Source organism: Rubripirellula reticaptiva (assembly GCF_007860175.1).
GTDB classification, from domain to species: domain Bacteria; phylum Planctomycetota; class Planctomycetia; order Pirellulales; family Pirellulaceae; genus Rubripirellula; species Rubripirellula reticaptiva.
In genome coordinates, this window is record NZ_SJPX01000006.1 from 521116 (window position 1) to 578786 (window position 57671).

A 57671-nucleotide genomic window follows, 5' to 3' on the forward strand; every position below is an offset into this window, starting at 1 on the left:
TGGTGACTGTGAATCAGTTGCGGCCGAAGCTGATCGATATGCTCAGACAACAAGTACGGCTGCGGTAGTCTCAACGAAAAATCGCTGCCGTTAAAATTCTGAATCGCCGGCACTCGGAAGACATGCTCGGTCGATTCTTCAGCCCCTTCGAACTCGGGCGCGATGATGTTGATATCGAATCCTCGTCGTCGAAACTCTTCTTCGTACGTGTTCACACTGCGTGCTACCCCGCCAACGTGAGGAAGGTAGGTGTTAGTGAACATTGTAATTCTCATGGTTTCGTTCCTATCAATGACGACTCAATGACGACGATCGTGTCTGGTTCGCTCAACCGTGCAACCGGAGCTAACCGTCCGATGTCGAAATAAATTCCGACTCGTCGATTGGCAACCCGTCGGGCACCAGTCTTTGCAGTGGCTTGGCCGACCCAAGTTTCACGTTCTCCATTGGCTGAAAGCCTGGGACGCGAACATCGATCTGTGGAGCAGAGGCGTGCCAGTGATCATCAATGATGACCATCGGGTTTGACTGAGGTGTGATGATTCTGACACTGATTTGTCCCCACGGCGTGTGAGTCGGACCGAAGACAATGTCGGTGTCCTGACTGAACCACTCACGAAACAGACCAGAACCAATGATCAGTCGATCGTGTTCCTCTCGCACGAAGCAGTTGCGAATCATCATCACCCATTCGCCAGCCGCCCAGCCATGCTGGCCGTCTCCCATGCAGCCACCGAGCGTTCGTGGATGAATGGCTTCTGGCCACTGACCCGTCGGCGAGGCAAGCTCCGCGACCGTGTCCATGAGGTCACGATAACGATCGTCACCGTTTCGCAACAATGTTTGAGCAACATCGAGCGTCAGGTACGCATTGATACCCGAATGAATCATGTCCTGAAAAAAACCGCCTCGAAAAAAGTGATTTTTCAGAATCGCTTCGACCGTCGCCGTGATCCGCTGGTCGTTGGGAGAAGTCAATTGCAGTGGATAGTCGGCAACCAGCGAACCAATCGCACCGGAATCTAGTCGTCGATACGGCGAAGCGGGAACGCCACCGAGCGTTTTGGATTTCGGCAGATCGGATAAACTGCGATAGATGGCCGCGTGAAGATTGTCCGCCAAAGTGCTCGCTCTGCTAGCTTTCGAATCATCCCCCGCTTCACGCCAAATCTCCGCTGCCGCGCGAGCTCCCGCTTCCGCCCAAAAGTCGTCCCAGTAGTAAAAGTCGTTTGGTCCGAGATGTTCTGCACTGAAGCCTGCTGGCAGCAAGCCGGAGTGCCGAAGGTTCTCGTCGCCGGCGACACGCTTCCTGTCGATCCACTGGACAGCTTTGTCGAGAGTTTTCATCAACGGCTTCGAAAGCGGTCGATGGGTAATTTTCCGGAAACGATTCAATACCCACAGCACCTGACCATTCGAATCCCACTCACCATCCTGCGATCGAAAATACCCGTTGCGCTGCTGACGCTCGGGGAACTTCTGTAACATGCGTTCACATCGCTCGATCAAACCGATCGACATTAGCGGATTCATCATCAGGCAAGCGTCGCGAAACCAAAAACGACGATAGGTGTATGGTCCGGGCACGATGTCGTCGACGGACAGCACCACGAGCGTCTTCACGGCGCTGTCGTACAAATTCTGAATCCGAACGTTGGGCACGGATAACGTGGCAACTTCCGCATGAATATCGCCCCATGTCACCGAGGGGGCAAACTGTGCGGGATTTCCCTGAGCCTTCAGTTCGCCCTGCAACGGTACTCGAACCGTTAACGCCAGCTTGTCGCCATCGAAGTGAAACACGGACGCTGCCGTTGCCATTCCCTGATCACAGAATTCGGTGACCGGTACCGCCGCAGAGGAGACGATACTGTCGGCATCGTTGATCTGGGACACCACGTCACCTTCGTCATAATGCGACGTCAGCAAGCGGTCTGCCGAACGGTCCGTCAGCACTTTTGTCGCTCCATTGACCAACCAGCCGATCGCGTCAGGCAACGATTCGACAACGTCAATGAATTGGATTCCTTCTGGGTTGTACGGACGAATCCCCATCGCCAAGTTACCGCCACCGACTGACGTCGCAGTGACCGATACTTTCAGCACCGGTTGGTTATCTTCCACCACGACTTCGGTGACCGTTCGCAAATGCAGTTCGCTCTCACTAGTGATTGTCTCGATAGCGAGCTCATTTCCGTTGGTAAGCGACTGCTTGCAGTGGTCGTCCTTGACGCGACTTGGCACAAGCTGATGACCATCCGCATCGGTCAGCCAAAAATCAAGCGACCAGCCATCGTATAGCGGAGTCACAAGCCCTCGAGGATCGACGATCGGAGACAACGACAATTCGGGCAGACCAACGGCCGTCCAGTTTCGGTGCGTCAAGTTGATATGACTGAACGAGAACGCTCGAGGCAGAAACGAGTCGTCGGCCGGATCAAACTGTCGCTCGACCCAATAGGGCCAGACCCAGTCCAGGTTATGCTGAATCGCCTTCGTGTTGATCAGTCCCCGAGCATGGAAGTGAATACCAGCGCGCAGCAGTTCGATCGGTTCCTGCACTTCCGATGGTTGCGAAAACTTCCGAATCCGAGCCAGCCACAACGCGGGGTCCGCGATCCCGTAGGCTCGGGCCGCTCGCCGAACGATTAGTTTCCATGGCAGAAATCGAAACACGTGGACGCCTCTTTCAATTCAGGATTGCATTGGCCTCTCGGGGCCGTCGAGTTACTCATTGAAGATGACAAGCGGCTTGAGAATTCCGTCTTCTTTGGTTTCCATCATGTGCAACGCTTTGTCGACGTCATCGAAAGCAAATCGGTGGGTCGTCAGCGGCGAGGGATCGACACGGCCGTGTTCGATCAGTCCCAGCAAACGCGACATGCGGACGTTTCCGCCCGGGCATAAACCTGTGCGAATGACTTTGTCGCTCATGCCGACACCCCATTCCACTCGTGGGATATCTACGCTGTCACCGTGGCCGAAGTAGCCGGCGACTGAGATAGTGCCGCCAGGACGAGTCGCCTTCACGCAAGCCTCAAATGTTGACTGAGCGCCCAGGCACTCGATTGCCGAATCAACGCCGACTCCGCCGGTCAGTTTGCGAATCTCTTCCACAGGGTCGCCCTGCGTGTAGTTGATCGTTTCGTCTGCTCCGAAATGCCGAGACATTTCCAAGCGTTTTGATACTCCGTCGATTCCAATGACAAATCCCGCGCCGAGCAATCGAGCGCCGACCGTTGCCATCAATCCGACAGGGCCCTGTGCGAAGACTGCCACGGTACCACCCAACGGAATGTTCGCGTGTTCGGCCCCCATGAAGCCGGTCGACAGCATGTCACAGGCATAGACCGCGATGTCGTCGGAGATCGACGCAGGAATGTGCGTCAGATTCGCGTTTGCATCGTTGACATGGAAATACTCCGCGAAGTTGCCGTCTTTTGTGTCGGCGTATTTCCAGCCGCCGAGCATCGTGCCGCATTGCGACGTGTAACCTCGCTGGCAATTCTCGCAGTGGAAACATGGCGTGATCGCGTTGACGGCCACACGATCGCCCTCCTTGAATCCATGCACTTCGCTTCCGAGTTTTGCGACAACACCAACGGCTTCGTGCCCAAGCGTCATGTTGTGCCGATCACCGATCGCTCCCTTGAGCGTATGGACATCGGAAGTGCAGACCAACGCTCGAGTTGTTTTTACGATCGCATCGTTCGGCCCGGGTTCAGGAATCGGCTTGTCGACGAACTCGACTTCGCCGAGTCCTTGCATCACAAACGCTTTCATGGTTTTCGTCATTGTTGATCGCCTTTGGAGATTCGGTTTGGTCTCAGAAATGCAATCACTGTGCCGCTGATAAAAACAGGCAGAAAGAACGGCTTTCCCTCATGCACTGCGCGTTTACGCGCAGGTTGTGCACACTATTGCTCAATCATCACCAAGGTAAACAGCATGAACTACATCGAAGCGTTCATTCCAACGGCAACGGCCATTGGATTAGGCGGCGTGATTGGGATGGAACGACAAATCAGCGGTCACTTTGCCGGTTTAAGGACGCACATGTTGGTATCGCTTGCCTCGGCCTTGTTCGTCCTGGCATGTCGTGACTTAACCGCCCAATCCACGGTCGATTTGACACGAGTTGTACAGGGTATCGCGGCAGGAGTCGGATTCATTGGCGCGGGCACCATCTTGAAGACGAAGCACGAACATGGCGTGCTAGGTTTAACATCAGCTAGCACGGTCTGGCTGTCAGCAGCCATTGGAACCGCATGCGGTTTGGGGCAGTATCCGTTGGCCGTCACCAGTGCCGTGATGACGATCATCGTTCTGGTCATTCTGCGACCCGTCGAAAATCACTTCGGTAACAAGTCGAAACGGAATCGTAAAACCGGTCTCCCTTCGAACGACTAGAGACGAGTCGAATCGTCCGAAGATCGTAAGCTTCGACGAGAAAGTTGGAGGGCAATGCGACAGAGACTGGCCGTATTCGCACACGTTCGCACACAAAACCATGTCAAGCCGACACGGCACAACATGTGCATTACAAGTCTGTCGCCGAGGTCACTAAGACTTCCATCGTCATATCGAACGACAATCCAAGAAAACACCCCATGCTCAAACACACATTGCTTTCACACGAGGGGATTCTGATTCTCGAACCCTCCGAAACGCTAGAAGCTACTGACTTTGAAGCAGTGGTTCAGGACATTGACCCCTATCTCGCCGAGCATGATTCGCTGGCTGGAGTGATGATTTTCGTAAAGGCGTTTCCCGGTTGGTTGAATCTTGAAGCCGCGATTGGCCACTTGCAGCTCGTCGCAAACTATCACGCAAATATCCAACGACTCGCAATCGTTAGTGACAACGGTCTACTCACTGCCTTGCCAACATTCGCCGCTCACCTCGTCCATCCCCACGTCAAGCATTTCTCGGAATCCGAATATGAAGATGCGTTAGGCTGGTTGAAAGCGGCAAAAGAGTGTGAAGTCAGCAAAACCCCAGCGTGAGTTCGCTCACAAAATCTTCTGTCTCTCGACCGCGTAACATCATCTTGCCCCAAACCTTGCGATGAACCATTTTGAACTCACGCGTCTCGGCTTGTTGATGGAACCCGAGCCCGGCAATTCGCACGAAGTGGGGGGCGTTCTGAACCCAGCTGCGGTGCGCGGGCCGGATGGGGAACTGTATTTGTTTCCGCGGTTAGTCGGGAAGGAAAACTACTCTCGCATCGGTATCGCTCGCGTGCAATTTGACGAAGCCGGTGATCCTTGCGGCGTTGAACGATTGGGCGTTGCGTTGGAACCTGAGGCGGATTACGAGCTTCAAGAAAATGGACGGGGCGGATGTGAAGACGCGCGTATTACCTACGTTGAGCGCTTCAATCGCTATTTGATGACCTACACCGCGTTCTCCAGGAGCGGTCCTCGAATTGCACTGGCAGTCTCTGAGGACTTGTTTCATTGGAAGCGTCTTGGTCTTGCCACCTTTGAGCCGTTTCGCGGTACAGACTTCGTCGGTGTCGCCAACAAGGACGCGAGTCTGTTTCCAGTCGCGATACCGAACCACCGAGGTAAACTGCAACTTGCAATGATTCATCGACCGCTGTTTCCGGGGACGCTTCCGGAAGAAACGGACTGTGATGAATGCGCCCGGTTGGTCGATCTCGATCACGAAAGCATCTGGATTTCGTATTGTCCGATGGAGCTGGACGGCCTTAAGCCGAAGCATCTTGGCCTGTTCAATTCCCACCACCGTTTAGCGACACCCGTCGAACCGTGGGAAGCGCTCAAGATCGGCGGGGGAACACCTCCCGTGATGACCCGGCACGGATGGATGATGCTGTATCACGGCGTTCATGCGGAAGAGCCATCAGACGCGAGCGGCAAACGACTCTGTTATTCGGCCGGCGTCATGATTCTGTCGAAAGAGCATCCGCGGACGATTTTGTATCGTTCCGCTGAGCCGATTTTGACGCCAATTGATCCGCACGAACGCGATGGCGTTGTCGAAAACGTGGTTTTTCCAACTGGCATTGATTGCCGAACCGATATCGGGCAACCCGATCGTTTCGACATCTATTACGGGATGGCCGACAGCCGAATCGGTGTGGCGAGCATGACAGTCCCACAGCAGCTTCCGACAACAACGTTACCCAGAGTCGATGCTCCGAACGCGATTGTTCCCGTCGTGCCTCTACCAGCAGAGGCAACAGCGTGAAAACCAAGAATCCAAACGGCGAAAATTATGGCGTGGTCACCTCCGTTCGCGGAAGTGTTGTCGATATAAGGTTCGACGATCGTTTGCCGCCGATTCATTCTGTGCTCCGCGCGGGAGCTGACGAGAAAATCGTGATCGAAGTGCTGGCGCAGCGGGATGCACATCATGTTCGTGGCATCGGGTTGACGCCGACACAGGGCTTGGCTCGCGGCATGGCGGTGACAGATTCAGGCGGCCCGCTGAAAGCCCCCGTCGGTAAAGAGATTCTGTCGCGGATGTTCGATGTGTTTGGCAATGCGATTGATCGCGAAGAGCAGCCGAAAGACGTCCAATGGCGCAGCGTTCATCACGCTCCACCGCCTTTGGCCCGCCGCAGCACAAAGTCGGAGATTTTCGAAACCGGCATCAAAGTCATTGACGTTCTAGCCCCACTCGAACGTGGCGGTAAGACGGGACTCTTTGGCGGTGCGGGCGTCGGCAAGACGGTTCTGCTGACCGAGATGATCCACAACATGATCGGACACCAAGAGGGCGTCAGCATTTTCTGCGGCATTGGCGAACGTTGTCGCGAAGGCGAAGAACTTTATCGCGAGATGAAGGAAGCCGGAGTGCTTCCCAACATGGTTATGGTTTTCGGCCAAATGAACGAACCACCGGGCAGCCGGTTCCGGGTCGGTCACGCGGCGCTGACGATGGCTGAGTACTTTCGCGACGACGAACATCGCGATGTCTTGCTCTTGGTTGACAACATCTTTCGCTTCATTCAAGCCGGAATGGAGATCTCGGGGCTGATGGGACAAATGCCGTCGCGGCTCGGCTATCAACCGACGATGGGCACCGAGTTGTCTGAGCTTGAGGAACGCATCGCCAACACAGACAACGGTGCGATCACATCGATCCAGGCTGTCTATGTACCAGCGGATGACTTCACCGACCCCGCGGCTGTGCACACGTTTTCGCATTTGTCGGCTTCGATCGTCTTGTCTCGAAAACGAGCGAGCGAAGGGCTCTTCCCAGCCATTGATCCACTGCAATCCAGTTCAAAAATGACAACGCCCGGAATCGTCGGCGAGAGACACTATCAGTTGGCTCAAGAGATTCGTCACACGTTGGCTCAGTTCGCGGAGCTGAAGGACATCATCGCCATGCTGGGGCTGGAACAGCTTTCACCCGAAGACCGAAACGTCGTCGCACGTGCTCGTCGACTGGAACGATTCTTAACTCAGCCGTTTTTCACAACGGAACAGTTCACTGGCACAAAAGGAAAACTTGTCAGCCTGGATGATGCATTGGACGGCTGTGAGAGGATTTTACGCGATGAGTTCAAGGACTTCTCCGAAAGCTCGCTCTACATGATCGGGGCAATCGACGAAGCCAAGCGCAAGTCAGATGCGGAGAGCAAATCGAGTTCGGAAGTCAAGGCATAGGGAAACAACGATGTCGCCATCAAACATGAATCTCAAAGTCCTGCTGCCATTTCGTATCTTCGATCAAAAGACCGATGTACTGCGGATTGTTGCCGAGTCACGAGAGGGTTCATTTGGGCTGTTACCAAACCGGCTCGATTGCGTCGCTTCGTTAGTGCCCGGGATTCTGGTTTATGAAACGGACACCGACGGTGAAGTTTTTGTAGCAGTCGATGAAGGCGTCCTGGTCAAGACAGGCTATGACGTGTTGATTTCTGTTCGGCAAGCAATTGGTGGGGCAGACCTGTCACGGCTTCGTCATTCGGTCGAACAGGAGTTTCTGACACTCAGCGAATCCGAACGCAACGTGCGGTCGGTGATGGCGAAATTGGAGACAGGTTTCCTCCAACGCTTCGCTGGGTTTCAGCATGAACGATGAAAACAATCAACTGCAACCTACGAACCCGACCTCGCCACTTGCGAAGCAGATTGATGCGAAGGCGAAACGCATGTTGAAAGCCAGAAGAAACCGTGCACCAAACGTTTGGTTTGGATTGGGAATGATCGGACTGATCGGTTGGTCCGTGACGGTACCAACCCTAGTTGGTGCAGCACTTGGAATTTGGTTAGACAAACACCATCCTGGAAGCCATTCCTGGACACTGGCTTTACTGGTTACTGGACTCGCCATTGGCTGCCTGAATGCGTGGCACTGGGTCGCCAAAGAAGAAGCCGCCATGCATGACGATCAGGAGAATAGTGATGAATGAAACTCTACTTTTGCTAACGCTACTGGCCGCCGTCGCAGGCGTCTTGATTGGAATGATTTTCTTCGGGGGCCTGTGGTGGACCGTGAACAAGGGCATGACGTCTCGCTACGCCGCGTTTTGGTTTACAGGAAGTTTGATCCTACGAGTCGGCGTCGCGCTCGCAGGTTTTTATTGCATTGGACATAACAATTGGCAAATGATGTTGGCCTGCTTGCTCGGGTTCGTCATCGCGCGAGTTGTGGTGATGCGGTTGACTGGTCCGCGGCTACAACATCCTGCTTCGTCATCGACGGAGGTTCATCATGCACCTTAGTCCTGACGAACTGGTCTTCTGGCAGTATGCAGCCTTCAAGCTAAACGCCACGATTGTCTACACCTGGGGGATCATGCTGTTGCTGGTCGTCGGGTCCAAGTTGATTACGCGGAATCTTTCCACAAGTCACACGCGGTCTCGTTGGCAGAACTTTCTTGAAATCATTGTGACGTCGATTGAAACTCAGATCGAACAAGTAGGCATCTCCAATCCTAGGAAGTATTTGGGGTTCCTGGGAACGTTGTTTCTATTTGTTGCTGCCGCGAGTCTCTGCACCATCATTCCAGTCTATGAACCACCCACCGGATCACTCTCCACCACGGCAGCTCTCGCCCTGTGTGTGTTTGTGGCGATTCCAATGTTCGGTATCGAAGAACGCGGCTTGTTTGGCTACCTGAAATCGTACGTCGAACCGACGATCATCATGCTGCCGTTCAACATCATTAGCGAAGTGTCTCGCACACTGGCCCTGGCCGTGCGACTGTTCGGCAACATGATGAGCGGTGCGATGATTATCGGAATCCTACTGACGATCACGCCATTCATATTTCCCGTCGTGATGACGCTGCTGGGTTTATTGACCGGAATGGTCCAGGCATACATTTTCAGCATACTCGCAGCTGTCTATATCGCGGCAGCTACACAAGCGACAAAACGCAAACAGGATGTCGAGAACAAGCTCGACAATCAAGTTGCGAAAATCGCGTGATGCAGCTCATACACCAACTACGCTCAATCAAGGAAAAATCATGGACAGCATTACCATTATCGGGGTGACCTCAATCATCTGTGCTGCATTCGCAACGAGCATCGGCTGCATGATGCCGGCAATTGCCGAGGGAAAAGCAGTAGCAACAGCGCTGACGTCGCTGGCGCAGCAGCCGGATGCCTCGTCAACCATAACGCGCACCCTGTTTGTTGGCCTGGCAATGATCGAATCTACGGCGATTTACTGTTTCGTGATGTCGATGATTCTGATCTTTGCCAATCCGTTCTGGAATCACTTCATCACGCAGACGGTAGGAAATTAGTCTGATGCTAATCGACTGGTTCACTGTCGCCGCCCAAGCCGTCAACTTCCTTATTCTAGTGTGGTTGCTGAAGCGATTTCTTTACAAGCCGATCCTCGATGCCATTGATGCAAGAGAAAAGCGAATCGCTTCAGAACTCGCAGATGCCGACGCAAAACGCGTCGAGGCAAGCAAGGAACGAGAGGAGTTTCAGCAGAAGAATCGAGCGTTCGATCAGCAACGCCAGTCAATGTTGACCAAAGCCGCCAATGACGCAAATAGCGAACGCCAGCGATTGTTGGCAGACGCCAAAAATGCGGCCGAAACTATGCGAGCCAATCGCGACGATGCGCTCCACCGAGAACACGTTGCACTAAGCAAAGAGGTCACCTGCCGAACTCAGACGGAAGTCTTTGCTATCGCGCGAAAAGCTTTGACAGACTTGGCCAATCTCAGCCTTGAAGAACAAATAACAGACGTGTTCATCAGACGACTACAGGAACTCGATGATGACGAGAAAGCAGACTTTGCAGGTCCATCCGACGCACAGGACAACTCGATGATCGTGCGAAGTGCGTTTGATTTACCCACAGCTCAGCGAGCCAAGCTCCAGGACGCGATCAATCGGGCGTTTTCGATGGAAGTCGCCCTGACGTTTGAAACCGTACCAGACGTGATCAGCGGCATTGAACTGACATCCAGCGGGCGGAAGATTTCATGGAGCATCGTGGAATATTTATCGTCGATGGAAAAACGCATTGGCGAGCTGCTTCAGGACCAATCTCAGCCTGTATCAAAGTCCGACCCCCAACCCCAGAAGAAGACTGGATGAACTCGGAATCAACCAGCCTGCTGAACAGCTTTAACAGGGCGTTCGCCGACCTCCGTCAGGCGAGAGAAAGTTTTGCGCCTGAATTAATTGCACACGAGGTCGGTAGAATTGCAGCAGTCTCCACAGGAATTGCACGCGTTTCCGGACTGCCGGCAGTGGGCTCTGACGAATTAGTGAAGTTCCCTGGTGATGTCTATGGCATCGCCTTCAACGTGGACGAGACCGAGGTTGGAGTTGTTCTGCTTGGCGATTACGCGCACCTGCACGCCGGCGACGAAGTGCAACGCACTGGCCGAGTCATGGATGTGGGGGTTGGAAGTCAATTGCTGGGACGCGTCATCAATCCATTGGGCCGACCGCTTGACGATCGCGGCCCCGTGGCCACCCGCCGGCGTCTTCCCATCGAACGCCCATCCGCTGCAATCATGGATCGCTCGCCCGTCAACGTACCGTTGCAAACGGGATTGAAAGTCGTTGATGCGATGATACCGATTGGCCGCGGTCAAAGAGAGCTGATCCTTGGCGACCGCCAAACCGGGAAGACGACGATCGCGATCGACACCATCCTCAACCAACGAGGCAAAGACGTCGTCTGTGTCTACTGCGCGATCGGCCAGCGAGCATCCGGAGTTGCCAAAGTGGTCGCAGCTTTGCGTGAAAATCATGCGATGGAGTACACGGTGGTCGTCGTCACCGAAGGAAATGACGCGCCCGGACTGGCATATATCGCTCCATACGCAGCGACCAGCATCGCCGAGCACTTCATGGAAGAAGGACGCGATGTGCTGATTGTTTACGACGACCTGACACAACATGCTCGTTCCTACCGAGAACTGTCACTGTTGCTGCGCCGGCCGCCAGGTCGCGAAGCCTTTCCTGGTGATATTTTCTATATCCATTCACGATTGCTGGAACGATCCACCCACCTGCGAGCAGAACTTGGCGGCGGTTCACTGACGGCTTTGCCGATCATCGAAACCGAGGCTCAAAACATGTCGGCTTACATTCCGACAAATCTGATTTCCATCACAGACGGGCAAATCTATCTCTCGCCATCGCTGTTCGAGCTTGGCGTTCTGCCAGCAGTTGACGTGGGCAAATCAGTTTCCCGCGTGGGTGGCAAAGCACAACATGCAGCCTATCGAGCAGTGGCCGGTGATCTGAAACTCGGATACGCACAGTTCGAGGAATTGGAAAGCTTCGCCCGCTTTGGTGCTCGCCTGGATGAGCCGACACTGAAGACGATCGAACACGGCAAACGCATTCGAGCATGTTTAAAGCAACCTGAACTGTCTCCGGTATCTGTCGCGGCACAGATAGCCGTACTGCTGGGGCTGACGGCGAAGCTCTTCGATACGATTCCGCTCGACAAAATCGTTTTAGCTGAGCGTGCTCTGACCGACGCTGCGGCCGATCTACCATCATATCTGTGTGCTCGATTCGAGACAGCGGATTCACTTAGCGACGATGACCGGCAAACGGTGATTGAAGTCGCCCGCAAAGCGCTCGAACCATTTCAGGTCCCGTCATCGACAGGACCGAAACCATGAGCGACACCATCGCCGGGCTCCGCCGAACAATCGATAGTGCCGGAGACCTGCAATCCGTCGTGAAGACAATGAAGGCGATGGCTGCTTCGAGCATTGGCCAATATGAACAATCCGTACGTTCGCTGGGCGACTACGCTCGAACGGTCGAACTGGGGTTGGGTGCGTGCTTTCGAGCAGCCGAAGCGGAAGCTTTATCTATGTCGACAGATAGCCTTCCGTCAACAAAATCAAACCCGCGCCTGATCGCTGCGGTTGTATTCGGTTCCGATCAAGGGTTGGTGGGCCAGTTCAACGAAGTCGTCGTGGAGTACGCTAGTAAAGCTCTTGCGGAGATGCGCGGCACACCAAAAGTCTGGGCCGTCGGCGAGCGTGCTCATTCACGACTAACCGATACCGGGTTGCCGGTACTCGGGCTTTTCAATGTGCCAAATTCCGTCAAAGCAATTACTCCTTTGATCGGCGAAATTCTTATTTCCGCTGAAGAACTTCGCATTCAAGGCCATGCCGTCGAGCTACATCTATTTTACAACCGCCCCATGTCCGCCGTGGTTTACGAACCGGTTCACCAGCAACTATTGCCTCTCGATGAGAGCTGGCAGCGTCGGCTGGCGACAACTCCCTGGCCAACTCATCACCCGCCGGAAGTCATGGGAAACCGCACAAAGACACTGCGAACCCTGATTCGCGAGTACCTGTTCGTCTCACTCTTTCGAGCCTGCGCTGAATCACTGGCCAGCGAAAACGCCAGTCGTCTGTCCGCGATGCAACGAGCTGAAAAGAACATCGAGGAATTGCTCGCAGACCTCAACAGCAAGTTCCACCGTCTACGTCAAAGCAGCATCGACGAAGAGCTTTTCGATGTCGTGTCCGGCTTTGAGGCGTTATCGGACGAACATCGGAGTAAACCGCCGAATCTGCGACATTCTCGCTAACTGAGCGTCTTTGGGCGGACGGAGTTTGGTGGAGTGCCATCCAGAATGGACTAAAACACGCTTTGTCCGCCAACCCGACAGATATGTGATTTGCCTCTACAATACCGCACACTTTCACGTGGATTGCTACACATGCCATCCCGAAACCTAGGTTTACACTCATCATGAAAAATCTTGTTGGGGTGATTGCTCGTCTAGCCTTGGTTGTTGCCGTTGCGGGGGTAGGTTATTTCGGTTGGCAATGGTGGCTCGCGCAACAACCTGAACCGCTGCCGCAGGGAATCGTGTTTGGCAATGGGCGGATTGAAGCGGTCCAGGTCGATGTTGCAACCAAATACGCCGGTCGTGTCGAAGACGTTCTGGCACGCGAAGGAGATCTGGTTGAAAAGGGCCAGCTGCTGGTGCGAATGGATACACTCGAATTGGAAGCCGCCTTGGCGCAGACGCAAGCCCAATTTGCAGAAGCCGAACAAGCGATCACCCAGTCAGAGGCGATCCTACTTGAACGTGAAAGTGAGCTCAATCTCGCTGAAAGTACTCTGCGTCGCGCCGAAAAACTACTGCCTCAACGGGCGCTTTCACAAGAGGAATATGACCAAAAGAAAAGTCAGCGAGAAGTCGCCAGTGCGTCGGTGGCGGCTGCGAAAGCTTCGGTCAACACTGCAAAACGTTCAGCAGATGCCGCCAAGGCAGCCGTCAACCAAATCGAAGTCCAAATCGCCGACGCCCAGTTAAAGGCGCCTACCATCGGTCGCGTTTTGTATCGGCTTGCTGAAGAAGGCGAAGTCCTCGCCGCTGGCGGTAAGGTGATGACCTTGATGGATCTCAGCGATATCTACATGGAAATCTTCCTGCCGGCAAAGGACGCGACTCGGCTTTCCATTGGCGCCGATGCTCGGATCGTGCTTGATGTTGCCCCTGGTTACGCGGGAGTCGCCAAAGTTACCTTCGTATCGCCGGAAGCCCAGTTCACGCCGAAGCAAGTGGAGACTCAGGAAGAACGTGACAAGCTGATGTTCCGCGTCAAGGTTCATGTCCCGCACGACCAAGTCGTGAAGCACATCGAGAAAATCAAATCGGGCATCCGCGGAGTCGCATATGTGAAGCTCGACGATTCCGTCGCCTGGCCGGCTGAACTCAATCGCCTGTTCCCCGACGACCTTTCGCAGATGAAATACGAACGATGAACGTTCCCGTTCGTGTCGAGACTAGTTCGCAAGTTGGTAACGTCGCTGAAGTAGCAGGCGTGACCCACGTCTACGGCACGACGGTGGCGTTGGACGATGTGTCGTTGCAAATTCCGTCCGGCAAGACGTTGGGTTTGATCGGCCCCGATGGAGTCGGAAAATCGACATTGCTGGGTTTGCTTTCGGGTGCTCGCAAAATGCAAACCGGCGCCGTCACCGTGTTTGACGGAAACATGGCCAGCACGAAGCATCGTAATGCCGTCTGCACGCGCATTGCCTACATGCCACAAGGTCTGGGAAAAAATCTCTACCAAGAGCTGAGCGTTCACGAGAATCTGGACTTCTTTGGCAAGCTCTACGGCCAATCACGCGGCGAACGCAAAGCACGTATCGAGCGACTGACGACGGCGACAGGGCTTGCTTCGTTCCTGAACCGACCAGCGGGAAAACTTTCTGGTGGCATGAAACAAAAACTTGGCTTGTGCTGTGCCTTGATTCATGATCCCGACTTCCTGATCCTTGACGAACCGACGACCGGAGTTGACCCTCTGTCTCGTCGCCAGTTCTGGGAGCTGATCGACTCCATTCGCGCCGAACGATCGGGCATGAGCGTCTTGGTGTCGACCGCCTATATGGACGAAGCTCAACGATTCGATCGGCTGATCGCGATGAACGCGGGAAAAGTTCTAGCGACCGGCACACCGGACGAAATCAAGGCGAACACGAAAACAGACAATTTGGAGCAAGCTTTTGTCGCGTTATTGCCGCCTGAGAATCAAGGTGGCAAGCAAGTGCTGACGATTCCGCCGAGAACCAAAACCGATGGCGATGCGGCAATCGTCGCCGAGGGTTTGACGCAGCGTTTTGGCGACTTCACTGCCGTCGACAACGTTAGTTTCCGAATCGAGGCCGGAGAGATTTTTGGATTCCTGGGCTCAAACGGTTGTGGCAAGACGACCACGATGAAGATGCTGACAGGCTTGTTGCCGCCAACCGAAGGCAAGGCGTCGCTGTGGGGCAAAGAAGTGGACGCAAAGGATTTGGCGACGCGATACCGCGTTGGCTTTATGTCGCAAGGTTTCTCGCTATACGGGGAACTGACGGTCCGACAGAACCTGCAACTGCATGCCCGTCTTTTTCACATGCCGGCTGCTAAGACGCAACAGCGAATCGAGAAGCTCGTCGGCCGTTTTGGTTTGACACAATACACCAATGCGAAAGCGAATTCGTTACCACTGGGGCTGCGTCAGCGGCTTTCCCTTGCGGTTGCCATCATTCACGAACCGGAGATGTTGATTCTGGACGAGCCGACGTCCGGCGTTGATCCAGTCGCTCGCGATCAATTCTGGGAACTGTTGATCGACTTGTCGCGAAGCCAAAACGTCACGATCTTCATTTCAACGCACTTCATGAACGAGGCCATGCGGTGCGATCGAATTTCACTGATGCACGCAGGAAAAGTGTTGGTGCAAGACAATCCGCAAACGATTGCGAATTCGGAGGGTGGCGGAGTCCACGGACTCGAGGAAGCATTCATCCGCTCCATTGAAAAAGCCAACGGTGCGTCGACGTCCCCGGATGTGGATGCCGTGACCACAATCGACAACCCACAACGAGCGATCTCGACTCAGCCGATCGATCGACCACTGGCGGGACTCACGCGACTGCTTGCTTACAGCTATCGCGAAACCATGGAAGTGCTGCGTGACCCGGTTCGGCTGACATTTGCATTCGGCGGCAGCCTGCTGCTGTTGTTGGTGATCGCGTACGGTCTTTCCTCGGACGTCGAAAACCTCTCTTACGCCGTTCTCGACCAAGATCAAACTCCGGCGAGCCGAACGTACCTGCAAGAGTATTCGAGTTCTCGCTACTTCACCGAACAGCCGGAACTGCTCAACGAAGACGACCTTGAAGCGAGGCTCGCTACTCGGAAAATCACGATGGCGATCGAGATTCCGCCTTCTTTTGGACGCGACTTGAAACGTGATGGGAATCCTGAAGTCAGCGTGTGGATCGACGGAGCCGAAACGTCTCGGGCATCGACGATCGAAGGCTATGTCGAAGGCGCTCACAGAAAATCGATCCAACGGTTCGCTCGTGAGAGTACTTCGCCACAAGTTCAAAGCGAGCTTGCATCGTTTGAACTTCGTTACCGATACAACCCGACGTTTGAAAGCATCTACGCGATGGGACCAACCATTCCAACCATGATGCTGCTGTTGTTTCCGGCAATTCTGATGGCAGTCAGTGTCTCTCGCGAGAAGGAGATTGGCACGATCACTAATTTCTATGTCACGCCGACGCGACGCATGGAGTTCTTGCTCGGCAAACAACTTCCCTACATCGGTATCGGGATGGCTAACTTCGCGATTCTGACGGTCGTCGTGGTTTACTTGTTGCAAGTTCCGATGAAGGGAAGCCTGCTAACGCTCACGTTCGGTGCGTTTCTCTACGTTACCGCAACCACGGGTTACGGTTTGTTGGTCTCGAATCTCGCTTCCAGCCAAGTGACGGCGGTGTTGCTGGCGGCGATCCTGTCCATGATGCCAACCATGCAGTTTTCGGGCATGTTCCAACCCGTTTCCACACTCGAAGGCGCTGCCCGCGTGATGGGAACCCTATGGCCCGCCGCGTACTATCTGCACCTCAGTGTAGGGACGTTTACAAAAGGACTCAGTGCCGTCTCGCTGATCCCCGACCTGGTCAAACTCGCGATGTTCTCGCCCGTGTTCTGGCTGCTTTGTGTTCTCCTTCTCAAGAAACAGGAGAAGTAAGAATGAACTCACTCGCCAACATATTCTGGTTAGGAACGAAAGAACTGCGGACGTTGCTGGGCAGCATCGCCTTGATGGGTTTCTTGGTTTACTCGTTCACTTTCAGCGTCTACCAACAAAGCGAAGGGGTTCCCGAAGACGTCAATCGAGCGTCGGTGGCGTTTGTGGACGAAGACCAATCAACGTTGTCGCGTAATATGCGTGCTGCGTTGTATCCGCCTTACTTCAAAGTCCCCGTAGAGATCACTGCCGACGAAATCGACGGATCCATGGACGCGACCCGGTTCCTGTTTGTGGTTGTCATTCCGCCGAATTTTGAATCGGACGTTCGCGACGGGAAATCGCCAGAAATTCAAGTCAATATTGACGCAACCGCTGTGCGACAAGCCGCGCTGGGAGCCGGATACATCCAGTCGATCTTGACAAAAGAAATCCGTCGCTTCGCGAACCGCACTGATGCGGTTGCCGTTCAGCCGATCAAATTGGTCAAACGCAAAGCTTTCAATCCGAACGGCACGAACAGTTGGAACCGCGCCTTCACGGGATTGCTGGATCAACTATCGATGTTGACCATCATCCTGACCGGCGCAGCCATTCTGCGTGAACGCGAACATGGCACGCTTGAGCACTTACTCGTGATGCCGCTAACTTCGTTTGAGATCGCGATCTCCAAGGTGTGGGCAAATGGGATCGTGATTTTGGCGTTTTTCGTGCTGTCGATGATCTTTGTGGTCGAGGGGGCAATTGGGGTTCCGATTGCGGGTTCGCGGATGCTGCTGCTTAGTGGTACGGTGGTTTATCTGTTTGCCGCTGCGGCGGTAGGCATCTTGCTGGCTACCATCGCGCGAAGCATGGCTCAATACGGACTGCTTTGCATGATTACGATCATCCCGATGATGATGCTCTCTGGTGGAATGAGTCCATTGGAAAGTCAACCGGATTGGTTGCAACGAATCACTTGGTTCTTGCCATCGCGACAATACATGAGTTTTGCTCAAGCGATCGCGTTTCGAGGTGTCGGCTTTAACAATGTTTGGCCTGAATTCATTGCGATGGTAGGGTTGGGGCTGGCCGCCTTTCTAGGTAGCCTCCGGCTGTTTCGCCGCTCCATCTCAGCCACCGGATAGCGACACATCATAGACATTGGTGACGTTCCGCAACTCAGCCGCAACGCAGACCAATTCCGCAACGTCGTCGCTGTACCCGTCCACCTACAGCATCGTTGGCTATAGCCCATCACCAACCGCCTTGTCATCGGCATTCTGACGGTCGCGATGTTTGTCGACTCAACGTCGCTTTGGAGCGACCAAGTCCTACCAAGAATCTACATCCCGTATTCCCCGGCTGTGGCGTCGCGGTTTCGATGGGTTACCGCATCTGGCGTCAGGTTCGCCGGTCGTCGGGATGATTGGGCGAGGACTCATGTGTCAGCAGGCCTCTTCGAGAGCACTCGCGACCATCGCCACCTTTGCCATCGCTTGGTGGTGGTGTTTCTTCATACGTTCGTGGGCGGCACGTTGTCTCGCGTGGAGGTCAGCCTCCCGTTGGTGATGCTCACATTGTGTTTTATCCAAACCGGCTGTGGATTCGTTCTGCAAGTCGGCCGCGAGGCTCTTTTCATGATGTTCCAAGCCGCTTTCTAGTGATGCAATCGAATCGGCATGATCGTTCACGCATTGGCCGTGCTCGTTGATTTGACGAAGCGCTGCCTGCAGCTGCACAATTGCATGGGAATGCTCGGATCGCCAGCTCTCGATGTCGTCGTTCCAGCAAGCTATGTCGCTTTGCCAATGGCGATGGTCGGCATGGAACTGAGTCGCGGTTTCCAGTTTCGTTGACATAGGATTTACTCGCCTAGGTGAAAAGGGTTGAACTTCGTCACAATCGATTTGCAATGCACATACCAACCGGAACCAAATTCGCGTTTCCCTCGTTGAAGTCGTCGAGACTTTCGGACCGAACTGATTCGGCCTCAAATGATCTTCTTGACGAAAATGCGAGCGAATAGTGTTCCGTAATGGACAATCAATTCGTGTTAGTCCTCGAGAAAACTCGAAAGCTGGATACCGCGGTTGCGAGGACAATCAACCAAACGCAAATAGCAACGATTTGCCGAATTGAGCACGGACGCACAGTTTTTCGCTCAGGTGTCCGCCGACGGCATTTACATCTCCATAGCATGGTCGTCGGATAGAAAATCGATGTAACGATGACCGAGTAACTTGTCATTGGAAGTCTGAAAGATGCGACTAAGATGCGATAGCCCGACGGTGACTTGATCCATCACAGTGATCGCGGTGGCCAGTACGCTAGCAATCGCTTTCGCCAGATTCTGAAGCGGTCGTCAATTCGACAGAGCATGAGTCGCGCTGGTGACTGCTATGACAACGCATTCAACGTCGCTCTGCCATGCACACCGACGCTACTTGAGATCGAGGGGAAGATCGAAGCGATTCGAGTCCGGTATAATTACAGCCTCTTGAACCGCTACCGATCTGGTCAGGACAGTATGGGTATGCACGCCCATGACGAGCCTGAAACGGGGTACGTAATCGGCTCGTTGTCGTTGGCAGCGACTCGGAACTTTCGTATAAGACACAACAAGACAACGGAAACAATGACCATTTCTTTCTTGGTCACGGCTTGCTCATCATCATGGCCGGAACGATGCAACAGTTCTGGAAACATGAAATCTCTTTGACAAAGCAGCCGGCAGAAGAACGGATCAACCTGACGTACCGGCTGGTTGTGAAGCCTGCAGGAAACTCAGAGGATGCCGTAGGTAATTGAAGGAAACTATCTTGGTCAGAAGAATTCATGTCCGTTTTGCGGCTTTGATCTAAACAAGATCTATATCCAAAACGACAGTGAGCTCTTGATCAGGGACGGCTTCCCCGCCTAAGAGCCATTCGTTACTCGTTCCAAGATTCTAAGTTTCCAAAAAAGCAGCGACTTAGACTACTTCGACGTATTGCTCTGAAATTGGAGTCCGGCCTTCTCGTTTGGAAATGCCGTCTGTACGCCCCCCGCGCAACCGTTGTCTTTTTCGCATCGTCCGCTGCCGACAAGGAGGCGACCATGAGTCATACCCTCGATCCCCAGCGAACAGTCAATTTCGTAGCGCCCCTGCATCCGAAAGTCAGTGTCGGTGACAAGTAGAATTTTCGGATCGCCGTAGCAGCCAAACCACCAGCGGTCGTTGGCGAACGTGGCCGTCTGAATCCCCAGACGTGTGTGGCCGCTGTTGATGATGTACTTTTTCAGGAACTTGAACTCGCTGTCATACTCGTAGACGTAGTTTTCCTCGACTCCATCTGGCAATCCGCCCACAACAACGAAGTGGCCGTCCCGATAGCCGATCCCGCCTGCTCCGTGGAAGACTTCCTGCGTTTCATGCCGAGCAAGTTCTGTTAGGGTCTCAGCGTCGTAGACGTAGACCCATGAATCGGCGTTGCCCTCTGGATCGTTGAACTTGCCGAGGTTTACAGCGACGTACAGCTTGCCGTCATGGAAGCAAAGATCGCCGTGGTGGTTGGCGACCGAGATCGTGTTCAACACCTTGCCTTCCATGTCGGTCTTCACAAGTGTTGTTGTGAACGACCAAAAGATCGAGATTTCGTCGGTACAAACTCCTTGCAGGTGATGCTTGTACGTCCCTTCGCACAGAACTTTGAACATCTCACCAAGGGATTTTCCAACCTTGATCCATTCGACTTCTAGCTTGAATGGTCCCGGCGTCTTGTCGCCGAGGAGAAACCCGAGGCCAGTCAGCGTGCTTGGATCGAGTTTTTCGTTGGGGAAACGCTGACCTCGCCATGTGGCGGAGAACGTGTCTAACGGAAACTCGACTTCGATCCACTCATCCTTTTTCGTCTTGAATGACTGTCGGTAAGAGAACCTATTTTTCTCTGTATAGAGATTGATGTTGTACTCCCGACCATCTCCCTTCACTCGGGTGACGATCACATCGTCTTGCTTCAGCGCGAGGTTGCCATCTCTTGCTCTGACCGAGGCAAAGCCGCCGTTGTTCTTCAGCGACAATGTGCCGAAGAATTCCATATTGTTGTCTTCATTGATCTTGAAGCGACCATCCGAGCGGCCACCCATCACGCCATCGTTGACGGTCTGCCATGCCTTGGCAGATTCCGGTTGGTCGAACCCGAAGAGAACACGTTCTTCGGCTTCGGCCACGGAGACAGCGGCAATTACGAAGAGCATTGCTGCGAAGATTGTCGTTCGATTCATGAGTATACCTTTGTAGTTTATCTTGCCGATTTTATTCACAGCAGACGTCCGACAATCTGCGAAATCACATCTGCCTCCAATCTGGCAGGCCCTGCCGCATCGTCTTCGTTGTTTCGCTTGCGTCGAACTCTTCAGGGTCGAAGTCGCCTGCCCATTCCAATATCCGTTCGTGTTCCTCATGTTTCGAATTGGCGATGGCTTCAAGAAACTCGGCATGGCCCCAGACTCCACCTTCCTTGTCCAAACTAGCCTAGTGAATTTGAATACTCGACAGTCCGACCGACCGCCGTGCTTGACCGAAAGCTGTCCTTGGGCCTTGATGCAACGCTGTGGCACCCCTTGTGGTGCTACTCAGCACGGCAAATTGCCCGTGAGGAAGCGGTCGTGTGCGGCAAGTTCAATAAAAAAAGCCGAGATGCGATTTCTCACAACTCGGCTTTAGTGGAGGCGGCGGGGATTGAACCCGCGTCCCGCGATGCGTCCACGAGACCGTCTACGTGTGTAGTCTGACTATTTGTGCCTCATTGAAGAGGCTTTTCACTTCGTCCGGCGCTGCCTGACAGGCTCCGCACTCTGCTAACTCGAAACTTTTTTAGCCCTCCGCGTCTCGAGTAGGACGGAGGACGATCCAGAATTGTGACGGGTTTTCAGGCGACTCTGGCGGCCCCCATCAACCCGGGCTACCTGTTATTAGGCGGCCAGTGCGAAACTTTCGTTTGCAATTAAAAATTTGTGATCAGCTTTTAACGTGGCCAACTGATCAACCACGACACGCAAGCCATCGCTTCCAATCATCCGGTCGAATCCAGATCACCCCCAGGTCTGGGAAGTGCTTCATGCGAAACACTCGGTCGCAATTTGCAACTACAACCATCATATGCAGGATGGCGGTTTTCGTCCAGGTAACTTGTTTGAACCGGATCCAACTTGACGGCACGAACGCTTGCAGACAGAATGTCTGTAGTGGATTCAACCGCCCTTGATGTCGGAACCCTGCGATGTGCCAAATTTGTTCAATTACCAGTCGCTCAATTCATACTTCCCGAACCATTCACGAAATGAATCGCGGATTTACGATGGTTGAACTGTTGGCGGTGGTTGCCATCATCGGGGTCTTGGTCGGGTTGTTGTTGCCAGCTGTCCAATCGGCTCGCGAAAGCGCTAGACGGACCAGTTGCTCGAGCAATTTGATACAAGTGGCGATTGCGACGAGCGCCTATCACGACGCGTTCAAACAATTGCCGGTCCAACTATCGGGGACCGACGGAAGTTCAAAACCGGGGGACGATAACAACCGGCGACTCAGCGCTTTCGTCGCCCTATTACCGTTCATGGACGCTGCAAATCTGTGGGATCAAATCCAAGAGCCGCTAGCACGTCAAACGGAATATGAAGCCGGCTTTGACGCTTGGATCGGGATGGACGACTACCAAAATTTTGAAAGCGATCTGTTAGACGAGAATGGTAAAAAGATCAATGACGGAACTGAATCACCTTGGCCGGCTGGCGGCCCCGACCCGTCGGATGCCTATGCGCCGTGGTATACCGAGCCCAAGGAACTTCGCTGCCCCAGCGATCCAGGCGTCGGCCGTCCATCGATGGGACGGTCAAACTATGCCTTCTGCATTGGCGATGGAATCGATTGCAGTGAATCCGGCCCAATGAAAGACGTCGGCGGCGTCTTCGTCATCGACGACAATCTCGCGAAACGCACCAAGGTTGCCATGCGAGGCTTATTTGTCCCCCGCGTTGTGACGCGTTTCTCCGATGCAACGGATGGGCTTTCCCATACGATCATGCTTGGCGAGATGGCAACGGACTTAGGCGACTCCTACATTTCGACTCACCCGGTCGTCGCTATGGTCAGCAAAGTTCCCGATGCAAAAATTCTGATGAATGACCCCGGTTGGGTTCGAATGAGTGACTACGTGGATTTGGACCGGCCCCGATTCTGGACCAACGCGGCGATCGTCAGCACTGTGTCGGGAATCCCCAGTGCTCGGCGCGGACACCGCTGGGCCGATGGAATGCCGCTTTATACTTCTTTTAACACGATATTGCCCCCGAATCGCGAGTTGGTGTTGCAAGCGGATTCAGATGTATCAGGCGGTGTGTTTCCAGCCAGCAGCCGGCACCAGGGTGGTGCTCACGTTGCTTTCGGAGATGGTGCGATTCACTTCATCACCGACAGTATCGATGCAGGAAACGATCACGAGCCGACAGTGTATCTAGGCAATGACGTCGGGCCGGATCGCGAGAGCCCGTACGGTGTTTGGGGGGCCATGGGCACCGCGGCGAGCCAAGAGTTGGCCGCTAATCAGTGGCCCGCGTCGAGCGACCAGTGAACTGAGCGACCGCAGAACAAAAATTCTGCGTCAGCTCAGTTTTCGCGTTCAGTCTTAGCGGGGCCCGTAAGCGTTCACGCAAGAATCGGTCCTTGACTAAATCCCCACGGGCTCCAGTGCTAGCGAGCGCTGAGCTTTGCGAACGAGTCTATTTTGGACCGTAAACAACGCCTTGCAGCAAGTGGAAGGTTTCCTTGCCTTCCAAACCGATGCGAATGAACTTTGCCTTTGTGTTCTTTGGCAGATCGATCATCCATTCGGACCTTGGTTTTTCGGCCGACCAAACCTTCTTGTAGTCCGTGTCGTTGTCGCTGATCCAGACCGTCAATCCTTTGGCTCGTTCGACGAAGCCCTTTCGATTGCTGAGCCAAAGTTGACTGATCGTTTGAACTTCTGGCAAGCGAATCGTGACATAAGGACTGTTGGTGTTTTCCTGTGAGTGAAACGCAAAGTCAAACTTGGTGCGTTTGTGAGGCGACAGAAACAGATGCAATTCGTCGTTGTGTATTGAATCTGAAAAACCGCGTCCAGGCATCAACCACGCATCACGCGAAATCTCAACGGAGCCAGCGTGCGTCCGCAGGGGCGTCGGATTCTTGTACTTGGCGCGAACCCAGCCATCGACACTTTCAATTTTGATTCCGTTTTGCTGCTTCAGGTATTCGACCAGATCAAGAAACTCAATCGGCGCGATCGTCTTGGCCAAACCTTCGGGCATCGAACTCGCTTTCATTTCCTTGCGAATCTCAATGTCATCTTTCAGCAGCGTCTCTTCCTTTCCATTTGCGATACCCAACGTGATCGAATCATCGTCTTCCTTCAAAATGAATCCGTTGTGGGTACCGCCGTCGTAGTCCAGCAGCAGGACCGTCTCGTAACCCTTTGCGATTTCGTCGTTCGGCAACACGATCGACGTGATCAGCTTGTGCGGGTCCATGCGGCTACCGATATCCGATAGTTCGGGACCAAACTTTTTGCCAATGTCGCCGATCATGTGGCACGCCGAACAAACTTGTTTGAAAACCCCTTCGCCGCGAGAAGCGTTTCCGCCTCGGATCCCCACAAGTTGCCCGATTGCCGCTTTGCGTTTTTCAACCGACGCATCCACATCATCGGCAATTTCAAGAGGCAAAACGGCATGGCCACCGGGACCGCTCATGTTGCGGTACCGCTTGAAATGCAGCTTTGCCTTATCGGACGCCGACGCCAGAAAGGTGGCTGACTTTTCGGAGGGGCCCCAGATTGGTTGCAGTGCGTGCAAGGTGTGTTCGAGTGTGTAATCGATCCAGTAATCCAACGGGTAGTCGACCACTGACAAAGCCAACTCGGTCGCATCGTCAGATTCCAGGAAACTGATCGCACGAACCGCTTCCAATCGGACTCGTGGATGCGGGTCTTTTACCGCTGTTTCGAATACTTCACGTGCGGATTCAAAACGATCCTGTTCGCTTGACACTGTTTGCACGGCGGCAGCTCTAGCATGAAAATCGTCACTCTGCATGACCCGCCAGACCAAACCGGGATCAACGTCACGGAAACTCTCTTGAATCCACATCGCTTCGCAAAGTCGCTGGGCATCCGCTTCGTAAGCAAGCCACTTATCGAGAGCTGAAAAAACGTCGTCCTTGGAACGCACACGCAGTTCACGTCGCACTCGGTACCGTGTTCGCAGTTCGGGAACCAGCAATTCGGCTAGCAATTCGTCGATCGACGCTGCTTCCAAATTCACGGTCTTTAGCAGTGGCTTGTTCGTGTTCACCATCCGATAAACACGTCCGTGAACATGGTCGCGGTTGGGGTCACGCTGAGAGTATTGCATGTGACCGATCAGCGCATTGCACCAATCGCCGAACCAGATCGCACCGTCGGGACCGATTTTTGGGTCCACCGGACGGAAGGTCGCGTCGGTGGACGACAACAGATCGTCAATCCGCTTGCCAACCATGCCAGCAGAATCGGGATCGTCGGCGAGTTCAAATCGCGGCATGCCATGCATGTTGATCACACACGCATAGATAAATTGACCCTGCATCGAATCGGGCAAATGTCGCGACAGCAGGAACTCGTTACCAACTGCTGGTCGCATTCCTTCGTTATCAAAGACCGGTTCCAGCGTTTTTCGTGTGTCAACCTCTTTGCCGGACAGCGGCGCGATCCAGTGTTGTTTCGCGTTGGTGCCGTCACCCACGATTCCATTGCCCCAGTTGTCGAACACCAAACACCAAGGGTTGCCGTAGCCCGGCGTGACAAAGTGGCGGAAACTCATCGACAAGGGATCGTAGATGTAGTCACCACCGCGATTGCGATTTCGGAATGGCCCCCAAGGCGTTTCAAGAGTCGTCGACAGCGAGATTCCCTCAAGCATGTGCAACTGGCCGCCGTGCGAGTACTCCCAGGCTCCGACCGTGTGGTGAGTGTCATCGGTAGCAATGCCATCAATCACCTGGTCGACTTCGTCTGCTTTGTCGTCGCCGTCGGTGTCTTTCAAGAACAAGATCCGAGGCTCGTCGACGACCAAGACGCCACCGTCAAAAAACTCGAACCCGGTCGGACAAATTAGTTTGTCGTAAAACGTGGTCGACTTATCTGCCTTACCGTCACCATCGGTATCTTCCAAGATCAGCAACCGGTCACTGGGACGCTTCGCACCTGGTTGCCACTGGGGATAGTTAGGCATGCACGAAACCCACAGCCGGCCTCTCGAATCAAACGCAATTTGATTTGGATTCGCCAGTTCGGGGAACTCTCGCTCGGATGCAAACAGCTCGACCTTGAATCCATCCGGCACCGTCATCGACTTGATCGATTCTTCGGGTGTGGGATAGATGAGTTCGTCGGGTTCGCGACCAGCGCGAAAATTTTCATCGCGGGTGCCGAACATCGTTTCCGGCGTGAAGACTTCGCCAGTGTTCGAGTCATCGGGCTCATCTGCGACTGGACGTCCGGCTGCCAAGTCCCAAATATAGCGGTCACGAACTTCGTTCATCGCACGGATCTTGCGATACTCGGTTGGAAACGTCTCGGTGTCGAATGTTCGCCGTCCTCCATAGACGTACCAACCATTTAGCATTCGATAATCTTGCAGGTGCAACCACGACTTGTCGTTCACCCACTTACGAACTCTCTGATAGCGTGTAGCGTCCGACTGAATTGGGCTATCGTCCAACAGGACGGTGCCAAGTTGCTTGGCCATCAACTGATCACCACGCTCGTTCAAGTGAACCCCATTGATTGTGAATTGCAGACCAGGTTGCTGGGCGAAAGCGGTTGCGGTTTCGGAAAACAGGTCGACAAATTGATGCCCGTCTTCGGTCGCCAATCGTTTGATTGCGTCGGTGTAGATTTCCAGACTCTTATTGCGTTTGTCCGCATCGGGATGCAGTGGATTGCCACTCGACTCGAAAGCCGTAGGGCTGACCAGCACAAAACGAGCTTGGCCTTCGGTCCCAGCGTATGTTGACGAAAGTTCTGCGATCCATTTGCGATAATTGGCAACAAACTGTTCGACATCGGACGCACTATCGCCTGCAAACGACTCGTTTGCACCATAGAAGCAAAGAAACACGTTCGGCGAAAAGACCTTCAACGGGTCGTCGATCGTCGTGTAACTGTTGGGACGCTGACGGTTTCCAACTTCGTCTGCTGGCCAACCAAAGTTGCGAAACTTGATCTGTTGGTCAGGGAGAGTCAGGTGCAGCTGCGTTTCGAAGTTTCCGTACAGATTCATCCGTTCGGCAAGCGAGTTCCCGACCGCCGCGACTCGATTGCCATCGCTGAACGCCACTTGCGTAGGTTCATCAGCGAAGGCGGGCTGCCAAACGATTGAGAGCAGGAAACAGGAGGCCGCCAGAGTGCCGGCGCGCAGGAATGGAGCGGTTGATTGCATAGAGGCAAACTTCATCGTTGGTCTGACCGATGTCGTAAGAAGGTTAGGGAGGGAACTCAAGAGCGGCAGGGAGCCTTGCAAATGGCTACCCCAACTATAACCAAAAAACCGAAGGGTTCCTATTTCCCCAACGCAATTGTTTATCGGCTATCCTAATGGCTCGCAGTTCCCCTCAAAAACGACACCGATTTCCAAGGATCTTTACCGATGGACGCTACCCGCCGTGGTTTTTTGAAAGCCACCGCCGTCGCAACTTCCGCGCTTACCGTTTCGAAAACTGGTCTCGCCGCTGACGAACCTCAAAAGCTTCGCCTGGCATCGATTGGCGTCGGAGGAAGTCGCGGTCGGTACAACCGAGGCGGCCAGATCGCTCGCGACGCCGCCAAACACGCGACGATGATCGCAGTCTGCGACGTCGACGATTTGCACACCCAGGAATTCAACGACGCCTTCGACGGCAAGCTGAACATGTATCGCGATTATCGCGAAATGCTAGAAAAGGAAAAGCCCGATGTCGTCACCATCGGCACTCCCGACCATTGGCATGTGCCGATTGCAATCGCGGCCCTAAAATCCGGCGCGCACGTCTATTGCGAAAAGCCCCTGACGTTGACGATCGACGAAGGCAAACAGATTCGCAAAGTCGTCGAAGAAACTGGCAAGACGTTCCAGGTCGGAACTCAGCAGCGAAGTTCAAAGGGTAACTTCTTGACCGCTGTGGCCATGGTTCAGAGCGGCAGACTCGGGAAAAACGTCAACGCCTACATTGCGATCGGCGGCGCACCCGAGGACGGTCCGTTCGAGTCAACTGCGGCACCGGACGATCTCGACTGGGAAATGTGGGTTGGACCTGCACCGGACGCCGACTACAGCGAACAGCGCCGCAAGCAATTCCGATGGTATTTTGACTATTCGGGCGGCAAGATGACTGACTGGGGCGCTCACCACATCGACATCGCTCAGTGGGCGTTGGCACCAGGCGAAGATGGCCCCGTAAAAATTTCGGGCAGAGGCGAGTTTCCGGCAATCGTACCGACGGATTTCAATTGGAACGCGTACCTGAACGGCGAAGCATCACTGCCAAACGGTTTCAACACCGCAACGAAGTTCAGCATTGATCTGGCCTTCGCCAACGGCAACACGATGAGCGTCAACGATCACTACAAGCGAGAAAACGAAAACGTCGACTTCCCCAACGGCATTCTATTCGAAGGTGAAAAGGGACGCATCTTTGTCAATCGCGGCAAACTCGAAGGTAAGCCCGTCGAAAGCTTGACGGACGCTGACCGTGCCGAACTTGACGGCCTGATAGTGAAACTATGCAAAGGAAAAAGCCCAGGGAATCACATGAAGAATTTCTTCGAGTGCATTGCCGATGGTGGCGAACCGATTTCGGATGTGCGTTCGCACCATCGCACAATGACGTCCTGCCACCTCTGCAACATCTCGCTAATGCTGGGCCGAGAATTGCAGTGGGATCCGAAATCGGAACAGTTCGTCGACGACGACCAAGCTAACCAGCTGCTATCGCGAAAGTCTCGTGAAGTCGCAATGGCGGTTAGCTAAGTCGTCTGGTAATCGCTGACTCCGCAGATCGCGAATCGCAGAAGCAAGCACAACGGATCGTGTTCCGATCCGTTGTCCAATTCGTGGTGCCAATTTGAAGAAACCGGACCGAGGAAACCGATCACGCGTTCTCGTGGATTCGCTTTAGTTCACGTCGACAGCGGGCGATCATGTTTTGCAAGATGACGTAGGAGTGGTCCGCGTCAAGTCGTTCGCTGATCAGTTCTTCGCACGCCTGCGATTCGATCTCGTTTAGCGTCCGGTACCAACTTGCTTGATCGACATTGCCCGCCGACAAATTTGCATTCGTTTGCAACTCCTGCACGCGTTGATAGTACACATCGACGCGATTCTTGCGGTTCTGGTCAATCCACTTCTTGACGCCATGCAGACCGCTGAATGTCAAAAGCGCCAGCGTGATCAGAAGCCCGATCGACTCGGCATTCTCGGCCAGAAAACCTGGCTCGTTGCGCCGATAATACGATTCGGCACCTTGATGAAGCGGAAATTGCAAACTCGATCGGCTCGAAGTTTCGTCGAGTCCGCTTAACAGAGGGATTTGATGTCCTAGCACGGCTTTATGCGCGAAGAGCGTTTGCACCAAATCGCGAGCAAGCTCGTCGTCCCAGTCGCCACGGCAAGCTAAGACAGCGGCAATGCCAACGGCGGCGATCGGCCGTCTTGGCTTTCCCTCGTACGCCATTAACGGAATATCGGTGTAAGTCGCGTACGGATAGTGAGTGCGAAATCCGTCGATGAACGCTTCCTCGGAAACAACCGAATCGACATCGGAACCGACTTGAATATGGATCGGTACCAACTCGAAACGATCGTCGCTGAGTAATCGCCCGATCACTTCAGCACCAACACCGACCAAGAAAAATGCTGCGTCTAGCTCGCCGCTTTCCAAACCAATTTCGGCGTCCTGGAAACCCAAGTGATCCAGATTATCGGCGGGTAGTTCGATTCGTGAAAACGACAATAGCTCACGGACCAACTGGAACGTTCCTCCGTCCTTTGATCCCAAATTCGTTTTGTGTTTGGCGAGGTCGTTAAGGCATGTGATTTTGGCTTCGCGGCGACAAACCAGATGCAAAGACTCGGTGTACAGCATCGCCAAGCTGCGTACCGCCGCATTGGCTATCGCGTCGTTTTGAACGATTGCGACATCCGTAACTCCGCTTTCAAGCCGAGCCACATTTTCGGCGCTGCCAGCACTCGATTGCAACGTCCACTCGACTGAAGGCCGATGATTCTCGAACGCGTTACCTAACTCGGTTGCCAGTTGATGGTAAACGCCGCTTTCGGATCCCGTCGACATCACGACACGCAGCTTCGTTTCCATGCGCAGGAACCACCACCCCAGCCCGAGTGCTGGAATCGCTAGGAACAAGGCGGCAAACCAGATTTTCGGATTCAATGATCTATCGTCCGTGAAAAGAATATAAGATCGACGAATGCGCTACTCTAAACTCGCCCTCGCCAAGCGACTTTGCGGCCTAGCAGCGAGTTCCCAAACGCCACCCACTGCAGAGACACAAATATCAAAGTCGCGAAGCTATGTAGGAATATGCCGAGAACAGGCTGCCGAAACGATTTAGCCGCCATCGCTCGTGGCATGTGGCCGATCACTACGGCAAACACCGAAATCAGAATCGCAATCGGCTTGTGGGTCAACAGAGAAACAATCAGCATTGCGACTGGCAATACACTGCTGCCAATTAACAGCAACGTAAAAGGCACGATCAATGTCGGACTGGCAATCCCTTCGCTCGCATTCTTCAGCACGCCCTGGACCACCTCGTACGCGTTTCCGTACATTCGGCACTCAGCAAGGTTGGTGCCGTCAATCACATCCGTGCACATCCCAACGCCGCGGAACGATCGTGGTAGTTTGATTCCGTCGTGCCGTGATCCCTTGATCGATTCATGAGTGCCCGCACGTTGGTAAGCCGCCTTGGTGGTCATGAATAGTTGGCCACAACCAGCAGCGTACGAAGGATGCGTGCTGGCACGCATTCGATGCAGCGGCAAGAAACCTAGCAAGATGAAGTGCATCATTGGGATGATCAACTTTTCCAACCAAGTCTGAGTTTCTTGATGAGGAAATGCGCTGAGAAGATGAACACGCTTGTTATCCTGATAGGCGGCCATAATCGCGATAGCCTCCGGCGACAGACGGACGTCAGCATCCAGGAATACCAGACGATCGAACTTGGCCGATTCGGCCAGTTGGAAACATGCATGTTGTTTACCGTTCCAGCCTGATGGCAGCGGATTGCCAGTAATCAATTGAACGCGATCATCGGCAACGCCCAATTCATGCACCACTTCGGCGGTTCGATCGGTCGAGTGGTCATCCAGCACGATGACTTCCATCGCGACATCGCGACTGGCCAGTGCGGCCGAGACGCACTTCGCGATCGCAGCCTCCTCGTCACGTGCCGGGATCAATACGGATACCTGAACCGGGTTCAACGCGGACCGGTCTAGCAACGCGTCTGCCCTATCGCAGAATAGTGGCAGATTCTTTGAAAACATCGCCATCGGGATCATTGCGATCACCAACGCGATCAGCGACAGAGCAACGATCATTTAAATTGGCTTCCATGTTCTGACCGAAACTTGTTTCCCGTTACCAAGGATTTCATTCGTCGCGTCCATTCATAGACGCCACCGGCGCCGCGTTTGCCCATCAGCAAGTTATCGAATGGATCACTCGACCGAGCGATCGCAAGTTCGGCCAGCCGAAACTGATTTTCTCGCAAGCTTTGCTGTAACTGATCGTTCCACTGCGGTTTCAATAAACTCGCATGGTCAGAAATTCGAATGGGAACGCCCAGTCGCGCCAAGCATACCGGCAGCCGTTCATCCCAGAAGACATACTCAAGTGCCAAGGGTAGCACCCATCCGTCGGATCGACGTGAACAAAGATGGGCAAGACCTGGCATCAGCTTTTCGCGATGATCACGCGCGTCGGCGAAGCGGCCTTCGGGGGTCATCCAAATCGACGACGTGGACGAGTCCAAAATCTGATTGCTCTGTTTCAAGAACCGCGCCGTGCCGGCTACCGAATCCATTTGAACGCCATAGAACCCCAGTTTGGCGAGCACCTTGTAGTGGGCGAGTGCTTCGGCCGCAATCGGCGCTCGGAATTGTCGTCCAGGAAATAATGTCAGGTTCAAAAAGTGCGCCACCATCGGATCCCACCACGACGGATGGTTTCCGTAAACAATCAGCGGCCCGTCGCAGCAAACCGCTGCACCGCAGCGAGATTCACGTTCAATGGCAATCGCATGAAAGTGACGACGCAGGTACGGTTTCAAAAAGCGATGGAAGCCATTTTGAAACCACTTCGCAACCGGTGGAACGGCTTCGCAATTGTCTTTCACGCGATCGACCGAGATGAAGCAAGTTGACGACCTAGAAGAGGCAAGGCGCGCCGCAGCGTTGGTGAATTTGGTTGCATACCTGCGGATCGATTCGCAAGCACTTCGCAAACTCACGCAGATAACTGGCTTCCAGTTGGTTGTCCAAATCGATCGCCATCAATGAGACCTGATACACCTCGTATTCCATTCCTTGTGGCAACGCGTGAATGAAAGCGTGGACGTCATGACGTCGGCCAAATTCGCGGCGCAGGTACTGGACTTCGTCTTGGTCAAGAGGTTGCAGCTGATCCAAAATACGATCTTGTTCGAGCGCGTCAATCCTGCCGTCGGATTGGGCGGCCATCACCATCGCTTCGATCATAATTTCAGCGCGGCGGCCATATCCGAGCCCGCTGTGATGATCATGATGCGGTTGATGTTGCGGGCGAGGCGCGTGACGCACGACCGGTGGATTCAGCCCGACGGGAGGCCGACCGACGTTTGCCTGGGCGATGCGGGGATCAAAGTTTGGATTGACGTAACCCGACTGCTGGACCCATTGATTCGCTGGTGCCGGAAGCCGACCACCACTACGGTGGTGCCGATCGACTGAGTCGCGAACGATGTGCTCAAACGACGAATGGTGGTTTTGATCAAATCGAGGATCAATTGGACGATGCCCCGGGTTGGGTCCACGGCCTGCGTTAGCATCGGCGATGCCATTAAGAATTTGCCCCAATACAGCGCCATTACCGCCCGTTCGCGCTGCTCGTTGGCTCAACAAACTGCCGAGTACTTTTACCGCATCCATCAATCACTCCGGTCAACCGTTTGGGTCTACATGATTCCCAAAGTATAGCGGGACGGCATCGATCCGAGTTCAGCAGTCGGCAACTTCTAAATGATTATGAATTCGCAGGCCCTGGGCGAGAGGACGAACCGCCTCGGTCGCAACTTGCTTGACATAAAACGAACTGACGGTTCCCTCGATGATCAGCTCGGAATCCGTGCAGATGCACCGCGCCAACTTAAGTTCCCGCATGCCGGTTTCCTGAATCGCTATCGCAATCGCATCCATTCGATCGGCAGTCGCCATCAACTTTCGCGACCGTCGACTTGCCAGTCGAGTCTTCGCTACTTCGCCCGAATCAATTGCCCCTCGGACAACGTCGTCGTTGCGGTTCCCCGCCGTTGCATCCAGCGAGCTCACTGCGCTAGAGATGGTCATCGTTTCCTCGATAAATTGAAGTTTGGTCGGCTTGAAAGACACGAAACCGATCCTTGGTTTAAAGCCATGTTCATTCTCGAAGAAATATCACGATGCGGTTTCATTTTCACCCTCAACGGACTTTACCGGCAATCCCACTTTCACGTAAATTTCGCGGTTCTTGTCAGTTTGTCGTTAAAACTGGTGTCGCGGCTTAAATCCATGAAGCACGGCAAATCTGACTTCGACTCCTAGGCGATAGGCCTTTGAAGCAATCAGTGTGCCAATATCCTGGGCAGCGTGCCCGAGGACACAGAATTAAAGCGATTCTGCGGTGACCAATCGAACCAGCGTAAAAGCCAGCAGGGTAGCAGAACGAATTAGCGAGCCGCATTCACACGATTTTTAGCGTGATCGAGCGCCGCGATCGTTTCCGGCGACGGTTTGAAACTTCCTGGGCGTTTACCCGATGCAATCATAGTCGGCGTCCAACCATGCTTGTTTTTCTGGTCCCAAACGAGCGGATCCGCACCGCGCGCCGCAAGTCGCGCTACCGCAAGCGGGTAGTTCCGGTACGCTGCACCGTGCATCACTGTTTCGCCGTTGGCATCCACGTGATTGGGATCCAGCCCCAGTTTGATCAGCCAGTCAATCACCGCTAGTACTTCGGGCTCTGTCCCAGCTTCCTCACCCACCGCAACCACCCCAATCCCCGCGGCCGCCATTAAGGCATTGCAATCATCCACGTTGGTTAATTGCGGGTCAGCTCCGAGTTCCCACAACAATTTCATCAGAGGCAGATCGGCAGTTTTTGCAGCCAGCAAAAACGGTGTAGCACCGCGATGGTTCAGTCTTGCTTTGCCGCCGCTTCCCTTTTTCAGCTTGGCATTCACGTCGGCGCCCGCGTCAGCGATTGCTCGGACAAACTGCAGACTGGGGACACTTCCCGATCCTCGCGGCTCAGGATCACCCTGGACATTGTCACCGCGGTCAGTTTTCCGCACCCAAGTGATCGCATGCAGCGGGGAGTATCCACTGCGTTGGTCGTTCGGGTCGGCGCCGCCGGCGACCAACCACAACGCCAATTCAAAATGGCCACTCTCGACCGCCAACAGCAAGGCCGACGATCCCTTTCGAGGATTTCGGCCGTTCGTATTGTCGGGATCCATCACATCGTTGACATCGACACCCGCCTGCACCAGTCGCTGACAAGTTTCGATTTGCCCTTCGCGAGCGGCAAACAGCATTGCCGTGAATCCTTGTTTGGTACGAATCCCCAGTTGCGCACCGGCACGCACAAGCGTGTCGACGACGTCTGTGTTGCCTTCCGCCGCAGCCCACATCAACGCGGTTTGTCCGCTCCGCTCGGTCTCGTCGATGACCGCGCCATGGTCAATCAGCATCTGAACAATGGTGACGTCACCCGTCCTTGCTGCGGTCATCAGCGGAGTCTCACCGCCAGCGATTTCCTTGTTCGGATCAGCTCCCGCGGCCAACAACACTTTCGCGACTTCTGTGCGGCCATACGTGCAGGCAACCGAGAGCGGTGTCACGCCGTAAGTGTTCGGTGTGTCCGGTGCGACACCCTCAGCGATCGCCTTAGCGACGTCACGCACGCTTCCCGTCTGGGCAGACCGATACAGATCGGCTGCGTGACTAAAACCTGAAACCGCGACAGCGACGGTCAAGCACAGACAACGAAAGGTCGGATTCATTTTTTACCTCAATTCGAGTTGGGACTCTTCTTCCACCCTTCACTCATCTCTTCAGCATAAACACGTTTGCCGTCTCGCACCGCATGACTGCGAGGTGAATCGTCCCATACTTTCGCATCACCTTCCTTGATAATTTCAAGAACATCTTCGACTTCGATATTATGCAGCAATGAAAAATGAACGAGTTCGCGGTCGTACGTCTTTTCCAGCATAACCTCCAAGTTCTTCCGCACGCGGGTCCCCTGCGGCAAGATCAGAGCCTTCTCAACCGTCGTTTTCGCGACAGCGCGATAGTCTGCGTAGATCGCCATTCGTTCGCTTTCCGGCAAATCGACCTCGCGATAAGGTTCAGGGATTCGCGGCTTGATCGTTTCGGCTTCGGGCGATTCGATTTCGGACGGCGCGGGAGTTTGGCTGATCAGCATGACGCTGACTCCGATGATTCCCAACAGCACCATTCCCGCTGCGACCAACCCACCAATGATGGCGAAGTTTACTTTGTTGCCTGAATCTGTTTCGACGGCCGCTTCCGCCAATTGCTTCTGCTGTTTTGCGTCTGCACTGATCTGAGCGGCGCCCGGATTATCAACATTCCAAATCGTCGCACAGGACGGGCACTTCACGTTTGCCATCGCGACTGGGACGTTCAATGAAGTGCCACACCCAGGGCATTTGACGCTGCGAACCGACATGCCGGAAACCTACGGACAGAGTTTATAACGAATACTAATTCAAGATATTTCGCGTGCGATGCGATCGCAAGAATGCTCGCTACTCTTGTTGGTCTGCGATTTCACGATCATACAACGCTCGGATTTCATCCAAGTCGACATCGACCGGCGGCATTTGAGGGTTCATGTCGGTCAACGTTTGATGCACGATCCCGGCAACCGAAGCGTCACGGTACCACTTGTTGTCCGCAGGGATCACGAACCATGGCGACTCGTCCGAATTACACTTTTCAATAGCGTCTTCATAGGACTCGCGATACGCGTCCCATTTGTCTCGCGCGGTGTAGTCGCCGGCGTTCAGCTTCCAGTGTTTGTCCGGGTTATCGAGCCGTTTCTTAAATCGCTCTAACTGCTCAGCCGGACTAATGTGCAAATAAAACTTCAGAATCCGAGTGCCTGCGGCAGCCAAGTTAGATTCGAATTGATTGATGATGTTGTATCGTTTGCTCCATACGCTTTTCGGAACCAAGTCTTCGACACGAACCACCAAGACATCTTCATAGTGCGACCGATTGAAGATCGACACCATCCCCTTTGCCGGCGTGCACTTATGGATACGCCACAAGAAGTCATGAGCCCGTTCGATTTCGGACGGCACTTTGAAAGGATAGGTTCGGCATCCCTGTGGGTTCATCTGGCCAAGAACTTTTCGGATCAAACCATCTTTGCCAGCCGCGTCGGGTGCCTGCAAAACAACCAACAACGATTGCTTCTGTTCGACAAACATCCGGTACTGAAGGTCACGGATCTCCTTGGTCAGATCAGCGGTGATCTCCTTGGCTTCCGCCTTGTTCTTAACGTCGCCTGTGTCGTCTGTCGAAATCGACTTCAACTTGGCGGCCTTTCCTGGCTCAACGCGGTGTCGTTTGATGAAATCCAAGATTATGCCCTTGATTTGCGGCGTGAAAGACCAAGCAAGCGTGAAAGACCCGCGACTCTGGCGACCCAATCTATCAGCTTACGAACACCTCCGTCGATCCCACCCACCAGACCGATGCGATGCGATGAAATCTCTGGCATGCCGCGTTTCGCGGTACGCATGTCGGAACAGGTGCACGCGTCGACGTTCGCCTAAGCAACAGCCGATTCTTTCTCGTATCGCATAAAGGTGCGAACACCAAAGATTGCAATCACCACGAAGCAGACCAGTGGCAAGTAGAACGAGTTTCGCACGCCAAGCTCGTCAATGAACTTGCCCTGAAGCAACGGCAGCAGAGCACCGCCGACGATCGCCATGATCAAGCCAGCTGAACCGAGTTTGGCTTCTTCAGCAGGCAGTCCTTTCAGCGCGATGCCATAAATCGTCGGAAACATCAGTGACATGCATGCGGAAATCAGTACCAAACAGCACAGGCCTGTTTTGCCAGGCAACGTGATTGCACCAAAAGTGAACGCGATCGCAACAATCGAAAGCGCCGCCAGCAATTTCCCAGGGCTTACGTACTTCAACAGGAACGTGCAAACAAAGCGGCTGACCAAGAAGATTACCATTGCCGCGATATTCCACGTTTGGGCTTCGGCCAACGACAAACCGACTTGCTCCATTCCGTAGTGAATGATGAAAGTCCAGCAGGTAATTTGTGCTCCAACATAAAACGCCTGAGCAATGACGCCTTCGCGGTAGTGTGCTTTGCCGAGCAGTCGACCAGCCAATTCCCCCATCGGCGCATCGGGCACTTCTTGCGCAAAGGTTGGCATTTTGGTGAATGCAAACAAGGCTAGGAAGCCCAGCACGACTGCCGCGATCACGACATAGGGCGTGCGCACGACACCGAGATCGTGCTGCTGCATCGCCAGAAAAGTTTCGGGCGTTTTGCTCTTCATGTTTGCCAATCCTTTGCTGACCGCACCATCAAGAGCACCAAACTCTTGGTCGAAATCTGGCAAGCCTTCGGGATAGTCTGCTGTAACGTACGTGACCACTTCGGCCGACTTCGATTCCATCTTGGACCGAAAGTCACCGACCTCAAGGTTCGGCGCGATGATCGTTGAAGCGATGATCATTCCGGTGAGTGAGCCGATTGGGTTGAACGCCTGAGCAAGGTTCAAACGCTGGGTCGCCGTTTCGGGTGGCCCCATCGCCAGGATGTAGGGATTACAACTGGTTTCCAGAAACGCCAGCCCGAACGTCAAAACGTAAAATCCAGCAATAAAAATCCAAAAGTTCGCATTGAGACTGGCCGGGATGCTAAGCAACGCGCCGACTGCGTACAGCGCGAATCCGATCATGATCGCACCCTTGTACGAAAATTTACGGATGAACATTGCTGCGGGAAGCGCCATGGTGAAGTAGCCGCCATAGAATGCAAACTGCACAAGCGAACTTTGCGTATTGCTGATCTGAAAGACTTCTTTAAACACCTTCACCAGCGGATTGGTGATGTCGTTGGCGAACCCCCAAAGTGCAAAGCAGCATGTCGTCAGCACAAAGGCCATCAAGTATTGCTTGGGGATCACTTCGTGAGCTTTGCCCGATTGATTCAGGCTCGGATCGTTGTAAGCACCGTCGTCTTGAGGTGTTTCCGCCATGGAGAGATCTCGTTGGTGTCGTTGGGATGATTTCGATAGGACAAAGACGGAAACGCCAGCTCAGACAGTTCCCAGATACGGATAGCTGCGGTCGATCAGCTTTGCATCTTTCATCGCAAGCCAAAATTCGTTGCATTGAGTGGCTCTGCATAGATGAACGTTCTCAGCGATACGACCTGGGCGACTGCTATTGAGCGCTGTTGCGACAACGCCCGGCGGCGACATGCCAAAGGCGACGCAAGCCTCTGCGGGGCGGACCGAGTAACGGTCGCAGACTTCGTAAAAGCGAGTCCGCCAATGGATCAGTTCTTGATCTTCCGCCGACTCGCCCGTCACCTTTCGGTAGTCAAAAAAGGCACCGCCGGTCAAAAATCCAGCGTGGAAAACCGCGGAATTGATGACTGGAATCCCCCGCTCGTAAAGTGACCGCACAAACGCCAACAGTTCCGGCGGATGCGTATAGATCGTCAAGCTGGTCGCTAACATCACCCAGTCAAGTTTGCACTCGTTGGTCAATCGCATCGACGTTTTCCAATCTTTGGAACCGACGCCAATTGCCGACACTTCACCACGCTCTCGCAATTCGGTCAAAGCCTGATACGCGCCGACGACGTCGTCCCACCTCTTTTCGCGATCCGCATCGTCGACGGCTCCGGCAAGGTATTCGTCGGGATCATGAACTGACACCATCTGGGGTCGGTACGGCGCAAGAAGTTCGCAACCTTGGTGGTAGCATCGCAGAATCCCATCGTAACTGATGTCTTGGACGGCATCATGTTTCAGATCGACCCACGCCCCCGGTTCGAACGTTGGCTCGGGAGTCCGCATCGGCACACGCCGCCAGCCCAACTTGTTGCTGATCAGAATCCGGTCTGGGTTAATTGCCAAATCCGAAAGCGCCTTTGCCATCGATTCCAGCGCCAGCCCCGCACCGTATTTCCCCGCCGAATCAGCAGCGACAACATCCGGGACGTTTTCGAACCACTGCGAAACGATCTCTCGTTTCGCAGTGTCATCGATCGCTTGATACAGATTCCCCAGCGCGCTAGTGCCAAACACGATCCGAGGAAGCTGCAAAACAGGCTTCCCTACCGTCGAAGGAGAGGTGGTCGTTCTCAATGGCATCGAGATCCGGCTAGGCTTGAGAGACAAAACTGAAACTACTGAGTGACCTTCAAGACATACGCAAACTCGGACGGTTTGACGCTCGGCAGCTTAACCTTCAATCCATCCTCAGTCCGATTCCACTCTAAAGTTTCCTTTGAGCCAAGCATCGTGACCGAGCCGATCTCGCCAGCATAGTGCTCGGAGCCGCTCGCCAGCGTTTTGACAGTCACTTCGTTGCTTTCGGGCCAGGCGAGGCCGGTTACGTAAAGCGTGTCGCCCTTTGCGGTGAATCGCAAGTCGTCGGATGTGAACGGTTTATCCTTGGACTCCGAGACATGACCGGTTGAAACCGTCGTCGATCCTTCGCCGAAGGTCTTCCAATAAGTCGTGTCGTAAATCGCTTCACCGTTGATCTTCAACCATCCGCCAATCGCTTTTAGGATCGCTTGATCTTCTTCCGGGATCGTTCCGTCAGCTCGCGGACCTACGTTCAACAGCAGACATCCATTCTTGCTGACGATGTCGACCAAATCGTCGACCAAACGATCAGGAGTCTTGTAACGCTGGTTTTCGGTGTAGCCCCATGAACTCGCACTTACCGCAGTATCGGTTTGCCAGAAAGGCTTACGGATTTCCGCCATCTTCGAGCGTTCTTTATCCAAGACCGCAGCGTTCTCGGGGAACGCATCAAACTTGTAGTTGATGATGCCGAGCCCATCGGACCACTTCGAAGACGCATTGTAGTAGTAAGATGCGAACTTCTTCAGGTGATCGGCATAGTGGTTGTTCTCATACGTCAGTTTTCGATCCGGAGTGATTCCAAAGTCGAACCAGAACACGTCTGGCTTGTACTTGTCGACCAACTCGCACGACCGAGCCAACCAATCGTCCTTGAACTGTTGGTCCTGAGGTGGAAAGAAGTTCTGATAATCCCAAGCATTGTCTTGGAACAAAAACGGCATCGGACGCCCGTACAGGTCGGCATACTGGGGATCCGCGTTGTCGTACGCTTCGTTTCGTACGTAAAACATCCAATTGAAGGCACGGTGACTGCTGACGCCAAACTTCATTCCTTCGCCACGAACCGAATCCGACAGTTCTTGGATCACATCGCGTTTCGGTCCCATCTCGCTGGCGTTCCACCGAGTAAACGAGCAGTCGTACATGGGAAAACCGTCGTGGTGCTCGGCAACCGGGATTACATACTTGGCCCCCGTCTCTTTGAACAGTTTGGCCCACTCTTTAGCATCAAACTTGTCGGCTTTGAAGGACGGAATGAAGTCTTTGTAACCAAACGTTTTTTGTGGTCCGTAGGTATCGATGTGGTGCTTGAAAAAGTTGTCTCCGCGACGATCAAGATTGATGTACATCTGCCGCGGATACCACTCGCTGCCAAACGCCGGAACGCTGTAGGCCCCCCAGTGAATGAAGATGCCGAACTTGGCGTCCTTGTACCACTGTGGAATTTCATACTTCGACAACGAATCCCAATCGGCGGCAAACGGCCCCGCTTGGATCACACCGTCGATCTGCTCAACGGCGGGCTGGACGCCCGGATGAGGCAATGTTGCCAGATGCGGTGACTCGGCGTTTACCCAAGCCGAAACAAGCAAGATACTTGCGATTACAAAGCTTCTCATCGAATAGATATCCGGACGATTGAGGTGACATTGGTGGGAACTTCAGAGGCGTGAATTGCTCGCACCACTTTCTTTCTTTTTTCGCTGATTCGCCGCAGCAAGGCCGGCGGTGTCAAAACACCACCGGCTTCCAGCCTGTCTGTGTCAGTTCTGGTTCAGTAAAATCTGTAGAACGGCCAACCAAATCGAACTTTTAACAAGCTTCGGTATCCGAATCCTGAACTGATTCGGCACCCTAGCTGCCGATGAATAGAGGTCGCAGGTGGCGATCGTATATATTCTTGGTGACTTCGTTGCCAACGATTTCTTCATTCGCCGTCAACATGTCGGTGTACCGAGCGCCATGCTTTGCAGCGACCTTGAACGAGACGTGCAACAATTGGCGCATATGAGCGTTGAAGTGCTCGTTGTCTTGAATGTGCCGAATGGCGCTCGCCATGCGAGGCCCCGACCAGCCGTTTACTTCCTCGGCCGATGGCAACTTGCTTTGGTCGATGTCGATCACGCTAGCGTAGGGAGCACAGAACTCTTCGACGTGTTCTAACGCGTAGGCATAGATTTCTTTTGCCAACGCCAATCCGTCGCCGCCTGCTTCGGCCAAGCCGATGATTTCTTCCAACCACGTCGTGCCAGCTGTCTTCAAGTGAAGCCCGGCACCGGTCCGCTGCAAGCACTCGCGAATGATCGGATACAGGCTGAACTTGTCGCTGCCCGAGTGAACGCTTAGCTTCAATGTTTCGGGCAACCCGTATGCCTTGACGGCGTGAGCAAGCACGGCAACATCGTCGTTGAATTCTCGCTTGAACTGATCCAAGTCACCGACATAATCGACGCCCTTGTTGAAACGGCCAGTGAACTTTGGTGCAATCGTTTGCACCGGAATCTCCTCGTCCGAAAGAGCCGCCAAGATAATCAGTAATTCTGGAGGCGTCTGAGGCGTGTCGGTCTCGTCCATCGAAACTTCTGCGGCGACGTTGTCGGCACCCTTGGCGGCGGCAATGTAACGATAAATTTCTCCTGCTTCTTTCACCGCAAGCAGATACTGTTCGGCCACTTTTTGAACATCCGCACGAGTCACTTCTAGCGGCGCTGAAAGGCCGGCCAACTTCAGCGTGCCGACAAGTTCTGGATGACGATCCACAAACGCCGTAACTTCGTCTGCTGGGGCTGGCTTGCCGATCGAATCTGCAACGTCGATGGTGAAAAAGTCGCTACACGGCAAAAACGGGTCAACGGTTTTCAGTTGGATGTGGTCCGCGTCGACATGCCATGGCTTGCCCCAACCTAATTTTTCGACTGCCGCTTTGCCCGCGTCGTACACGCTTTGCGGTTTTGACCCGACGAAGGTGTGCTCACGGTTTGACTTGTTCCAAACTGGGGTAACGTCAACACCCGCGTCGGCGAGCTGCACAAAAGCGCGCAATTGAGCAGCAGCTTGATGGGCAAAACGATCACCGACGCCAAAGGTGTATTTTTCAAGTATGAGCATTCATCAGTCCTTAGAGTTAAACAACGTCAATGATTCTGGCTCAGGCGAAGAGATCGTCCCATAGCCGAGATTGACTTCTGCATGTCAATTGTTAACCTAAAAGAGCATCCAATTGAACCCCTCAGACGCTCAATGAAATCCAAATCCGAGGCTGATCCTGAATTTGTATCTGACCAAGTCTCACAGGCTCGACGATACTATCTGAACCTGAAACCACCTGAATCTGCGCCGCTGACCGTTGTTTGCGGAGGCGTCGAGCGGATGCGGACCGATTACGTGATCAATCGAGATAGGTTCCCCTATTTCGGAATCGAGTTGGTGACCGAAGGACGCGGCGAGTTGATGTTGGACGGTGAGTCGTTCACGTTGTCGCCAGGGAACGTGTTCGCCTACGGCCCCAAAACAGCGCACCGGATCGCCAACCAGGCGCCCAGCCGAATGCGAAAGTTCTACGTCGACTTTGTGGGGCAAGAAGCGTTTCAACTCGCGAGCGATGCGGGCTTGATGGATTCATGCCCCTTGCGAGTGACACGAATGCACGAGTTGGTCGAAGTTTTCGAGATGCTTGACCGCGAAGCTCGTGCAGACAGCGATACGGCAGGCGAAGTCTGTAACCAGTTGCTGCGATTACTGCTGATTAAGATTCGGCAGTGTTGTCTAGCCGACAGCCCCATGATGCCGCGTGCGTACGCGACGTATGAACGAGTGCGACAACACATTGAATCAGAGTACCTGCGTCTCCATACGATCGAAGAAGTCGCATCGGAATGCGACGTAACGCCCATTCACTTGTCGCGACTATTTCGTCGGTTCGGCGGCGTCGGTGCGTATCGATACCTGCTGAGAATTAAGATGAACCATGCCGCCGAGATGTTGTTGGAAGAACGGTTACTGATCAAAGAGGTCGCTGAACGAATGGGCTTCTCCGACGCCTTCCAGTTTTCGCGTGCCTTTAAACGCGTCTACGGAATTCCGCCAAAGCAATTGATTCAGTCTAGCAGTGACGTGGCGAAACCCGATTCGCCGAAGGACGAAGCAACAACAGATCTCGACGACGAAAAGAACGAATCGACATAGACGCGTTTTTTCGACCAATCACGGTGCCGATGAATCCGGCGCAATCGGCATCGAGATCAATAGTCCTGCGGTACGATTCTCGTTACTCGTGCGGCGTTTGACGTGGCACTTCAAGCATTGCGAATGCAATGTGATCGCGCCGGCATAATGAAACCGATTTTCAGTCACTTGCTCCAGCGCTGGTTGCCCCTTGGCCAACACTTTGACGGCCTGCTTTTCAAAATCGGTTTCCGCGACGTGATCGATGTTCAAGACGTCGGCATTGACGATCAGCCACTTCAAGTCGACGTCGTAGCTGCGAGCAAGTTCCGAGAAGACGTCTTCGAGCGAACGAGATGGGATCGCAAAACCGTTGTCCTCGTCGAACAAGTCACGATGGACCACCTGCAATGTCCCTCGAAAGATCTCGTGTACCAGTTTCGATCGGTCGCGAGCTTCGTCAACATTGGCGGGCGCAGCAATCGCAGGCTTACTCGTCTCAGACTCGGTCGTACCTGATTTCCCCTGCACATCATCAGCAAACGCTACAGCGTTTCCAACTGTCATTGCAACCACCGCAACCACCGCCCAACACGTCCAAGATCCATTTCCAAGCCACTTGTGCACAGACAACCTAGACACTTTCACAAAGAGGAATGATCGGACTTGTCGAATCGACAAGTTGCCGAATCGTGACGTTGGCAAACGATTTTTCAGTTGCGGCGTAAGCTTTATCCAGCTCGGCATGCAACGGGCAAAGTTTCGAATGAGACTTCAATCCGAGCGGGCAAATGTGAATTCGTTGGATGGGCGAGACCGTGTTGACGACGTCAAGGATCGTCAGCTCTTCAGGCAAAATAGAAAGCTCATACCCGCCGCCCGGTCCTGGACGAGACCGGACCATCCCGGCCGCCGCAAGATCTTGCAGAACTCGAGTCAAATACCGCCGAGGAACCTTCGTCTGTTCCGCGAGGTGGTCCGCCGATAAAGGTGTTCCAAGTTTTTCCGCCAAGCATGCGACAGCGCGCAATGAGTACTCGGCGGTTTTTGAAAGCATGGGAATCCATTTCTAGTCGAACGCAAAACAATCGCGAGTGTCGGCACCAACGCGTCCCTGCACCCCAAGGTGTATATTTAGAGTTTATCTGTGCCGGAACCCACAATCAACGTCATTCTTGAAATTGCCGAGGGATCGTACGGACTTCGCTTTCGATACTTGCAAATTCAAAGTCCCGCACCGCTCCTTCGTTGCATTTCTTGCAGTCCAGTTCATGGCCAATCAACGACCGCCGACCACTTGGTGTCGTCACCCAATGCCGGTTCATCCAGGGCGGGTCGTGACGAACATGTTGGTTATGACCGCACTGCAGTTCGGCAACCCAGTGCGATTCTTCGTCAGTGTGATATCCGATAATTGGACGTTTCATGTTCGGAACTCCTCGTGCTTCAAATCGGTGAAATGCAGTCAAAGCAGCATCGCCTGCACCAGCTGACGCGATCGTGACAAAGTCTCAAGCGTAAGTTGGTCTATCGCCGACGCGGCCTCTTTCCCCGCAACCTCCGGCAATATACACCCTAACGTGCACAAATGACAGTTCGGACACGCGGCACTCGCAAACATCGCGACGAATGTTACGATTTCGGCGGGTAAAAGTTGTTCGTGGCCCATTCACTCGTCGGGTACTGGGAGCACAACAAAATGGATGACGCCGAAGGCACCGAGCGGCAATTGACGTCCGGGACGACCAACCACATTTTGTCCAACGCAAATGTTTGGTCGTCGGACGGGCAATGGATCTACTATGACGTGCGGAGCGACGCGGCGGGTTCAGAATTTGACGGCACTCGAATCGAACGCATCCACGTTGCAACGGGCGAGGTTGAAGTCATCTATCGGTCTTGGCACCAGGCGTGTGTTGGTGTGGTGACGGCAAACCCAGTGGCGAATGAAGTCGTATTCATTCACGGTCCAGAGAACCCCACGGCCGATTGGCGTTACAGCGCCTCGCACCGGCGCGGCGTCATCGTGCGTCCAAGCCATCGGGATGCCGCGAGCAACAAGGCAACCACTGTCGACGCTCGGGATCTGACGCCGCCGTTTACCCCTGGGGCCCTACGCGGCGGCAGTCACGTCCATACGTTCTCACCGGATGGAAAATGGATCGCATTTACCTACGAAGACCATGTGCTGGCTAGCCAAGGTGACGTCGGCGCGCACCAGCGGAACCGACGCGCTATTGGCATAAGCATTCCAGCCGACAATTTTGCCGGCGGCATGGTTTCGGTCCCAAAGTCGCATGATCGCAGCCATGACGGCTCGCACTTTTCAGTGGTTGTAACCGAACTTCATGATCATCCACGACCAGGTTCCGACGAAATCTGCCGTGCCATCGAAGATGCTTGGATCGGTATCGATGGCTACGTTCACAGCAACGGAACTTGTCAACGCCGTGCGATCGCATTTCAAGGCGAAGTCGTCACCGAAAATAATTCCGTGATCCGCGAAGTATTCGTGGTCGACTTGCCTGACGACCCAACTCGCACCGGCAAAGGGCCACTTGAAGGAACCGCGACCACTCGGCCGATGCCACCCGCTGGTGTCGTCCAGCGCAGACTGACTTATACGGCCAATCACAAATTTCCGGGAATCGAGGGGCCACGCCACTGGCTGCGCAGTTCACCAGACGGCAGTCAGATCGTTTTTCTAAAACGCGATGACAGCGGCGTGGTTCAGCTTTGGACGGTCAACCCAAGCGACGGGCAAACAACGATGCTGACAAAGAACCAACACGACATTGCGTCGGCGTTCACGTTCAGCCCCAACGGCCGATGGATCTCGCATGTGATGGACGCCAGCGTATGTGTTACCAACACTGAAACCGGTGACACGAAGCGGCTGACGTCGCCAAGTCGCGATGAAACGACGCCGCGGCCCGAAGCATGTGTCTTTTCTACGGACGGACAAAAGATCGCTTACATTCGACGACTTCCCGTTAAAACAGCGGATGGCTCGCTCCGCAGCTTCAATGAAATATTCTTGTGCCATTTCACCACCCACTAGCCGAGCCAAGAAACGATGCAAACTTGGATTGCCCTCTTTCGCGGGATCAACGTTGGCGGAAACAATGCGTTGCCGATGGCGAGCCTAAAACGAATACTCGAGTCGCTGAAGTGCGTGAGCGTTCGCACCTACATCCAAAGCGGAAACGTCGTTTTCCAGTCCAGCCAGACCAACACCGCAGCATTTGTCAAAAAGATTCGAGCGGCGGTCGGCGCCGAGCACGGCTTCGAGCCCCACGTACTAGTTCTGTCGCGCGCGGATCTGCAAGCTGCCGATGCCGCAAATCCTTTCGCCGACGCGATTGCTGAACCGAAGACCTTACATTTTTTCTTCCTGCAGTCGCTCGCCGCATCGCGAAACACGGTTTTGCTTGACCAAACAAAAACCAATTCCGAAGCATATGCGTTCACCGATCGAGTCTTCTACCTGCACACTCCTGATGGATTTGGGCAATCCAAGTTAGCCAAGAAAGCTGAAAAGATCCTTGGCGTCACAGCAACCGCTCGCAACTACCGGACCGTCGAGAAACTGCTGGCGATGGCAGATGCAGATAGCTCAGATTGAGTTCCAAACATCAACGAAAATCAATCTGGCGGCAGCCCATTTTCCAAGACCCCCTTCATCGCCTTCAGCGTCTCGTCACTGACGTGATGCTCGATACCTTCGCTGTCCACGATCGCTGTCGATTCGGCAACACCTATTCGACGCAAAAAAGCAATAACCGTTTCATGACGTTTCCGCGACTTAGTAGCGAGCCGTTTTCCTTGCGACGTCAGTGAAATCGGCTGGTACGGTGCCGTCTCGACTAATCCGTCTCGCTGCAACCTCCCCACGGTGTTGCTAACCGTGGCATGCGTAACAGCGAAGTGCGCAACCAGATCCATTGCGCGACAAACGCCCTTGTCAGCAATTGCATCAGCAATCGCTTCGACGTAGTCCTCGGCAATTTCACTAGCGTGATCGGAACGAGTTCTTTGATAAGTCTTGGAAGCCAAATCAACAGCCTCAATGCATTCAACGATGGCGACCAACAACCCTCAAGGGTATCCGCCAAGTGTTTTTTCATTTTAGCAACTGAAACAATTTCCGTGCACCCACTTGCACAATCGTGACGTTCCTCTCAAACTTCGCAGGACAAAAGTTAGCTCGAGCTAACTTTCATCCTGCAGTCGCCCCAACTCGGCGACATCAAAACTTGCCACGAGAGTTAGCCGGCGCTAACTATCGCGCCCACCAAATGTCGGAGTATAAAATATGCTGGCCTGTAAGTCTCGGCGAATTCGCCGCCAGAACGCTTTTACATTGGTCGAATTGTTAGTCGTGATTGCAATCATTAGCATCTTGGTGGGGTTGCTTCTGCCAGCAGTACAGGCAGTCCGCGAATCCGCCCGGCGAATGTCGTGTAGCAACAACATGAAGCAGATTGGGTTAGCTGCCCAAAACTACCACGCGTCATTCAACCGTCTCCCGTCCGGCTATGTTTCCTTTGCTACCAACAACGGAACTGCTCCGCCACAGGCTAGAATCGACGCGGTCACATGGGACGCCGGCCCTGGCTGGGGATGGGCGGCTGGACTATTGCCGTTCGTTGAAGCGACTTCGGTGTTCGAGCGCATGCGGATGGATCAACCGATTTGGTCATCGAGCAACGAAAGTGCCGTAACCGCGACGGTCTCTACCTACTTGTGCCCTAGTGCCACCGGCGGCGACGAACCGTTCTTGATCAAGACGGAGAGCGGTGCCCCGTTGATGATTGACGGGCGACCGGTACGCGTCGGACGCAGTCACTACGTTGCCAGCCACGGCCAGGAAAGCTGCTGGGGCGAATGTGGAGCGGCCGCAACAGGTGAAGTCTTCACAAACATTTACACTTCAACGACCAAGATCGTTGCGATTGAGGGCGACGCCGGCCGAGTTGCGGATGGACCATTTTTCCGGAACTCACGCACGCGTTTTCGTGACGTGCTGGACGGGCTAACCAATACGATCTTCTTCGGCGAACACAGTTCGGCTTTAAGCGACAAAACCTGGGTTGGCGTAGTGCCTAGCGCTGTTGTCCAACCTCGTTTTTCATCACCCGAAAACGGTGCCGACGCCGCCGCGACATTAACACTTGTTCACGCTGGCCCATCCGGCGGAGAACTTGACATAACCGGATTTCCAATCATTCACCCAGTCAATTTCCCAACCTATCACGTCGGACAAATGTTTTCCGAGCATCTCGGGGGCGGGATGATTTGCATGGGGGATGGATCCGTTCGTTTCGTCAGCAATTTCGTTGATCTCTACCTCTGGGCTGAACTGTCCAGCATGGACGAAGGCGAGACGGTCGACTGGGAGCAACTATGATCCGCGGCGAAACCCCAAAATCCAAATCACGCCGAATGTTTTCGATCGGCGTGGCGTCTGCTTCATTCGCAGCAGCGTTGCTTTTTTTGTATCTTTGGTTGACACCAAAAGCCAAACTTGACGAGCATGGCTACGACCTAACAATTGCACTTTATCGAACTTGCAATCAGAAAGATGCCAACTCGTTAGATGCGATCGAACGAGTGCTCGCTGAAGCTGGTTCCGAAAGCAATCTTTCCAAACACTCTCGGGCAGTAGTCACGAGAGTAATGGGGCTCGCCAAGTCAGGATACTGGCGTGAAGCAACCATTGAGTGCCGTGCGGCGTTAGACAACCAAGTTCAGCGGCATTGAATCATCCGTCTGCAGGTTGGTGATATGCATCTTGCTTAAGCAGGTTGGTCATGTCGCACATGCGACGGATCGCAGAATTCAAAAGCACTCTTATTCTCTCGCCACATGCTCGATTCGGAGTAGGCCTCTAGCGGGTTCCACCTAAGCCTGAATTGGAACGAAATCAGGCAAAACGGTCAAACGCAGTTCCGCTGAGTGCCCGACCGCTCTGAGTAGAGTAGCCAGTCAGCGAGTTGAGATGTTCAAGTGCGTCGATTGTGATGGCATAGGCAGCTTTGGGACTTGCCTTCCGGCTCGAGTAGGCTCCTCCCGAAGCAATCTCGAACAAGCCGCCGAGTGCCTTCTGGATCATGACAACGGACTGCTCATCGAAAGCACTATCAAGTGGACGCGTTGGCACGTTCCCCAGCTTGGCGGACCCGCTGGTGCTTACAGCGAAGGTATCGAACTTGCCACTGAAATCTTTTGCGAATTCGACGGATAGCCGCAAACCGTTTTGGTTGAATTCGTATCGACCGTTCTTTTCGAGGACTGATTCTCCGTTGACGTTCACCGATCGACTGCTGCTGACCGATTGCAAAAGGTTGCCGTCGATCGTCACCGTGGGACCTTGACCATCGCCGCTCGATGTCCGCAAGCTGTCTTGTCCTGATTGAAGCGTGTTCGGATCCATCCCTTCGTCAAAGGTTGCGGAACCTTCTACTTCCTCACTCGCGTTTGCCGTAGGCGACTGAGGTGCTTCGGTAGCCAGCGAATCGTGACCTCCCGATTCCACTTGCGATTTTTCCGGTTGCAAGCTGCTGATACCAACATCTGTGGTTTGCAATCCGTTCAGATCACTGGTTTGGTTCTCTTCATTCGCTTTAGAGAAGCTCGAATGTTCTGCATCCGCCTCAAGCGACGACGTGCTATCCGATGTCAACTTCAGGTGGCCGCTGAACGCCGCCGCCCGCACACCAACATTCTCTGAATTGATGCGTTCAGCTATGCCCGCGAGTGAGGTTCCAGGGCGAATCATGATGCTGCGAATCTGATCGCCCGTATCAATTTTCAGCGACCCACCGCTTCGTAATCGTTCTGCATCGGCAACGAACGACTGCGCACGAGCGTTCTCTTGGGACACATCGCCGGCAAACATCGCTTGCGCATTTGCCGGCAGAGACAATACCTCGACAGCCACGATTTGACTGAGATTAAGACCTTCAAAAACGGGATCATTGGCATCACCAATGGACCGCGGCTTCCCGAGCAATTCACCGATTTCGTCGAGCGAACGATCGATCAAAGATTGGTGATCACGAAACGACGGATCGGTTTGATTCGCTTGACCAAGTTGGTAGTGGATGTTCTCTACCAACGCATTGATCCGAGAGAGACCTTGGCTCGATCTCGAAAACCGTGTGGCCGCCGACGATTCAATGGCAGCCGGGGTGCGACCGCTCTGCTGCAGGTTCTCGACCGGCAGAGGTCGACCAGAAAAACTCGAGATGCTTGTGGAGATTGTCATCGGATGGGGACTCACCTTGATGCAGTAAACTGCACGTGCGATTTTCGGGCCCCCCCGACTCCAACGACCGATTTAGTTCGACCGTAAGAGAAACCTAGGTCAAGCTCGACGCCCATGTGAGAAAAATACCTATATTTTTGCAAATCGATTTGGCCACTCCTCGAGGCTGTACGGAAGCCCCCGAAGATCATGGTGTCTGGCACCGAAAGCGAGTGGGCAGCACAAACGGCGGTCTCTCCAAACGAGTCGCGTCGATGACTATGGAAGTGCGCGTACGCAGTAAAGATGTTGCCCCGTTCGGACCAGCAAACTGTTGCCAGCTACCGCGACGGCGTAGGCGGTTGGATCGTCGTACGAGAACATCGTGTGCAAAGACGATTCAGGCATGTTGGCAAACACTTTCTCGGGGCCGGTCTTAGGCTTGGCCTGATCTGTTGGCACCATGTTGGCCTTGCGAGCCTTGGCGGCGGCTTCTTTCGCATCGATCATCTGACCACGATCCCAAAGTTGGTTGCGAGCGACTTGGTCGTACTCATCACCGGGCCGCAGCACGATTGTGAAACCGTTCTTTGCGACAAAATAGATGAGTTGTTCGCCGGTCGAATTTGTCACGCCAACGGCAGATGCCCAGCAGGGATTGCCGATACGCTTGGCAAACAGTTGCTTGCCGGTTTCGGCGCTGACACAGTACAGCACGCCGATCTTGTTGACGTAGTAGACGTATCCAGCGAACACCAACGGCGATGAATAGCACGAGTTCGCACGCTCGGCCCCCCAGCGCATCGTATAGCCGGGTTTTCCATCGTCCACGGTCAGCTCGATGCAGCAGTTCGACGCGGCGACCATATCTTCATCCGATTCGCCGCCGTACATTGTGGTCGATCCCACGTAGACCCGATCGCCCACGACCGTTGCCGACGGGATGTGATTTCCTTTGATGCCTTCGACTTGCCACAATCGTTCGCCGCTCTTTGCGTCATAAGCATCGACGGTGTCGGAGGAACTGACAATGACAAGGCTGCGACCTTGATGCTCGGTCACAATTGGCGACGACCAAGATGGCACTCGCTCGCCTCGATCAGTCTTCCAGCCGATCGTACCGTCGGTTTTGTCGATAGCGACGACGTAGGACGGCCCATGATGATCGATCACAACAAACACATGATCACTGTCTTGTGCTAGTGAACTTGCGACGCCGCGTTCGTTGTCAAACTCGCCATACCTTTTGGTCAGTGCGGTCGACCAACGGGTGCTGCCATCATGCTTCATCGCAGTCACATCACCACTGGCAAAGAACGAGTACACGCCGCTTTCGTCGACCACGCATGTTGGTGCCGCCCGACTGTTGCGAAAGTAATTCTCGACTTTGCTGGTCACGTTGACCGCTTGCGACCAACGTTTTTCTCCCGTCGTCAGATCATACGAATGGACTTCACAGTCCTCTTGAAAAGGGCCGTCACTTGATGTCACGTAGACCGCGTCGTCCCAAATCACAGGTGCCGACTGGCCGTAACCTGGGATATCCGAACGCCAGGCAATATTCTTGTCAGGTGTCCACTCGGTAGGCAGGTCAGCAGTCTCAGAAATCCCGCTGCCGTCACCACGAAACGCTTGCCAATGATCATTGGCAACTGTGCGGCCGAGCGAGGTTATCGCCGCAAATGCCAGGGCGATCGCGAAGCTGGTGCGTTGCATGCGGAGCCTTCGATATTAGGGATCAAGTCGTGGGATCAATGGGGCGATGCGTTTCGGAATCAGTGGTGTCACATCAACTGGGCAAACGATTGCGAATGATCTTGGTCGTGGGCGTTGCCGGCATGATCGTGTCACACCATGTTTCGCCTTCGAACAGGTATCGGACCTGAATTGCATCGGCCGTCCCGTCACTGAAGGCCGCCCGTGCTTGCCCAATCGTGACCGTCGTGTCACGTCCACTTGCTTTCAGCTGAACATGCTCGATGACTGCACCATCTCGCAGGTCATCAAACAACTGCAGCACTTGGTCGCTTCCCCACTCGGCTTGCAACAGTTCCGGAATCGGCTGGTCACTATTCATTAGGAATGCACTTCGTGAGGTCAATCAAACTTCATTCTGCTTAAACGCTGGGCCGAGAAAACGTCGGCATCAGCAAAATTGCGTTCTCGGGTGCCGGGCAGACGTAACGGCAAACACCGCATCCCGTACACGTGTCTTCATTAACCGTCGGTTTTCCTTCGGTGACATTGATCGCGTCCGCCACCGGACAGCGCTCACTGCATGCGGTGCAAGTCGTTCCGTGGTGAGCCAAACAGAGATGCTGGGTCACCATAGCAGTGCCCATGACTTTAGGAATCGAGTCGACTAGAACGCCGGGCTTACACGCCGTGATGCAGGGAAAGTCCTCGCACATCATGCATGCCGACGTGTCGGCTTCGATAATAGGCGTGCCGGCGATTGGCCTAAGTCGATCGCTAGCGTTGCGGATCGCATCGTAAGGGCACGCCGAAACACAATCGCCACATCGAGTGCAGCCGGCCAAAAACTGTGGCTCGGCGATCGCACCGGGAGGCCGAAAGACGGGGACAGATGGCGACGCTGGTTTACCGGCAAGGTTCGTCGGCGCCACTGCTTCGATCGATATCCCACCGATACTTTTGGTTGCTGCCATACCCGATGACGTCGCGGAATCTTGCGAATCGGCTTTGGGATATCGCGCGATCAACGGCCCAAGTTTCGGCACACTGATCAGCTTCCACAATCTGCCCTTCAGCAAATCTCGGCGATTGATCTTCGGTCGTTCGTTCTTGTCAGGCAAAAGGTGCGAGCTCGTTTCACTAAATCGATAAAAAGCTATCTTCCAACAATCTCGAGCGGTGGCAACATTGGGATCAAGTCTGCAGGTGTCGCTTGATCAAGCTTGGCTGATGGCGCATGGCACTGGGTACAGTTGGTTCGCCACGGGTGCGTCGACTCCATCCCAGCCCAACCGTTCGGGCCGCCGTGACAGGCCTCGCATTTCTCACGCATCCACTGCGAGTGGGGAATCGTCGGCGGCGCACCGGGAAACGCCCGTTTACCCGACGTGGGCGCCGGCAAGCCGACGAACGTCGAATCAACGCTCAAATCGGCGTCTTGAAATGGCACCGGCGGTGGCGGGGCATGACACTGGGTACAGTTTGCCAAGAACGTGTGCGACATCACACTCGCTTTCAATTCGCCCATCCTCATCCCGTTGGAATGGCAGGCATAGCATGCCGCGTCGGTCGTGTTTTGAACGGCGTGAGGAATGATTGGTGGCGCGCCGTTGAAGGCGCGGCGTGAAGCACGCATTTCGCTGGAAGATGCCTTGTCGGTCGCACTGAGTTTGATTTCGGCAAACAGATTGTACGGCGACGTTGGCAATTCCTTGGCGGCTGCTTGAAACGCGTCGGTCGGTCCCATCGCCGTACCCGCGATTTCTGCATATCGCAGTGCCGGTATCACCTTAACGGCTGCCGACAACGAAGTGGGGTGCTCGCCGAGACGGCCAATCCCTTCGCCGATCCCCGTGGCCTTTGGCACACCATCGGCCAGGCCGACAAAGTATCCGATCACGGCAATGCCGATCACTCCAGCGAAAAACAAGGTGGAAAGTCGGCTCCACGTCATGACTTCACCTCGCTGAGTTTGCGGATTCGGACAGCGCATTTTTTGTAGTCAGGCTGCTTCGAGAACGGATCGCAAGCGTCAAGAGTCACGTTATTGATCAGCTTGGTTTCATCGAAAAACGGAACGAAGACCGTGCCACGCGGTGGACGACCACGACCGTCGATCCAAACCGGCAACTCCGTCGTGCCACGCCGCGATTCAACAACCACGGTTTCGCCTTGCCGAATGTTCGCGGCATTCGCGTCTTCCAGATGCATTTCGACATACGCCGTCGGCATCGCCCGGTTCAGCGGCGCAACTCGGCGAGTCATCGTGCCGGTGTGCCAGTGCTCCAACACACGGCCAGTGCAAAGCCAGAATGGGTATTCCGAATCGGGCATTTCCGGTGGCGGTGTGTACTCGTGAAACCAAATCTGCGCGCGTCCGTCGTTGGACGACGAATGGTAAAAGTCAAATTCCTGGCCCTCGGCGACAAACGGATCGTCAAAACCCGAGAATCGAAACCTAGTTTCGCGCCATGAACCGTCTTCCTGTTCGACAACCGGCCATCGCAACCCGCGTGCCTTCACGTACTCTTCGTAAGGAGCCAAATTCTTGTGCTTCATCGTCGTGAAGCCGCGATACTCTTCGAACAAGTGCTTGTCGACGTTCGTGTCGTAGTAGTGTTCGAATTCCCAAACTGGAATTTCTTTACCTTCGTCATCTTTGACCGCAAAGATAAACTCGCCGTCCTTGTCCTTCATTCCTTCATGACCAAGTTCGAACAACTTGTGAGCGATCGCGATCGTCATCCAGCAATCGTCACGAGCTTCGCCCGGCGGATCAACCATCTTGAACCACTGCTGAGTCCTGCGTTCGCTGTTTCCGAACATTCCGTTCTTTTCGACCCACATTGCAGCAGGCAAAATCAAGTCGGCCAGTCGAGTCGTCGCGGTCGGGTAAACGTCCGACACAATCAAGAACTTGTTTTCCAATCCTTCTTTGTCATTGAACAATGCGTTCAAGTTTGGCAGCGTCTGGCCCGGATTAGTGACCTGGACGAGCATGACGTCGATGTCGCCACCGTCCTCGGTCGGCTTGGTGAACTGTTCGAACATTTTCACCGTGTGATAACCAGGAACTTCGTTGATGCTGCCCGGTTTCAGATTCCACAGCTCTTCACATTGCGATCGATGCTCGGGTTTGGCAACGACGCGTCCGCCCGGAAGCGCGTGTGCCAACGTGCCGACTTCACGAACGGTACCGCATGCCGATGGCTGGCCCGTCAAGCTGGTCGGTGCATCGCCGGGGCGACCAAAGTGACCGCTTAACAGGTGCACGCCGTGAACCAGCGAATTGATGGCCGTTCCCATCGTGTGCTGGTTCATCCCCATGCACCACAAACTCGTGATTCGGATGTCCCGATTCGCGAACAGGTCCGCCAACATACGAATCTTGTCAGCCGGAACACCCGAAAGTTCTTCGACATGTTCCGGCGTGTACTTCGCGATCCGCTTGCGGAACTCGTCCTCACTGATCGCCTCGCCCTGCAACGTCGGCGTGTCGGCCTCGGGACCGCGAAAGTTACAGTGCTTTTCCACAAAAGACTTGTCGTAGTTCTCATTCGCAATCAGCAAATGCATGATCCCCAACGAGATCGCCACGTCACCGTGCGGCTTCATTTCTAGGTATTCAGTTGCCGCGTCGGTCGTTCGCGTCCGCCGCGTGCCGATGTCGATCAGCGTGACCTTCTCGCCACGCGACCGTCGGTCGGTAACACGCGAGAATAGAATCGGGTGCATTTCGGCCGGGTTGTTTCCCCACGTTATCAGCACGTCACACTCGTCGAGGTCTTGATAACAACCCGCCGGTTCATCAACACCATAAGTCGCCAAGAACCCAGTCACGGCCGAAGCCATGCACAACCGCGCGTTAGGATCGATATGGTTGTTTCCAAGACCGCCTTTCATGAATTTCTGCGCCGCGTAGCCTTCGGGAATCGTCCATTGGCCTGAACCGTAGAACGCAAACCGCTCGGGCGCTTTCATGATTCGCTCGGCAATCGTCGTGATCGCTTCGTCCCAAGAAATCTCTCTCAGCTCGCCGTCTTTCCGCAGCAACGGTTTAGTCAACCGATCTTTGCCGTAAAGAATTCCGCCGACGTGATAGCCCTTCACGCACAGCAGTCCCTTGTTGACGTCTGCCGCCTTGTCTCCAGCGATCGCAACAACACGGCCAGATTCGACACCGACTTGAACATGACATCCGGTGCCACAGAAACGACACGGCGCCTTGTTCCAGGTGACGTCATCGCCGTCCGGCAATCCGCCATCGGCTGCCAACACGGGCAACGACAACCGCGTGTCACTTGCCACCATCGATCCCGCGGCAGCCATAGCAGCAGACTTTAAGAATCTTCGGCGTTTCGTATCCATTGTCGATCCCAGTTCGGTTGTAGCTGTTCGGTTATCGCTGTTCGTAATTAGCTGTTTGATTTTGTAGACAGAGCGATTGAGTTGTTCGCGCGTCAACACGCCACGTCGACGGACATCATTCGACCAGCTCGTGATCGTGTTTTTCGTCGACTTCGACTTCGACTTCGACTTCAACGCCTACTTCTCCTTCATCGTCAAATCCCACGAAGGCAACGTTGACATCGATCACACCTGGCAAGCCTTGAATCCACTGCCAGATTTCTTGATCTTGCTGTTTTGATTCCGTGTCCACAACGATCGCAATCCGGTGCGTGCTAACCTCACCGACATCGACCGACGGATGCGCGGCCAATATCGAAACCGCATCCACGATTGGCCCATTGCTCGTATCACAAGTAACGACAAGTCCGCTGATTGGCACTTCGTTTGTTCTTTCAAACAGGGGTGGCGTTTAATCTGCACTGTGTTGTATAGTATTGCCG

General features: G+C 54.1%; 51 protein-coding genes, 1 other RNA gene and 2 pseudogenes (1 of these 54 running past the window's edge). 23 read left to right on the forward strand and 31 right to left on the reverse strand.

Annotation, left to right across the window (positions count from 1 at the left end; genetic code table 11):
- The 3 genes from Poly59_RS27605 to Poly59_RS27615 all read right to left on the reverse strand — a co-directional run.
- Positions 1-275, reverse strand: the 5' portion of a protein-coding gene (locus Poly59_RS27605) for a glycosyltransferase (RefSeq protein ID WP_146537299.1). Its footprint begins 1012 nt before the window's first position; the window shows 275 of its 1287 coding nt (coding positions 1-275); the start codon lies at positions 273-275; the stop codon falls past the left edge of the window.
- Between the two features lie 70 nt (positions 276-345).
- Complete coding sequence (locus tag Poly59_RS27610; protein ID WP_186776563.1) at positions 346-2676, reverse strand: glycoside hydrolase family 15 protein; 2331 nt, start codon at positions 2674-2676, stop codon at positions 346-348.
- A 51-nt stretch (positions 2677-2727) separates the two neighbouring features.
- Positions 2728-3795: an NAD(P)-dependent alcohol dehydrogenase gene (locus Poly59_RS27615; protein ID WP_246151984.1), complete on the reverse strand. Its 1068-nt coding sequence runs from the start codon at positions 3793-3795 to the stop codon at positions 2728-2730.
- A 153-nt stretch (positions 3796-3948) separates the two neighbouring features.
- On the opposite strand from Poly59_RS27615, the gene Poly59_RS27620 reads away from it, so the two are divergent.
- The 15 genes from Poly59_RS27620 (at position 3949) to Poly59_RS27690 (ending at position 18117) form a co-directional block, all read left to right on the forward strand.
- Positions 3949-4410 carry an MgtC/SapB family protein gene (locus Poly59_RS27620; RefSeq protein ID WP_146537300.1) on the forward strand — a complete coding sequence of 154 codons (462 nt, stop codon included), beginning with the start codon at positions 3949-3951 and terminating at the stop codon, positions 4408-4410.
- 200 nt (positions 4411-4610) lie between these two features.
- A complete protein-coding gene (locus Poly59_RS27625) occupies positions 4611-5006 on the forward strand; it encodes a SpoIIAA family protein (RefSeq protein WP_146537301.1) in 396 nt (131 codons plus the stop codon).
- 61 nt (positions 5007-5067) lie between these two features.
- Positions 5068-6216 (forward strand): glycoside hydrolase family 130 protein, encoded by a 1149-nt coding sequence (locus Poly59_RS27630; protein ID WP_146537302.1) that lies wholly within the window; start codon positions 5068-5070, stop codon positions 6214-6216.
- Entirely contained in the window at positions 6213-7643 is a 1431-nt protein-coding gene (gene atpD / locus Poly59_RS27635; RefSeq protein ID WP_146537303.1) for a F0F1 ATP synthase subunit beta, read from the forward strand. Before Poly59_RS27630 ends, atpD begins: the two co-directional genes overlap by 4 nt.
- Before the next feature lie 10 nt (positions 7644-7653).
- Complete coding sequence (locus Poly59_RS27640) at positions 7654-8061, forward strand: F0F1 ATP synthase subunit epsilon (protein ID WP_246151985.1); 408 nt, start codon at positions 7654-7656, stop codon at positions 8059-8061.
- Positions 8051-8392, forward strand: coding sequence for an AtpZ/AtpI family protein (locus tag Poly59_RS27645; protein WP_146537304.1), 342 nt, complete (start codon positions 8051-8053; stop codon positions 8390-8392). The genes Poly59_RS27640 and Poly59_RS27645 overlap by 11 nt, the downstream gene beginning before the upstream one ends.
- Positions 8385-8705, forward strand: coding sequence for an ATP synthase subunit I (locus tag Poly59_RS27650; protein ID WP_146537305.1), 321 nt, complete (start codon positions 8385-8387; stop codon positions 8703-8705). The genes Poly59_RS27645 and Poly59_RS27650 overlap by 8 nt, the downstream gene beginning before the upstream one ends.
- Positions 8695-9414, forward strand: coding sequence for a F0F1 ATP synthase subunit A (locus Poly59_RS27655; RefSeq protein WP_146537306.1), 720 nt, complete (start codon positions 8695-8697; stop codon positions 9412-9414). The genes Poly59_RS27650 and Poly59_RS27655 overlap by 11 nt, the downstream gene beginning before the upstream one ends.
- 40 nt (positions 9415-9454) lie before the next feature.
- Positions 9455-9736 carry a F0F1 ATP synthase subunit C gene (locus tag Poly59_RS27660; protein WP_146537307.1) on the forward strand — a complete coding sequence of 94 codons (282 nt, stop codon included), beginning with the start codon at positions 9455-9457 and terminating at the stop codon, positions 9734-9736.
- 4 nt (positions 9737-9740) lie between these two features.
- The gene (locus Poly59_RS27665; RefSeq protein ID WP_146537308.1) at positions 9741-10547 is read left to right on the forward strand and encodes a F0F1 ATP synthase subunit B family protein; all 807 of its coding nucleotides are present in this window, start codon (positions 9741-9743) and stop codon (positions 10545-10547) included.
- On the forward strand, positions 10544-12097 hold the full coding sequence (locus Poly59_RS27670) for an alternate F1F0 ATPase, F1 subunit alpha (RefSeq protein ID WP_146537309.1): 1554 nt from the start codon (positions 10544-10546) through the stop codon (positions 12095-12097). Before Poly59_RS27665 ends, Poly59_RS27670 begins: the two co-directional genes overlap by 4 nt.
- Entirely contained in the window at positions 12094-13029 is a 936-nt protein-coding gene (locus tag Poly59_RS27675) for a F0F1 ATP synthase subunit gamma (protein ID WP_146537310.1), read from the forward strand. The genes Poly59_RS27670 and Poly59_RS27675 overlap by 4 nt, the downstream gene beginning before the upstream one ends.
- Positions 13030-13193: 164 nt before the next feature.
- A complete protein-coding gene (locus Poly59_RS27680) occupies positions 13194-14216 on the forward strand; it encodes an HlyD family secretion protein (RefSeq protein WP_146537311.1) in 1023 nt (340 codons plus the stop codon).
- Positions 14213-16990 carry a ribosome-associated ATPase/putative transporter RbbA gene (rbbA, locus tag Poly59_RS27685; protein ID WP_146537312.1) on the forward strand — a complete coding sequence of 926 codons (2778 nt, stop codon included), beginning with the start codon at positions 14213-14215 and terminating at the stop codon, positions 16988-16990. The genes Poly59_RS27680 and rbbA overlap by 4 nt, the downstream gene beginning before the upstream one ends.
- A 2-nt stretch (positions 16991-16992) precedes the next feature.
- Positions 16993-18117 (forward strand): ABC transporter permease, encoded by a 1125-nt coding sequence (locus Poly59_RS27690; RefSeq protein ID WP_146537313.1) that lies wholly within the window; start codon positions 16993-16995, stop codon positions 18115-18117.
- A 300-nt stretch (positions 18118-18417) separates the two neighbouring features.
- On the opposite strand, the gene Poly59_RS27695 is transcribed toward Poly59_RS27690, so the two are convergent.
- The gene (locus Poly59_RS27695; RefSeq protein WP_146537314.1) at positions 18418-18831 is read right to left on the reverse strand and encodes a hypothetical protein; all 414 of its coding nucleotides are present in this window, start codon (positions 18829-18831) and stop codon (positions 18418-18420) included.
- A gap of 422 nt (positions 18832-19253) precedes the next feature.
- On the opposite strand from Poly59_RS27695, the pseudogene Poly59_RS30315 reads away from it, so the two are divergent.
- A pseudogene (locus Poly59_RS30315) lies at positions 19254-19382 on the forward strand (DDE-type integrase/transposase/recombinase); the annotation flags it as partial.
- Positions 19383-19394: 12 nt separating this feature from the next.
- Positions 19395-19780 (forward strand): annotated as a pseudogene (locus tag Poly59_RS30760) (alpha-ketoglutarate-dependent dioxygenase AlkB).
- Between the two features lie 168 nt (positions 19781-19948).
- On the opposite strand, the gene Poly59_RS30320 reads toward Poly59_RS30760, so the two are convergent.
- From Poly59_RS30320 to ssrA, 3 genes are all read right to left on the reverse strand, one after another.
- Entirely contained in the window at positions 19949-21235 is a 1287-nt protein-coding gene (locus tag Poly59_RS30320) for a CIA30 family protein (RefSeq protein WP_246151986.1), read from the reverse strand.
- 64 nt (positions 21236-21299) lie between these two features.
- Positions 21300-21479 carry a plasmid pRiA4b ORF-3 family protein gene (locus tag Poly59_RS30765; RefSeq protein ID WP_146537315.1) on the reverse strand — a complete coding sequence of 60 codons (180 nt, stop codon included), beginning with the start codon at positions 21477-21479 and terminating at the stop codon, positions 21300-21302.
- Positions 21480-21674: 195 nt separating this feature from the next.
- Positions 21675-22053, reverse strand: a transfer-messenger RNA (tmRNA) gene (gene ssrA / locus Poly59_RS27725).
- A gap of 240 nt (positions 22054-22293) precedes the next feature.
- Between ssrA and Poly59_RS27730 the strand changes: the two genes are divergently transcribed.
- Positions 22294-23580 carry a DUF1559 family PulG-like putative transporter gene (locus Poly59_RS27730; RefSeq protein WP_146537316.1) on the forward strand — a complete coding sequence of 429 codons (1287 nt, stop codon included), beginning with the start codon at positions 22294-22296 and terminating at the stop codon, positions 23578-23580.
- Between the two features lie 148 nt (positions 23581-23728).
- Here the strand turns inward: Poly59_RS27730 and Poly59_RS27735 are convergent, their stop codons facing one another.
- Positions 23729-27481, reverse strand: coding sequence for a PVC-type heme-binding CxxCH protein (locus tag Poly59_RS27735; RefSeq protein WP_146537317.1), 3753 nt, complete (start codon positions 27479-27481; stop codon positions 23729-23731).
- A gap of 192 nt (positions 27482-27673) precedes the next feature.
- Here Poly59_RS27735 and Poly59_RS27740 point away from each other — a divergent pair, with 192 nt between their 5' ends.
- Entirely contained in the window at positions 27674-29032 is a 1359-nt protein-coding gene (locus Poly59_RS27740; RefSeq protein WP_146537318.1) for a Gfo/Idh/MocA family protein, read from the forward strand.
- Positions 29033-29153: 121 nt separating this feature from the next.
- Here Poly59_RS27740 and Poly59_RS27745 read toward each other — a convergent pair whose 3' ends face one another.
- The 12 genes from Poly59_RS27745 to Poly59_RS27800 form a co-directional block, all read right to left on the reverse strand.
- Positions 29154-30452 carry a TAXI family TRAP transporter solute-binding subunit gene (locus Poly59_RS27745; RefSeq protein WP_146537319.1) on the reverse strand — a complete coding sequence of 433 codons (1299 nt, stop codon included), beginning with the start codon at positions 30450-30452 and terminating at the stop codon, positions 29154-29156.
- A gap of 47 nt (positions 30453-30499) precedes the next feature.
- Positions 30500-31627: a glycosyltransferase family 2 protein gene (locus Poly59_RS27750; protein ID WP_146537320.1), complete on the reverse strand. Its 1128-nt coding sequence runs from the start codon at positions 31625-31627 to the stop codon at positions 30500-30502.
- Positions 31624-32424: a lysophospholipid acyltransferase family protein gene (locus Poly59_RS27755; protein ID WP_146537321.1), complete on the reverse strand. Its 801-nt coding sequence runs from the start codon at positions 32422-32424 to the stop codon at positions 31624-31626. The genes Poly59_RS27750 and Poly59_RS27755 overlap by 4 nt, the downstream gene beginning before the upstream one ends.
- Positions 32425-32455: 31 nt before the next feature.
- Positions 32456-33214 (reverse strand): DUF533 domain-containing protein, encoded by a 759-nt coding sequence (locus Poly59_RS27760; RefSeq protein ID WP_146537322.1) that lies wholly within the window; start codon positions 33212-33214, stop codon positions 32456-32458.
- A 69-nt stretch (positions 33215-33283) separates the two neighbouring features.
- On the reverse strand, positions 33284-33631 hold the full coding sequence (locus tag Poly59_RS27765) for a hypothetical protein (protein ID WP_146537323.1): 348 nt from the start codon (positions 33629-33631) through the stop codon (positions 33284-33286).
- Between the two features lie 359 nt (positions 33632-33990).
- Positions 33991-35325 carry an ankyrin repeat domain-containing protein gene (locus Poly59_RS27770; protein WP_146537324.1) on the reverse strand — a complete coding sequence of 445 codons (1335 nt, stop codon included), beginning with the start codon at positions 35323-35325 and terminating at the stop codon, positions 33991-33993.
- A gap of 8 nt (positions 35326-35333) precedes the next feature.
- Entirely contained in the window at positions 35334-35975 is a 642-nt protein-coding gene (locus tag Poly59_RS27775) for a hypothetical protein (protein ID WP_186776565.1), read from the reverse strand.
- Between the two features lie 121 nt (positions 35976-36096).
- The gene (locus Poly59_RS27780; RefSeq protein WP_146537326.1) at positions 36097-36936 is read right to left on the reverse strand and encodes a polyphosphate kinase 2 family protein; all 840 of its coding nucleotides are present in this window, start codon (positions 36934-36936) and stop codon (positions 36097-36099) included.
- 191 nt (positions 36937-37127) lie between these two features.
- On the reverse strand, positions 37128-38585 hold the full coding sequence (locus Poly59_RS27785; protein ID WP_146537327.1) for a sugar MFS transporter: 1458 nt from the start codon (positions 38583-38585) through the stop codon (positions 37128-37130).
- A 60-nt stretch (positions 38586-38645) separates the two neighbouring features.
- A complete protein-coding gene (locus Poly59_RS27790) occupies positions 38646-39710 on the reverse strand; it encodes an aldo/keto reductase (protein ID WP_146537328.1) in 1065 nt (354 codons plus the stop codon).
- A gap of 35 nt (positions 39711-39745) precedes the next feature.
- Positions 39746-41332: an alpha-L-fucosidase gene (locus Poly59_RS27795; protein WP_146537329.1), complete on the reverse strand. Its 1587-nt coding sequence runs from the start codon at positions 41330-41332 to the stop codon at positions 39746-39748.
- A 235-nt stretch (positions 41333-41567) separates the two neighbouring features.
- Positions 41568-42821 (reverse strand): tagaturonate epimerase family protein, encoded by a 1254-nt coding sequence (locus tag Poly59_RS27800; RefSeq protein WP_146537330.1) that lies wholly within the window; start codon positions 42819-42821, stop codon positions 41568-41570.
- A gap of 132 nt (positions 42822-42953) precedes the next feature.
- Between Poly59_RS27800 and Poly59_RS27805 the strand changes: the two genes are divergently transcribed.
- Positions 42954-43898: an AraC family transcriptional regulator gene (locus Poly59_RS27805; RefSeq protein WP_146537331.1), complete on the forward strand. Its 945-nt coding sequence runs from the start codon at positions 42954-42956 to the stop codon at positions 43896-43898.
- 18 nt (positions 43899-43916) lie between these two features.
- On the opposite strand, the gene Poly59_RS27810 is transcribed toward Poly59_RS27805, so the two are convergent.
- From Poly59_RS27810 to Poly59_RS27820, 3 genes are all read right to left on the reverse strand, one after another.
- Entirely contained in the window at positions 43917-44444 is a 528-nt protein-coding gene (locus Poly59_RS27810) for a c-type heme family protein (RefSeq protein ID WP_146537332.1), read from the reverse strand.
- A 67-nt stretch (positions 44445-44511) separates the two neighbouring features.
- On the reverse strand, positions 44512-44934 hold the full coding sequence (locus tag Poly59_RS27815; protein ID WP_146537333.1) for an RrF2 family transcriptional regulator: 423 nt from the start codon (positions 44932-44934) through the stop codon (positions 44512-44514).
- Positions 44935-45046: 112 nt separating this feature from the next.
- The gene (locus tag Poly59_RS27820) at positions 45047-45304 is read right to left on the reverse strand and encodes a DUF3565 domain-containing protein (protein ID WP_146537334.1); all 258 of its coding nucleotides are present in this window, start codon (positions 45302-45304) and stop codon (positions 45047-45049) included.
- A gap of 233 nt (positions 45305-45537) precedes the next feature.
- Here Poly59_RS27820 and Poly59_RS27825 point away from each other — a divergent pair, with 233 nt between their 5' ends.
- Both Poly59_RS27825 and Poly59_RS27830 read left to right on the forward strand, forming a co-directional pair.
- Positions 45538-46938, forward strand: a complete 1401-nt coding sequence (locus Poly59_RS27825; RefSeq protein WP_246151987.1) for a DUF3748 domain-containing protein — start codon at positions 45538-45540, stop codon at positions 46936-46938.
- 15 nt (positions 46939-46953) lie between these two features.
- Complete coding sequence (locus tag Poly59_RS27830) at positions 46954-47502, forward strand: DUF1697 domain-containing protein (RefSeq protein ID WP_146537335.1); 549 nt, start codon at positions 46954-46956, stop codon at positions 47500-47502.
- Positions 47503-47522: 20 nt separating this feature from the next.
- Here the strand turns inward: Poly59_RS27830 and mntR are convergent, their stop codons facing one another.
- A complete protein-coding gene (gene mntR, locus Poly59_RS27835) occupies positions 47523-47972 on the reverse strand; it encodes a manganese-binding transcriptional regulator MntR (protein WP_315852630.1) in 450 nt (149 codons plus the stop codon).
- 220 nt (positions 47973-48192) lie between these two features.
- On the opposite strand from mntR, the gene Poly59_RS27840 reads away from it, so the two are divergent.
- Positions 48193-49287 carry a DUF1559 domain-containing protein gene (locus tag Poly59_RS27840; RefSeq protein WP_146537337.1) on the forward strand — a complete coding sequence of 365 codons (1095 nt, stop codon included), beginning with the start codon at positions 48193-48195 and terminating at the stop codon, positions 49285-49287.
- A gap of 516 nt (positions 49288-49803) precedes the next feature.
- Here Poly59_RS27840 and Poly59_RS27845 read toward each other — a convergent pair.
- The 7 genes from Poly59_RS27845 to Poly59_RS27875 form a co-directional block, all read right to left on the reverse strand.
- Positions 49804-51147 (reverse strand): hypothetical protein, encoded by a 1344-nt coding sequence (locus tag Poly59_RS27845; protein ID WP_146537338.1) that lies wholly within the window; start codon positions 51145-51147, stop codon positions 49804-49806.
- A gap of 258 nt (positions 51148-51405) precedes the next feature.
- Positions 51406-52842, reverse strand: a complete 1437-nt coding sequence (locus tag Poly59_RS27850; RefSeq protein ID WP_146537339.1) for an outer membrane protein assembly factor BamB family protein — start codon at positions 52840-52842, stop codon at positions 51406-51408.
- A gap of 73 nt (positions 52843-52915) precedes the next feature.
- Complete coding sequence (locus Poly59_RS27855; protein ID WP_146537340.1) at positions 52916-53203, reverse strand: hypothetical protein; 288 nt, start codon at positions 53201-53203, stop codon at positions 52916-52918.
- Positions 53204-53243: 40 nt separating this feature from the next.
- The gene (locus Poly59_RS27860; protein ID WP_246151988.1) at positions 53244-53942 is read right to left on the reverse strand and encodes a 4Fe-4S dicluster domain-containing protein; all 699 of its coding nucleotides are present in this window, start codon (positions 53940-53942) and stop codon (positions 53244-53246) included.
- A gap of 35 nt (positions 53943-53977) precedes the next feature.
- Positions 53978-54775, reverse strand: coding sequence for a multiheme c-type cytochrome (locus Poly59_RS27865; RefSeq protein ID WP_146537341.1), 798 nt, complete (start codon positions 54773-54775; stop codon positions 53978-53980).
- Positions 54772-57189, reverse strand: a complete 2418-nt coding sequence (locus tag Poly59_RS27870; RefSeq protein ID WP_146537342.1) for a molybdopterin-dependent oxidoreductase — start codon at positions 57187-57189, stop codon at positions 54772-54774. Before Poly59_RS27870 ends, Poly59_RS27865 begins: the two co-directional genes overlap by 4 nt.
- A gap of 115 nt (positions 57190-57304) precedes the next feature.
- Positions 57305-57610 (reverse strand): chaperone NapD, encoded by a 306-nt coding sequence (locus Poly59_RS27875; protein WP_146537343.1) that lies wholly within the window; start codon positions 57608-57610, stop codon positions 57305-57307.
- Positions 57611-57671 lie beyond the last annotated feature (61 nt).

Coding starts and splice junctions, on each gene's coding strand:
- Poly59_RS27630 (WP_146537302.1), top strand. CDS start 5,068: ATGAACCATTTTGAACTCACGCGTCTCGGCTTGTTGATGGAACCCGAG.
- Poly59_RS27695 (WP_146537314.1), bottom strand. CDS start 18,831: ATGTCAACGAAACTGGAAACCGCGACTCAGTTCCATGCCGACCATCGC.
- Poly59_RS27620 (WP_146537300.1), top strand. CDS start 3,949: ATGAACTACATCGAAGCGTTCATTCCAACGGCAACGGCCATTGGATTA.
- Poly59_RS27740 (WP_146537318.1), top strand. CDS start 27,674: ATGGACGCTACCCGCCGTGGTTTTTTGAAAGCCACCGCCGTCGCAACT.
- Poly59_RS27790 (WP_146537328.1), bottom strand. CDS start 39,710: ATGCCATTGAGAACGACCACCTCTCCTTCGACGGTAGGGAAGCCTGTT.
- Poly59_RS27735 (WP_146537317.1), bottom strand. CDS start 27,481: ATGAAGTTTGCCTCTATGCAATCAACCGCTCCATTCCTGCGCGCCGGC.
- Poly59_RS27760 (WP_146537322.1), bottom strand. CDS start 33,214: ATGGATGCGGTAAAAGTACTCGGCAGTTTGTTGAGCCAACGAGCAGCG.
- Poly59_RS27680 (WP_146537311.1), top strand. CDS start 13,194: ATGAAAAATCTTGTTGGGGTGATTGCTCGTCTAGCCTTGGTTGTTGCC.
- Poly59_RS27650 (WP_146537305.1), top strand. CDS start 8,385: ATGAATGAAACTCTACTTTTGCTAACGCTACTGGCCGCCGTCGCAGGC.
- Poly59_RS27675 (WP_146537310.1), top strand. CDS start 12,094: ATGAGCGACACCATCGCCGGGCTCCGCCGAACAATCGATAGTGCCGGA.
- Poly59_RS27800 (WP_146537330.1), bottom strand. CDS start 42,821: ATGCTCATACTTGAAAAATACACCTTTGGCGTCGGTGATCGTTTTGCC.
- rbbA (WP_146537312.1), top strand. CDS start 14,213: ATGAACGTTCCCGTTCGTGTCGAGACTAGTTCGCAAGTTGGTAACGTC.
- Poly59_RS27765 (WP_146537323.1), bottom strand. CDS start 33,631: ATGACCATCTCTAGCGCAGTGAGCTCGCTGGATGCAACGGCGGGGAAC.
- Poly59_RS27865 (WP_146537341.1), bottom strand. CDS start 54,775: ATGACGTGGAGCCGACTTTCCACCTTGTTTTTCGCTGGAGTGATCGGC.
- Poly59_RS27640 (WP_246151985.1), top strand. CDS start 7,654: ATGTCGCCATCAAACATGAATCTCAAAGTCCTGCTGCCATTTCGTATC.
- Poly59_RS27840 (WP_146537337.1), top strand. CDS start 48,193: ATGCTGGCCTGTAAGTCTCGGCGAATTCGCCGCCAGAACGCTTTTACA.
- Poly59_RS27815 (WP_146537333.1), bottom strand. CDS start 44,934: ATGCTTTCAAAAACCGCCGAGTACTCATTGCGCGCTGTCGCATGCTTG.
- Poly59_RS27660 (WP_146537307.1), top strand. CDS start 9,455: ATGGACAGCATTACCATTATCGGGGTGACCTCAATCATCTGTGCTGCA.
- Poly59_RS30320 (WP_246151986.1), bottom strand. CDS start 21,235: ATGAATCGAACGACAATCTTCGCAGCAATGCTCTTCGTAATTGCCGCT.
- Poly59_RS27670 (WP_146537309.1), top strand. CDS start 10,544: ATGAACTCGGAATCAACCAGCCTGCTGAACAGCTTTAACAGGGCGTTC.
- Poly59_RS27820 (WP_146537334.1), bottom strand. CDS start 45,304: ATGAAACGTCCAATTATCGGATATCACACTGACGAAGAATCGCACTGG.
- Poly59_RS27750 (WP_146537320.1), bottom strand. CDS start 31,627: ATGATCGTTGCTCTGTCGCTGATCGCGTTGGTGATCGCAATGATCCCG.
- Poly59_RS27855 (WP_146537340.1), bottom strand. CDS start 53,203: ATGAATAGTGACCAGCCGATTCCGGAACTGTTGCAAGCCGAGTGGGGA.
- Poly59_RS27850 (WP_146537339.1), bottom strand. CDS start 52,842: ATGCAACGCACCAGCTTCGCGATCGCCCTGGCATTTGCGGCGATAACC.
- Poly59_RS27830 (WP_146537335.1), top strand. CDS start 46,954: ATGCAAACTTGGATTGCCCTCTTTCGCGGGATCAACGTTGGCGGAAAC.
- Poly59_RS27645 (WP_146537304.1), top strand. CDS start 8,051: ATGAACGATGAAAACAATCAACTGCAACCTACGAACCCGACCTCGCCA.
- Poly59_RS27615 (WP_246151984.1), bottom strand. CDS start 3,795: ATGACGAAAACCATGAAAGCGTTTGTGATGCAAGGACTCGGCGAAGTC.
- Poly59_RS27655 (WP_146537306.1), top strand. CDS start 8,695: ATGCACCTTAGTCCTGACGAACTGGTCTTCTGGCAGTATGCAGCCTTC.
- Poly59_RS27730 (WP_146537316.1), top strand. CDS start 22,294: ATGAATCGCGGATTTACGATGGTTGAACTGTTGGCGGTGGTTGCCATC.
- Poly59_RS27690 (WP_146537313.1), top strand. CDS start 16,993: ATGAACTCACTCGCCAACATATTCTGGTTAGGAACGAAAGAACTGCGG.
- Poly59_RS27810 (WP_146537332.1), bottom strand. CDS start 44,444: ATGACAGTTGGAAACGCTGTAGCGTTTGCTGATGATGTGCAGGGGAAA.
- Poly59_RS27785 (WP_146537327.1), bottom strand. CDS start 38,585: ATGGCGGAAACACCTCAAGACGACGGTGCTTACAACGATCCGAGCCTG.
- Poly59_RS27625 (WP_146537301.1), top strand. CDS start 4,611: ATGCTCAAACACACATTGCTTTCACACGAGGGGATTCTGATTCTCGAA.
- Poly59_RS27845 (WP_146537338.1), bottom strand. CDS start 51,147: ATGACAATCTCCACAAGCATCTCGAGTTTTTCTGGTCGACCTCTGCCG.
- Poly59_RS27805 (WP_146537331.1), top strand. CDS start 42,954: ATGAAATCCAAATCCGAGGCTGATCCTGAATTTGTATCTGACCAAGTC.
- Poly59_RS27870 (WP_146537342.1), bottom strand. CDS start 57,189: ATGGATACGAAACGCCGAAGATTCTTAAAGTCTGCTGCTATGGCTGCC.
- Poly59_RS27770 (WP_146537324.1), bottom strand. CDS start 35,325: ATGAATCCGACCTTTCGTTGTCTGTGCTTGACCGTCGCTGTCGCGGTT.
- Poly59_RS27665 (WP_146537308.1), top strand. CDS start 9,741: ATGCTAATCGACTGGTTCACTGTCGCCGCCCAAGCCGTCAACTTCCTT.
- Poly59_RS27795 (WP_146537329.1), bottom strand. CDS start 41,332: ATGAGAAGCTTTGTAATCGCAAGTATCTTGCTTGTTTCGGCTTGGGTA.